Here is a 57,671-nt window from a genome sequence, read left to right as displayed (position 1 = left end):
TGAAACGGTTTTTTTATTAAAACCCGATCCTTTTATGCAGATTTTGTTTATTCGTACACTGGCTGAACGATCCTTTATCGTGAGTATGCAGTTCAAGCTGGAAAATGTTGCTCATTGGCAGCCACTGGCTCATGCGATCTGCTGCTCGATGAGATGGTTAGAAGAATAAAAGTTGGCAAATATTGATAAATAGAGAGGAGAATCCTGTATGTTTGGACTTGGAATGCTGGTTCAGGCGCTGGCGATGAATGTGCTGGGTGGAGACGATTCTTATGTATCCAGAGGTGCCACGCTAAAGTGCAGTCAAGGAACGGATCTTGGCGTACTGAACCTGCCTATTGATCATGGAGTATACGTACATGACCCGGAGAAGCCTCTGCTTAACGTAGCTGATGCTATATGTGCACCCAATGGCAATATCAGTTCGGAAGGTGCTTTTGGTTTCTGTAAAGTAACAGGCAGCCTTTGCAAGCCAGTGATTAACTTCGGCACAAAATGGAGTAATGGACAAACTAATGTACTGATCGATGGTGAACATGCTTTGTTAACCCGATCGACACTGCCATGTGCCTGTCAACCTGTGATGAAAGAAGAATATGAATTCTATGGTGGTACAACGACTGCGAGTTATACCAAGGTAAGCAAGCCGTCATCGGATGTGTCGGGTGGAGTTATTACGATAGAGACCAACGGTCAGGATTAATTGGATATGTCTAAAAACAAGGGGTGATTGGAACATTGCAGCTTCCCGGCTTATTAACTTATAAAGATATGGAACTGATCTGGCCGTATGGTCATGTACGATTGCATCATATTGAGATCTATCAGGAAATGGATCACCATGCACGGATGCAGGTTATCGGCATAATTAGTGAAGATCAAGAGAATGCTATTATTAATCATGCTGCCAGTCAGGATCCGGTTGAGCTATGGTATACCCAGGATGGTCAAAAAAGACCCTTGTTCATGGGTCAGATCCATAACATTGAATTGCAGGGCGTACATAATAACCTACAGATCACATTAGAAATAGTCTCTCATAGTTTCAATCTGGATATGAAGCTTAAAGAAAGATCATTTCAGCAAACCGACTGTACGTATATGGATATTGTAGACAGTGTACTGGATGATTACCTCAAATCAGATAGATTGGATGAAGCATTTGGCGACCATTTAACCGGACAATTCATTATGCAGTATCAAGAGACCGACTGGGATTTCTTGCGGCGTCTGGCTTCCCATGTCGGTGCTATGCTGCTGCCCAATATTACTATGCATGGTGTACAGATATGGATAGGTCTCCCGGAAGCACGCCGACATATCGACCTCAAAGATGTACCTTTCCGTAATAAACGTAGTATTGCTCCATATATGCGAGATGCTGCACAGGGCAAGCAGACTACAGCGTTCGACTATACAAGATATACATTTGAATGGCATAATATACTGGATATTGGAGATACCGTTATCCGGCATAATATTAAATATGTCATTATTAAACGTTCTGCACAGATGCAAAAAGGACAGCTGGTCTGGTCTTATGAATGTGCTCTACCGGAAGGCATCCGAGTAACACGAATTCGTAATACGGTGATTACTGGTGCAGCAATTGAAGGCAAAATTCTGGATGTTCACAAAAATCAGGTTAAAATACACCTGGATATCGATGATTCACAGGATCCTCAGCATGCTCGCTGGTTTCCTTATTCGGCAGAAGGGAATCAGGTCTGGTACCTGATGCCGGAAAAAGGAGCTCAGATCAAGCTGTATTTCCCAAGCGCAGAAGAAGATAGCGCTATGGCCATTCAGTCGGTTCGTACTAGCGTACCGCAGTCTTCTCCAGTTACTATGCCTGCTGTTCCGGCAACGAGATCAGCGGTCCCAGTGTCTGTTACACCGGCTGCACCAACCGAGAGTCCAGCAGCCCGTATGGAACGTAAAATGTCTGATCCCGGTATCAAGTCATTCGCTAATCCGCAGGGCAAGGAAGTCAGTATGAGTGGATCAGAACTGGCACTGAATGCGCAGGAAGGTGCACTGTACCTGTCCATGCATATCTCTAAAGGCGTTAATTTGACGGGCAATCAGAATGTCTCGATCCATGCAGGTGGTTCTCTGGAGCTGAACGCCAGCAAGATATCCTTGACTGGAGCTGATCAGTTGCAGATGCAGACCCTGACCGATGTATTGCAGCTTCAGGCAGATTCCTCGAGCAAGAGCGCGGAAATTACGCTGGAAGCTTCCCGACATGGTGTGCATGATCATCTGCTCTCTCCGTTCGAACAAGCTTTGCAGAGTAAGGGACTGGCTGCTATTGAGAATGAACGCAAATTAGCCAGCTCACAGGCTCAAATGGAGGGAATGAAAGACGCTGGAATTGAGATTGCCAAGGGATTATGGGGACTGGTCGTCGATGTAGGTGATCTGACGACGACTAGTCTCATGGGAGATGCGGGTGCTCAAACGCTGTACAGCTGGGTCAGTGGTAAGCAGGTTGGTACGTTGATGGAGCGAAATGAGACAGTCAAAGGTACGGTGGAAGGAGCCAAGGCAGCAGGAACCTACGCACTGGATACCGTGACGTTCCAAAAATCGGGCAGCCAGCTCAAAGCTGATGCTGGAGCAGCCATCGATACGTACTTAGAGCCCTTCGAAAAAGCGTCCAAGCAGTCGACGCTGAATCCACTGACGAGCAGCAAAGAAGAGTATTACAGTGTAGGTTATGGAGGCGTCAAATCGCTGGAGCGTGTGATTGATACGGTCGGAATGGCTAAAGGTGCTGCAAAATTGGCTACGAAAGCCGGTAAGCTAGGTAAAGGAGCTGCTAAGACCGGAGCTAGGGAAGCGGCAGAAGAAGGAGCAGAAGCCGCGGCACGTGCGGCCGGAGGTGGCGAGGTGCCGCACTCCCGGCCAGGTCCAGCGGTTGGACAAGGAGGAGCCAAGCCTGGGGCAATGCCGTTTATGCTCCCTATGGAGCGACTCGGAGCGGTGATGAAGAACATCAGCGCCCGAATGAATCAGAAGAATCTGGCTCTAGCAGGCATTGGTGGACTGGATCATCATGGACCGATACGGATGCATTCGCATATTCCGGAGGATACACCGGATCGCTTGCGACAGAAGCAGGATTTGAAGGATGGATTATATTCGGGCAATGGACCTACTGTAATGCATCATAATAGCGGAGGAACTTCTAGTTCTTCTCCGCTTACACAGGGAAATTCATCGCCTCATACTCCAGGCACGTATACCTTGGTAGGCAGTGGTGAACAATTCATGCGTAATGCTAAGCGAAACAAAGTACTAAAACCGAATATTGAGTATAAATTGAAATCCAAAACTATACCGCCATCTGAATATACCTATCGTACAGATAACCAAGGACGTATTATTAGTTGTGAAGGAACGCTTAAATTAGGAAAGGGAAAGCGGAGTCTAAGTGCTCAGCGAAAAGCAGGTAATAACGGAATAAGACAAGATCGGTTACTTGGTGATCATGGTGGTCATATTATAGGAAGTCAGTTTGAAGGAGCTGGTGGCTTAGATAATATGGTGGCTATGGATGGACAAGTAAATGGTGCTGGTGGTAGGTGGTATAAAATGGAGACTGAGTGGGCAGATGCACTTAAAGAGGATCCTCCTCTTAAAGTAGAAGTTAATATTAAGATAAACTACTCGGGGAATTCCATAAGACCAGATTCATTTGAAGTGACGTATTGGATTGATGGGACAAAGAAAGCTAAAACAATAAAAAATCAAGCTGGAGGTTAATTTATTTTATGATGAACGTAGAAACTATTTACCAAAAGTTGGCATCAGCTATAAATGATATCATTCCTACAGAGTGGGAAAAAGTCTATTTCTATGGTGAAGTCTTGGATGATTCGAGCGAAGTTTATTTTTATTTTAACACTTTGGAAGCTCCTCAAAATTATATATATGTGTATGAGATACCTAACTTATATCATGTAGAAGAAGAAGAAGTAGATAGGGAAGTTTTTGCATTACATGCTATTTGTGAAGAACTTAAGGCTGTTTTTCGAGAATCTAGACAGGAACTATGGACTAATTTCACTATGATTATCGATCATACAGGCCATTTTAAGGTGGATTATGATTATACGGATCTGATAAATATAGAGATCCCTGACTATAAACGTCAGCTAATCTGGGAATACGATCATTTAGGAAGGATGCCTACCCATCCTGGACTTTTAGCCTTTTTAAAAGAGTATGTGGAAACAAGAGAGTCTCAAAATTAACTTCTATATAAATCGGTAAAGGAGAACACGAATGCAATGGAACCCGCGAGCCCAAGAAGTAGCAGACCTTCTAACTAGAATGAATGAGAAACCGCTTGAAATCGAAACGTATGAAGTAGCCAAAGCTAATATTGCTTTAGCTCTACTTCGAGAGCGGCCTGCCAATACCGAACTGACTTATGCTACAATTGGATTCAGTCTACTCCCTCTTCAAAATGATAAGGGTGAGAAAGTAGGACCGTTTGAACTGATTGTACCTTCCTTTGCTGAAGATACAGCGTATCGAAAAGTGATCGACCAGGTGATTCAACAAATCCTAGAAACGAGAAGTATTGGAAATACAATCTTCCTTAATGCGATGGAAGCGGGTTATCCTGATTTGAAAATGAAGCACATTTATCTGGTCAGTCCCTATTTTTGGGAACCGGTATGGGAGGATGGTGGAGAAATCATTCATGTGAATGGGAAACGTGTCCGCTGGCTGCAAGTAACGCCTATTTCCGAAGCCGAATACCGATTTGGCGAAAAGCATGGCTATGATGAATTAGAAAATTTACTTGTCTCCCATGATGTGGATGCGCCTGAGATTAATCGGGAGTCTGTAGTATAAGTAGATGCAACTGCCAGAGAAAGGTTCAACGTTTCAAATGAGCCTTAAGATTAAAGGGACCTCTAACGAAGAATAAGAATTGTACTCCCTATTCTGTCTATAATGTTATAGTAAGTCGGACTACAAGAGGAATCTTGTAGTCCGACTTATTTAGCTTGTAGCAATAGATTTGAAGTTATTAAGGTATCGAAGCCGTGCCCTCCAATCGGCAAGTTGAGCCTATTCAGGTTTCAAAGCAAGTGGGAACAGTAGCCTTTTAGTCTGACGTAGATAACGATTACAGAACCCCAGACCTGAAGAAGTAGTTAGATTAAGAAGAGCCAAGTCTAAGCGATGCTGATTATAATTCTTATTGAACGACTCGGAGCGACGAAGGAGAATATCAACGTCCAGATGAATCAGAAGCCTATACATGAAGAGTCGAAAGATCCTGTAACTTTATCCTCTAAAAAGTTTGAGAAGATCGAAGAGAAGATACACTCTAAAGATAATATAAACGATAATGATTCTTTAGAATTAAAAAAGGTAAGCGTTTCGAGTTAGCAGATGATGCTAGCTGAATTATAGAAATTAAGCCTATAACAATAAAAATTACTATACCTAAGAATCTTCGAGAAGATTTCAAAAAAGGCTAATTTAGAAGCAGGACTTTAGTAGAGATTCTGATCCAACAGTGCCAGTAAATAATAAGTCCCTGAAGGTTATATATGGCATCATCACCAAGATGGAGCAACAATGATTCTTGTTGAGAAGATATTCATAAAGAAGTTAGGCATATGGATGGTATGTCAACGACAAATAAAAAATAGAAGAGAAGATTAACTATGACAAATATGGATCGAGAAAATGAGAAAATAACTATAGATGATATTCGCAAATTTGAAGCTAAGTATTTTCTCAAGCTTCCTGAACAATACGTTGACTTTTTACTGAAACATAATGGAGGATATCCAGAAAAATCAATATTTAAAATTTCTAATGAAGAAGGCGAGAGTGTAGTAAATAAATTTTATGGAGTTGGCAATATGAAGGGTAATTTAGGCAAAGTATTTGAAGTTTTAGATGGAGAATTACCTACAGGATTTATATCGATTGCTAACGATCCAGGAGGAAATGAGATTTGTATTGGAATTAGTGAAAGATATTTTGGAGAAGTTTATTTTTGGATACATGATATAGAATCAGAGGAAGAAATGGACAATATGGTTTTTTTTAAAAGTAATTTCAATGATTTTTTTGATAACTTATCTTAAAATCTATTCAATATAAATTATATCATTTATAGTCATAAAAAATTGATTATTTTTTGTTCTTTTGTTGTTTAGAGCATATAATGCCAAATGTGTCGAGTGGCTGAATTCGATTAGATATAACCTATATAATTCGTTTTAAAAATTTCTTTATTTTAGGTATACGTTTAGCAGAAGTTCCAGCTTTAGTATCTAAACATCATCGTTTTATCACCTTAAAGGGTTGATCATGGAAATGAAAACTATGATCATCCTTTTTTTTGTTATACTGACTGATTACCAAAGTCGGTAAACTTGGCAAAGACATGGCCAAAGCAGAAGCTGCGGCGCGTGCAGCCGGAGGTGGCGAGATGCCGCACTCCCGACCAGGTCTAGCGATTGGACAGGGGGGAGCCAAGCCTGGAGCAATGCCGTTTATGCTCCCTATGGAGCGCCTTGGAGCGATGATGAAGAATATTAGCGCCCGGATGAATCAGAATGGGCTGGCTACAGCAGGCGTTGGTGGACTGGATCATCATGAAACTTCGGGTCGTAAGGCAAAAAGTGAGCCTGATCAGAAGCCTATACATGAAGAGTCGAAAGATCCTGTGACTCCACCGCCTAACAAGCCTGATAAGACACCAGAGAAAGAAAACAATTCAGAACCTGATAAGACACCAGAGAAAGAAAACAATCCAGATCCAAATCAAGGATTTACTGCAGAGGAGCATAAAGTGTATCGTAACTCTAAGGATGGGTCAGATCAACACTATGAATGGACAACAACACGAGTATTAGATCCTGTAAAAGATAAAGATTTGTTAACCCAGGCTATAGCTTATAAAAGCAAGCTCTCTAATAAAGCAATTAAAAGTAAAGGTGCTAATTATGGTTACTGTGAAATTAATAACTTGAATATCAATTTAAATAAAAAAATTATTATGCACATAGTAAAGTGGTATGGGATAATGGCTCAGACAAAATACCCGATATATCGCCTCAACCAACTAAAGATTACAAAACAAATGAAGATAGAAATCCTATATTTCCTCCTGTCCATGCTCCAAATAATGCAGGATATTTAACATTAAGAACACCAGATACCGAATATAAAATACTAAATGATTTAGCTGAGAATTTAGACGAAGCAATGAAGAAAAATGGAGTTGAGAATAGGAATGATTTAAAAGGTGAAATTACTTTATTTACAGAGAAAGATACTTGTGGTGGATGTAATTATACGATTTCATTGTTTAAGAAACGCTATCCCGGAATTGTAATAGAAGTTATTCATAACAAAGGTATTCAGATTCCAACTTTAAAAAATGATTAAATAAACCTTATATAAAAGGAGATTAAATGATGAGTGAAGAATTAAATTATGAAGAGCTATTGCAAGAATTTGATGAATATGTTCAAGACTATATAAATGATAATGGATATAATAGTACGCATGCAAAAATAGCTGCACGGGATGATTTTGAATATGAGATGAAAGATAATGACTTAGTAAGAGCTGTAATCATTATGCGTTTTGGAGAACTCCTTCTAGAGGAACCCTACCTTTTGCAAGTAGCTCCAAATGATATTCATAAACAATTTAATAGTATTAATTATGAAGTTTTAAAATCACATTTACCATATCATCAATACCAAGATTTAATTTCTAGAACTCAAATTGTGCTAGAAAAAATAAAGAAGCATCCTATTACACCTAATAATATAGCTCGTTGGTTTTATCATCAACTTATTGAAGTCATTAAAAATTACTATAATAATCTTTCCAAAAATGAATTAAACGATAATGAAATAGCAAAAGATATACTTTTTAAATTTCATATGGCTAAGTTTACAGCAGGCGAAAAAATCAATTTGTATACTACTTTAGCCGAATGCCTTTTACAAGATAATTTAATAAAGACAGAAAAGCTACAAGAAGCTAAAGCAATATTACAAGAGTTTAATCCAGAATGGCTGGGAGATTCGTATACGGAAGAAGAAAAACAACATTTATTTAAAAGAATACACAATGTGCTTGAAAGATTGGATGAGCTTAATATATAAAAATTACTTAAAAGGATGCTGCGGTCGAGGTTGGTGAAATCGTACAGGAACTTATCAGAGAAGTATATGATGTAACCACAACTAGGATTTGATTTTAAACCATGGGCATGTACAATAATAAGGGAAAGTCAGTCAGGATGGAAACCCATCTAGCTGACTTTTTTATGTATATATATCGAGTACATCATTGACTAAAACATGATACACCTATATTAAGCACAAGTAGGTCAAACAGGGTGCTACCTTGTTTTGGCCTATTTGTGTAAAATGTAATGTGCAAAGCACCTGTAATAAATTCTATAAAGTAAGATAACTGAATAAAGGAGAATTATAAATTGCCAGATAAGAATAGAATCATGGATGAGGCTTTCCAATACTTGCTAGAAAATCAGGATACCATAGAATATGATGCATTTTTTGTATGCTTACAAAGTATCAAATCTATTCCTCCTTTGATGGATTATTTTGGGAAACATTTTTTTGAACATTTGATCACTATGTTAAGTAGGATTGAAGATAACTATAAAAAAGCTGAACTCATAGAGACCATTATGAATTATACAGATGAATATTCTTTAGATGAAATGTATATTAAAGATCTCTTCGATCAATACATAGTTTGTGTACTAAAAAAAGCGGTTAGTTTACAGAATGTGTCTGTTTGCTTATTAGATTTCTGGAACGCAGGGATCAGTATGCAAGAAATAGTCAGTAACTTGGAAAGCCATTTAGGATCCGAAGAATTGACTGGGGTTCTCGTTATATTATATGCTCATCATCCCAATATCCTTTCACCGTGCATTCCTCATTTACTAAAGGAAGTGCAAGTAGCATATCGTATACGAGAGTGTGATCCGTTTGAAGTGATTTTCACGCTTCCTGTATAAATAATGCCATCTGTTATTTAAGAATAGATAGCAATTTCATACATAAAATTTGGGAGGAACAATGAACCAGAATAAAGAACTATTGGAACTTAGTAAGGCGTTATTATTGGAACAAGAGAACGATATTGACGATGTGAATCGAATACTGAATGAGATGTGTAACCAGGCTTCTAATGAAGTCATTGAAGGTCTGTGTGCTCTGTTTGATGATGATATAGAAGAGACATCCTTAATCAGCGATATGGTTGAGACTATATTTTATATAGTTAGACGAAACAATATACGGAATGGAGTACAAACGATACTTGAAAGTACAGTCTATTATGGACCCCATTCAAGCTACTGTTTTGAGGAACTTTATCATGTTTTATTAAATTCGGAAGATTTGAAGAGTATATTAAGTAAGGAGTTGCCTCAAGTAGATTATCTCATACAGCAAAAAGTGAAAATGATAATAAACCAACTGGCCAAGCATCAACCGGCATTATTTGCAGAAGTGGCTAGAGATATTCTGAAAGAAAAGTAGAAGAACTTTATGAAAAATGAATCAATCATTGTTTGTATACCAGGTAAATGGCAGAGCATAAAGGAAGTTGCTATAGGACTAGCAACTTATCCAGACTATCAGTTGAAGGGCAATATGATCTTCTCCAGATTAGACAGCAATGTTTATGAACTACATTATGAAATACGTGATGAAACGTTGAAGGAAGCTTTTGAATATGCGGGTAGCAGTAAGCTTTTACAGGAAGATATAGAAGTTATCGAAAATCATAACTCAGTAGTATATCTTATTGGGAAAAACAGAAGTTTGAAAGGCATCCAGCATATGATTAAGCTGATCCATACATTTATATCTATTGGTGGATTAGGCGTGAAGATTGAAACTACTGGGAATGCAGTAGGCAGAGAATTGTGGGGTCATTTGACTGGAGTAATGGATCCTATTGAGATTTGGAATACTTTTGTAAGTATAGTTAATGTTTACTACTCTAAATTATACAAAGGGTAAGGCAGGAGGGGTTGGATCTGGAGCTGTACAGTGATAATACGTATTATTCAAGATATCATTTTGAACAAGCGCAAAATATAGGTTGGGTCTGCAATCAGAACAAGAGAAGAAATGTCAATGTATCAGAAGATTTCTTGAATCATCTATGGCTGTATATTCAGTGTCCTTTTCATACGCAGCGTACATACCCTTATCATCTACTAATGTACAAAAACAAGCAGATGAAATTAGGCTTCTCAGAGATTAGAGTGTTGGGTAAGGATGTACTTGAAAGGTATGCGGCTCCAGATATGATATTCGCTTATATAATGGAAGGAAGATATACTCCTCCAGTATCGTTTGAGAAAGCAGTACTGGAGGGCCCAAAGCCTGGATCTGTGGAATATAATCGTTACCTATCTCGTTATCATGAAGCATATTTATGGGGAGAAGATAATGAGACCGTTATGCAGTCCAAGATATTAAGAAGTTACATTATTGAAGGAAAAAATGAACAAGTAATTCAAATGCTCAATCAGTCTAGGGAAACTATAGACATCATTACGCATGAGGGTTCTATTTTAAATACAGCAATTCTATATGAGAATTGGTCTATTGCAGAATATTCAATTGAGGCAGACCTTAATATTAATAAATTCAGTGGAATCGAATTAGCGAATGCTGCAGCTCAGAATGCATTCACTATTGTAAATATGCTATTTGCCAAAAATATAAGTTTGGATCTTGCGTCTCCTCGAACTAATCCTTTATGGGCAGCTGTGCGGAATCAAAATATAGACATGGTAAAGTTGCTACTACATTACGGAATAGATCCGGGATTGAAATATTCAAATGAATTTATGAAAGAAATGGATGTTCTGCAACTGGCTAGAAAAATAAATTCTAATCCAATAATAGAGATATTGACATCCCATATTTATAAAAAATGATTTTCTAAACATAAAAGTATTAGAGTATTATTCGTTCTCCAGCTCTTTCAAAGCCTTACGTACCAGCTGGTCTGCCATCCGCGTCGTCTCCGGCAGGCGATAGCGAGGAGTGAGTCGCAATATCCACTCATTCGCCGTCTCCAGACTATTCCTATGCCCTACAGACACAAATACAGGTTTCACATCCGTCTGCGTACGTAGTAAACTCCGAATCTGCTGCTCTTCATCAACCAGCGCAGAGGAAGATCCGCGTAACCGATCCGGCTCGGTATATTCCCCAACCAGCCTCGTCTTGCCGCATCCTATCGCAGGTATATTGAGCAGTACACCCAGATGACAAGCCAGCCCGAATCGTCGCGGATGGGCGAGACCCTGGCTGTCGCATACGATCAGCTGGGGTTCATGTTCAAGTTGCTGAAGTGCCTTGATCACAGGCGGTAGTTCACGGAACGAGAACAGACCGGGCAAATACGGAAACTGTACAGAATCTTTGACCGTAACCGATTCGATCACTTCCAGCGTAAAAGCATCCAGAACAACAACAGCTGCAATCAGCTGGTCGGTATGTTCACTGTATGCGACATCCACTCCGGCGATATATTGTACATCTGGCAGCTGATCCCGTGTGATCACCTGATTAGCAAGCTCCTTTTGAAGCGATGTCGCTTCTTCTTCATTCAGATCCCAGCGATGCTGGATATGTATTTTCAACATTTCTTTTCCACCTATCGATATGTAATTATACTCGGCCTAGACACCTAGACACCTAGACACCTAGACACCTAGACACCTAGACACCTAGACACCTAGACACCTAGACACTCACAGGAGCCAAGAATATAAATCGGCTCAATTAGTTGCCTGCATCATACATGTAGAACCAGCTTCACAACTTACAGAGAAGCTCCAATATTCACTTTACTTATTTAAAGAAGCAATATGATTCCATATGGCAACATTCTTCTTCCATATATAGCATTGTGGTTTCCATATTACACATAATACATAGTATAATGGCAGAATGTAAATAAAGACGGATTCTGTACACTAAATCCACATAAACTACAATCTATTCGGGCAGGTGATTACATAGTATGAGTACCTCTATCAAGTATGGTGAGAATATCATTGTAGCTGTTCGCCTCGAAGGCAGCTGGCGTTGGTATGTTACGGAAAAAGAATACTGGTTTATGGATCTGCCCCGGTTCAGCCAAGCTTTTGCAAATAAAGGATACGACATATCTTCAGATGCAGATTATGGATACCGGTTTCATATTCCGGTGTTGAATGAACAGACAGTACATTCTTTTCTTCAATATATTGAAGAAGAACAGATTAGCGTGGAGGAACTGAGAATAGGGTTGGCGATTCAGGCGAACGCTCACGATGGAGATCTGGAAATGCTGGCAGGCTGGGTGCCTGCGCTGTTGGTAGATTTTGATAACCGGCAGTTATCTTCCTATTTCCCGGAACCGGCTTCGTTTGAACAGTATGTTCCGGAAGGCTGGACAGGACATTACGAGAATTTTATGGAGCAGCTGCCTGCCGAGCAGAAATATTGGTTAACCGATACATCGAACTACTTTGGCACAGGTCAGCAGTAGCCTCTGTATAACAACAATCGCGGGAGTGCACACATCCAATGAACAAGCCGATACGATTGCATCCTTCTTTTTATTATTTGATTGGTACCCAGACACTATCCAATGCAGCTGATATTATCTATATCATGGGTATTGTCTCGCTGGTTATGGCAGGTACGGACTCGATTCTGGCAGGAGTGTTTGTTCCCTTTTTCCGTTCATCTTCGCAGCTGCTCAGTGGTCTGGTGGCATCGCTAATGCTGGTGAGGTTTCGGCTGGCCAGACTTTTACTTTTTTGCCAGTTTGGTCAATTTGTTATTTTTGCTGTGCTGGCGCTGTATTTATGGGTTTCGCGGGAGCAGGCTTCACTACCTCTGATTTTCACTTTGATTTTCGCGATGTCTTTTCTGGATGGCTGGACGACACCAGCTCGTAATAGTCTGGTTCCCCGGCTTGTTCATCGTGATGAGCTGCTGAGAGCCAATGGTATGGTCTCGGTCAGCGACCAGATTATTCGCTGTGCCGGTTGGGCGATGGGAGGTATTCTGGTAGCCTGGATTGGAGCTCTGCCTACGCTGATGCTGGCGGGAATATTCTATGCAGTCGCAATGGTATTTACTGCTTTTATCCGCGAGCCGCAGACTGCTGAGGTGGAGAATTCGGCAAATGCAGTGGATGCGCCTGTGATTGCCCAGCGCGGAGAAGCAGCCGCTCCTGATGACGAACAGATTGCACCAGCGCCAGCAAGCAGTGAACGTGAATATATAAAGACATTGACAGAAGGCTGGCAATTGATCTGGCGCAAACCCAAAATTCGCACATTGATCTTTATGGATATGGTCGATATGCTGGGCGGTTCGGTATGGGTAGGTGCATTTATATTGGCATTTGTTGTGCAGGTGCTGCATCAGGGTGAGGAATGGTGGGGATTTATCAATACTGCTTATTTCGCCGGAGCGATCGGTGGAGGACTGCTGGTTGTAGGACTGGTTCGCTGGCTAAATGGCCGGGAATTCCGGGCCATGCTGCTGGGTATTGGGATTTATTCCATATTAACGCTGGTATTTGCTGTAACGACGAATCCATATATTTCATTGCTGCTGGTTGTAGCGATGGGACCGGTAGCTGAATTGGCAGCTGTCAATCGGCGGACACTGCTACAGCTCAGCGTAACGAGGGAACAGCTGCCTAAACTGCTGTCTGCCCAGGATGCTACGCTCAACTTTACATTTTGCATTTCGCTGCTGATTATGGGCTGGATTGCTGAACAGTTCGGGATTGTCAATCTATATCTGCTGGCAGGCATCATGTCGGTATGTGCGCTGGTTGTCGGATTATTGAGCCGATCTGCTTTTCGCCAAAAGGAAACCATATCTCATCACGGTTAGCATAATATAGCAAAGATAAAAGACAAGCAGAAAGATTCCTGAAAGGAAATTCTGCTTTTTCTATATATGAAAAACAATAGACAGATAGAATAGTAGTAAACAAGCAAGATGGTCTAACAACGGAATGAAGAATCCGGGCTATATCAAAAAAGATATAAAGCTAACACGAACTTTACTCCCAGTTTTTTGTGACTTATCACCCTGTTTTTCCCATTTATATTACTGTATAATAAGATGATTATAAAATAGGGGGTTTTTTGTTTGAAAAAGTTTAGCGTCGTATTACTTGGAGCAGCAGTAGCTGTATCACTGGCAGCTTGTGGTAACAGTCAGGAAGCAGCCAAAACACCAGCCAGCAACACAGCACCTGCTACAGAAGCAGCAACAACAGCCGTACCTACAGCAGATGAATTGCTGACCAAAGCCAGCGAAGCCGCGGCAAAAGTGAAAAGTTATGCAGCAGATGCGGTAATCAAGCAGGATATTACAGTTAGCGTAGATGGCAAAGAGCAAAAAATGCAAAATGAAAACTCGACAACCATGGAAGTTGTACAAGAGCCAATGTCTGCTCACATGAATATTTCCACTAAAGTTGTACAAGGTGGACAAAATCAGGAGCAAAAGCAAGAATTGTACATAACAAATGATGCAGTGTATCTGAATGCGAATGATACCTGGCAGAAAGCTCCAGAATCTGCCAAGCAGCAATTTGTTGATCTGATCAAACAGCAGGGTACAATAAAAGATACTATTGAACGTATGAAATCAATGGCAAGCGACACTAAAGTGACCGATGAAGGCGACCATTACAATCTGGTAGCTACTCTCACCGGTGACAAAGTAAAAGAACAGGCTCAAAAGTTCCTGAGCGGTGATGCTGCCAATGCACAAATGGCTGAAATGATGAAACAGATGAACATTCACGATATGGATGTAACTTACATGATCGACAAAGAAACTTCCAACCTGACGGGTGCAGCTGTAAAAATGACCATGGATATGGACCAACAGGGTCAAAAAATGAACCTGGTTATGGATATGGACAGCAAGTATTCCAAATACAACGAGCTCGACAAGATTGAAGTTCCTGCTGATGTTGTAAAAAGCGCGAAATAATTAAATCGCAAGAAAGCGTGCATACGCATCAAAAAGGCTGTAAACTCAATGATCTACTGGATCAGGCTGAGTTTACAGCCTTTTTCTGTCATTTACAGCAGTTTCAGATGATAAACAAGGAACAAGCCAGTTGTTTAGCAGCAGAACTTGCGTGGTATAATAGATATAGCAGTATATTCTATAATCAAGAAAGGATCAGGATACCATGTGTCCCCGAAGGATGATTTCCCAAAGGACGATTTGGAAACGTTATGATCTCTCCTATACTTAGCTTTTCCGTAGAGTAGTCATTATTTGGACCTATTCTTACGGAAGAGGAGATAATTGTATGCGAAGGACAAAGTCCTCAAGGTGTACCTTCCGTAAGAACAGGTCTTGTCAGACCACACTTACGAGAAAAAGAGGGAACCTGTATGAGGAGAAGAACAAATTGGAACACAAGTTGGATGGTGGCAGGGAAGCAAATCCTGGCCATACTATTGGGTACGTTTATTCTGGCGTTTGCTTATTATCATATTAATTTTTACAACAATCTGTCAGAAGGCGGATTTGTTGGACTGGCGTTGCTGGGCAAGTATTTGTTTGGTTGGTCGCCGGCCTGGAGCACATTTGTACTGGATATTCCGGTTATACTATTGGCCTGGTGGCTAAAAGGGCACCGTTTTATGGTCTACACACTGATTGGAGCGGCATCATTTTCCATCTTCTATTCGGGATTCGAACAGCTATCGCCGTTTGTCGTGGACTTACACGGGAATCTGCTTATTGCAGCAGCTCTATCTGGTCTGTTGACCGGTCTCGGAGCGGGTATTGTGCTCCGTTATGGAGGGGCCACGGGAGGCGACGATGTATTATCGAGATTGATCAGCGAATGGAAAGGCTGGAAAATCGGTAATGTATTCTTTGTTGGTGATGTGATTGTACTGGGCTTATGCCTATTCTTCCTTCCTTTCAAAGAAACCATGTATACGATGCTGGCAGTCTGGTTGGCAGGCAAGATGATTACCTGGACGATAAGTGTCAAAGTGGAGTTCAAACTTCCTCACTTTTTGCGTCAGGACAAGTCTACTGCACCGATTCAGATTCCTGTCAAAACAACCGCGTCTGTTCAGCAGTCGCACTAAATGAATAATTAATAAAGGATATCGAATATCCGCTTGGCACCATTGTGCTCAGGCGGATTTTTATTTTGCGCAAATATGCAAGGTGTATATCATAGTGTACGTTCTTTTGCAAAAATACGACTTTCGTATGGTTGGCTTGGGGGCCAACTTCTTATAGAATAAAGCGACTGATAAGATAGGGAAACGAGGAATAATAAAATGGATATATGGATGCAGCTCGGGATTGAAAAAACCAATGATATCCGCGTAATTAAAAAAGCCTATGCCCGGTTGCTCAAGCAAACGCATCCCGAGGATGATCCTGAAGGTTATCAGCGATTAAGGGAAACGTATGACAAAGCAATTCGCTGGGCTCGCAACAATAAAACCTCTGGCAACATCATAAATGAACAGGCTGGCGAACCTGATCATTCCCATCTGAATACATATGAGACAGACAAACAAGGGGATATTCATTTCGCTAATGAAGCCATGTCCACTTTATCGGAAGATGATGAGTTTGATAGTGAAAAAGAAGAACATCTGTCCTCACTGCGAACGAACTGGCAGCAGACAGTAATTGAGGAAAGTGATCCGGTAGAAGAATTTATGGAGCAGACTTTCCATATATATCATAATTTCGCTATGCGTGTGGAGCTGAGCAATTGGATAGAGCTAATGAATCATCCTGCTGTATGGAATATAAGCATGCAGGAAGTGATTAGTGAGTTATTGCTTGATTTCCTGGAAGATCATCATTATTTGCCACCGGCTGTATGGGAACTATTAAAAAATACATTCAATTGGCAGCGAGAACTGGAAGAGGATCAAGCCTATTTTACAAATCAGTATCCACGTTTGTATTTTCATATGTTCAGGGCTTCATTCGAGACGGATGAAGGCTATATCTGGTTAAGTCGTTATGCAGATCAGGATATGGAACATTATCTATTCTGCCGGTCTGCTGCCTATTCCGAGTTGATGATGGGAGAAATGGAACAGGCAGCCAGCAAGATTGCGGAGGCGCTGGAATTTGTACAGGATGATGCCGATCTGCTTCGAATCCGGATACAGTACCATATTCTGAATGGAGAACAAGAGCAGGCTATTGCGCTGTGCAGTGGCTGGCTTCAGAATAGACCCGATGACAGAACTATTCATTTGCTTTATTTTCACTTGCTGAAGAACAATGCGAATATGCAGGAACATGAAGCTTATTTACTTCAGCTTCTGGAACGTTACCCTGAAGAGCCAATGCTGCAGCTTGCATCTGCACGTTTTCATATGGGGCGAGAGGAGTGGGAGATGGCAGAATCCTGCTGTCAGGCCGTACTTGGCCAGCACCCTGCTCATGCAGAAGCCATTCTGCTGCTGGCTGAAGTACAGATGAGATTGCTGCAACAGGTGACACCGGATCGGCGCAGACGATTGAATCTGGAGCTGGGTCGCTGGACAGCATTTGTTCGGATCAAGCGATTTTTCGGAATCTTGCTGAGGGAAAAGTGGCCGGGGCTGTTGACGATGGCACTACTCTGTTTGGTGATTGTATATACCTATCAATCGACTACAGGGCATTCACTCGGAGAGTATTTGAACCCAACAGGAACCTATGAAGTCAAATCAGGCTCCGAGCTGGCACGCCTTCAGCCTGGTGATCCGGTTCATGCGTATGCCAAAGGCGGCACATATACCGATATGCAGCTACTGAACTGGGTGCATGGGGAAACATTCATTATGTCTTCTGCCAAAGCCAAGGCGAATAATGTGCTTCAAGCAAGCGGCTACTTGTATGTGGTTCGTCTGGGACAATCTTCGGTGCCGGTAAGTGTGAATTATGAGACAGCTATGAAGCTGTACAATAACCAGCAAGCCGAGCTGATAGGAAATGCATACCCACTGCCACCCGAACAATTGAACACGATAAAGAAAAAAATGTTGGGTTACGCATCCAATTCGCTGGAAGGGTATCCGTTGACCTCTTATTATATTCAGGCCAAGGAAGGTAAGGCTCAATCCACGCTTCCGCCTGCACCACCGACAGCCAAATTCTATGTTTTGCTGATTCTTATATTATTTACGATGTTCCTGCAGGGAGTCTATCGGGCATGGAGATTCAGCAGATACTAGACAGGACCAGGAAAGGAGGCCACTCAATGCTTGCAAAGAATCAGCGGCCACTCACAAAAGATAGTTTGGCTCTGTTGTCGATCTATGGATCATTAAGTCTTCAGAACGGTGAATACTTTCAACAGAATCCCAGATTGCTTTTCAGGAATAAAATAAACTGCCGCAATCAGCTCAAAGCGTTCTGGAATATTGAAAATAAGGAAAGCATGATTCGACATATGGACTGGGTGCTGCAGACAGGATATCGCGAAGAGTACAGCATACTCCATAAGCGCTTCTCCATGATGACCGGTCCCGCTTGCCAAACGTATATTGATAATCTTGTTGGAGATTCAGAAGCGCGTTACCAGGCTGGGATCGTCTATCAATACCTTTATTCGGTTCCTGTTGCGGGGATAGCAGCATATGATTACGCTTTTGCCCTATATGCCGCTTATGCTGGTGCAGCAGCTGGTTATCTAACAGAGAACGAAAAAAATCATTATGCTTCCCTGTTCGTACAGAAGATCCAACAAGAAATAAATGGACCACGGGATTATGTACTCGGTTATATGATAGGCATCCAGTATGTGCAGGTAGGTGCTGATCCAGAGTATATTGCCAAACAGAAAATAGCATTTACCAAAATGATCACTTCTTCCAAAAGCCTTTTGTACACAGTAAGCTTTTGGAAAAAGTCCCATTCCTGATCAAGAAACGGTTCTGCAGAAAGGAGCAACCATAGTATGACAATGATCGGAATCGATCTGGGAACAACGAATAGCCTGGTAGGCTACTGGACCGAATCAGGGCCCATGCTGATTCCCAATGTGCTTGGTAAAAATCTGACTCCTTCCGTCGTAAGTGTGGATGATAATGGAGAGATTCTGGTTGGGCAGATTGCCAAAGAGCGTATGATTACTCATCCGCATGTCACCGCGTCTGCCTTCAAGCGTTATATGGGAACCGAAAAACGTTATCATCTGGGTAACTATACTTTTTCTCCCGAAGAACTTTCTTCTTTTGTGATACGTTCTCTCAAGGAGGATGCCGAATCCTATTTGAGACATGAGGTTACGGAAGCGGTTATTAGTGTGCCGGCTTATTTTAATGATACCCAGCGGCGAATGACCCGGCGTGCAGCCGAACTGGCAGGCTTACACGTAGAACGTTTGATCAGTGAGCCGACAGCAGCAGCTATTTCATATGGTCTGCATGAGCAACAGGAAGATACGACATTTCTGGTATTTGATCTGGGTGGAGGTACATTCGATGTCTCTATCCTTGAGTTTTTTGAAGGTGTGATGGAAGTCAAATCGATTGCCGGAGATAACTACCTGGGCGGCGAAGATTTTACACAACTGCTGACATCTCATTTTATCGCTACACATCAGTTGGATGAAGCATCGCTGGATTCCAAAGAGCGATCTGCTTTATTCAAACAGGCAGAAATATGCAAACGTGGAATCAGTACGCATCCAGGGCGTGGACAGATGACATTTACACAGGGAGAGCAGCATTACGAGCTGGAAATAGACAAGGATGAATTCGAGAAAATTGCTGCACCTTTGATTCTGCGTCTTCGTCATCCGGTAGAGAGGGCCATGCGAGACGCGCAGCTATCTTCTGACGAACTGGATGCGGTTATTCTGATTGGTGGGGCTACACGCATGCCAATGATCCGCTCGGTGATCAGCAAGATGTTCGGACAGCTACCTTTTACACAGATTAATCCCGATGAGGCGGTTGCTCTTGGGGCTGCTATCCAGGTAGCACTCAAGGAACGTAATGAAGCGCTCAAGGAAGTTATTTTAACGGATGTATGTCCATTCACGCTGGGGATTGAGACGAGTCACCGAACCCATGCAGACAATTATGAGTCCGGATATTTCTCACCTATTATTGAGCGCAATACCCCGATCCCGGTGAGTAGAGTAGAAGAGTACTGTACTCTTTATGACCAGCAGAAGCAAATCAGGGTGAACATTTTTCAGGGAGAGAACCGGAAAGTCGAGAATAATGTGAAAATCGGAGAGCTTAACGTAGATGTTCCTCGCGGAGCAGCCGGAGAGCAGATTATTGCGGTACGATTCACTTATGATATTAATGGTATTCTGGAAGTGGACGTGACTACAGTCAGTACCGGAGTAACTCGCACTATTGTTATTGAAAAAGATCCGGGTAAGCTCTCAACCAAAGAGATCCAGCAGCGTCTGGAGCAGCTCAAAGAGATCAAGATTCATCCGCGGGATCGTACAGAGAATCGTCTGCTGCTGGCGCAGGCCGAACGACTGTATGAAGAAACACTCGGTGAAAAGCGGCGGGAGATCGAAATCTGGACTCGCCAATTTGAAAATGTGCTGGCTCTGCAGGATGAACATAAATTAAGGGCAGCAGCAGTAGAATTCAAAAAGCAGCTGGAACTTTTGGAAAAATGGTTTGATTATTAATATTTGTACGGATAGTCAAAGGATCTGCGGCGAGAATATAAAAGTAAGAAAAAAGACATCCGGCCTATGCCGAATGTCTTTTCTTTTTTTCAACCATATAGTAACTGAGTATAGCTCCACACATTCCGACAGCAGCAATGATACCACCAACCAGTGGAACATAGACGAGTCCTGCATGGGTAATAACAACACCACCCAGAAAAGCACCTGTCGCATTACCCAGATTCAGTGCGGAGTGGCTCGAGGTAGCAGCAAGCCGGGGAGCTTCATGAGCCAGATTCATAATACGCAGCTGTATACCTGGCATAATACCAAAAGCAGCTGCCCCCCATAAAAAGATAAATACAAGAGCAAGCCATGGAAGATGCAGCACACCCGATAGAATCATCAGCATCAAAGCCAAAATGGCAAAAATGGTAATAATGGAAGGCATCAGCTTCCAGTCAGCCAGCCTGCCGCCAACGATATTGCCAAGCGTTACACCGATTCCGTACATAACAAGTATCCAGGTAACACTGCTTTCCTGGAAGCCCGATACATCTGTAAGCATTGGAGTAATATAGGTAAATACCGTAAACATACTGCAGCAGCCAAATGCGCCGGTCAGCAGAATGAGCAGCACCTGAGGCTGCAGCAGACTCCGTACTTCTTTGGACAGACTCGGTTGTGCCGTCTGTTCAATACGCGGAATCAGGAACAGAATCCCTACCAGTGAAATAACGCCCATTACAGTAATTGCGCCAAAGGAAGCACGCCAGCCCAGATGCTGACCAATCAGTGTACCAAACGGAACACCGATAATATTGGCAATCGTCAGCCCGGCGAGCACCATCGAGACCGCTCCTGCCCGTTTGTCCGGTCGTACAAGGCGAGCTGCTATCAGTGATCCCGTACCGAGAAACGTACCATGAGCCAAAGCGGTAACCAGTCGTGATCCCATTAACAGACCATAACTTGGGGCAAGAGCAGCGACCAGATTACCAACAATAAAGATAGCCATGAGCAGACAAAGCAGCTGCTTTTGAGCAATGCGATTGGTAGCAATGGTGAGGATGGGAGCGCCTACGGCTACGCCGAGTGCATAACCGGTAATCAGTTGTCCTGCCTGTGGGATGGTTACGCCCAGATCATTGGCGACATTAGGAAGTAGCCCCATAATAACAAATTCAGTCATTCCGATTGCGAATGCGCCTGCGGTCAGGCAGAATAGCGCAGCGGGGAAACGATCATTTTGTGGAGTCGTTTGTTGCGGTGATACTGTATTTTGCATGATTTCTCTCCTATTTCAAAAAATATCTATATGTATGATATATTCATACTAACATTTCAAATTGCAAATGAACATGATTTGCCCGGAAAGGAGCAGGAACAATGTTGGAACTACAGCAGGAAAAACAGCTCAGCAAATGGATCAGCCTGATTCTGCGGCACTCGCCGGAACAGTACGGAATTGTACTGGATGAAGATGCCGCCTGTCCAATTAATGAACTGGTACAAGTGATCTGTCAGGAGCGCAAATGGAGCTTTGTCACCGATGAGCATATTCGTTATGTGGTGGCCCGTTCGGACAAGCAGCGCTTCGAGATTATGGGTGACCGGATTCGCGCACGATATGGACATAGCCGCCCGGCTATTCATTATGAAGCTTCTGTACCGCCTGATGTGCTGTATCATGGTACGTCAGTACAGGCATGGACGATTATTGAAAAAGAAGGACTGCGTCCAATGGGTAGAAGATATGTACATTTATCCGAGAAGACTGACTTCGCCGAATTGGCCGGAAAACGAAAAGGCAAGCTGGTTCTGCTGAAAATCAATACGGCAGCAGCGGTAGATCATATTATGTTTTATAATGCAGGTCATGGGGTCTGGCTGTGTGATCACATACCAGCAGAATGTATCAGTATTCTATAAAAAGAAAAGCAGCGCTGGATCAATCAGCGTCTGCTTTTTTTTATGGATACTCCTGTATGGATAGCACAAATTGTCAATCAGAGTAGATGCTGCCGGATTAGTTTTGACCCAATTGAAAAGCTTCAGCCAGCAGACGATAAGAGCGAATACGTGCTTCATTATCATGAATAGCCGATACGATCAGCAGCTCATCTGTCTGATAATCAGCAGCAAAACGAAGCAGTTTCTCGCGAACCTGATCTGGTGTACCCACTACGCGGAAGCGGCGGGTATCTTCGATATGTGATTTTTCGGTACGGGTGTACGGATATTCTGCTGCCGTCTTGGCAGAAGGCAGATAGGGCATAGGACGATTCTCGCGCAGCATCAGGAAGTAAAGATCATTACTGCGCATATGATACTCGGCTTCTTCTTCAGTATCTGCACAAGAGACGGTAATCGCTGCCAGTGACTTGGGCGCGGAAGCCATAACAGACGGCTGGAAATTCTCTTTGTAATGTGCAACGGCTTCTTCACCGCCAGCCGTACCAAAAAACTGGGCAAATGCATAGGAAGCACCGGTCATCGCTGCCAATTCTGCTGTACCGCCACTTGATCCAAGCAACCACAGTTCCGGAATCGTGGAAATACTCGGTTCAGCAATCAATCCGGCAAAACGGTGATCCGAAGGTGTAGCATCATTCAGATAACCGATTAGATCGACAATCTGCTGTGGATAACGGTCTGAGCTGTGCATAGAAGGGAATTTGCCTTCCTGCAGCGCACGTGTAGCAAGCGGCATACCGCCGGGTGCGCGTCCAACACCCAGATCGATCCGATTAGGATAGAGTGCTTCGAGCAGACGGAAATTCTCGGCGACTTTGTAGGCGCTGTAATGAGGCAGCATAATCCCCCCGGAGCCGACACGAATACGCTTGGTCTGGGAAGCCACATGAGCGATCATAATCTCCGGACTGGAATGAGCCAGGCTGGGAGAAGCATGATGCTCCGACATCCAGAAACGGGAATACCCCAATTCATCTGCCGCCTGGGCAAGTTGGAGTGTATTGGAAAGGGCATTGGTAGCGTTATGTCCTTCATTAATATGAGACTGGTCAAGCACGCCTAACTTCAACATGAATGTTCACCTCGATTTGTATTTGGACCATGCTACTGGAATGGAAATTCTAATAAAAGACAGCCAGCAGCATGGTTGCGAGCAGGTCATATGATTACATCAAACTCGATGTTTCGTAACTTTTTAATACTATGTTACTTTAATAGCGTAACTAATAGTATAGTGCATTTAAATGAAAAATACAAAGTGTGTCTCTAATTATTATTTGTCGATGATATGATTCTGAAGCTTGTCCTCTATACCGAATAGATTATAAAAAAAGCCAGCTATCCCATTCAGCGGGAAGCTGGCTTTTTTATCTATCTTTCTGGATAAAGACCATTTAGAACAAAATATCTGTACAGATAATCTATTCCAGATTGGCGTGGTTGGTAAACATCGCTGCCGAGTCACCGCCACGTTTTTCCATCAGACGCAGCATAATACCATCGAACAACAACAGTACAGTCTGCTCAAACAGCGACCCCATCGGCTGCACTGTCTCATAACTTCCCTGATCCGCCGGATCTTTGGGGGAGCCAGGTACCTGTACAACCAGATCAGCCAATTTACCGATCGAGGAATCGGGGAAAATAGTAACTGCAGCGAGCTGCACATTTTCTTTGCCGGCTTTTTGAGCCATAATATGAAGTCCCTGTGTCTCACCCGAACCGGAAGCGATGATCAATAGATCACCTTTACCTGCTCGCGGAGTCACGGTCTCGCCAACTACATAAGCATCGAGTCCCAGCTGCATGAGACGCATCGCCAGAGCTTTGGCCATCAAGCCTGAACGTCCGGCACCTGCAGTGAATATTTTGCGGGCATTCAGAATCTGCTCTGTCAGCTGTTCCACCTGATCGGCCGGAATGGCTGACAGTGTACCCTGCAGCTCCTGAATAATCCGTTCAAAATGCCCGGAAATGCCAGTCAGTGTACTCATCTAATTACGCCTGAGCGATCAGTTCGCGGATCTGGGAAGCTGCTGCCGCTTTGTCATCCTGGCTGGTGATGCCACCGCCAACGATAACCAGATCAGGGTTGGCTTTGATTACTTCCGGCATAGTTGCCAGTTTGATACCGCCAGCTACTGCTGTTTTTGCTGTTTTAACAACGCTTTTGATTGTTGCCAGATCTTCGAAAGGATTCTGTCCGGCAGCTTGACCATCATAGCCAGTGTGTACGCAGATATAGTCTACGCCCAGCTCGTCCAGTTCTTTGGCACGACTAGCGATATCTTTAACGTTGATCATATCAACCAGTACTTTACGTCCCTGTTTTTTGGCTTCATCTACACAGCCTTTGATTGTCAGGTCGTTACTTGCGCCCAGTACAGTAATAATGTCAGCACCAGCTTCAGATGCTTTCATGATTTCATAACCACCGGCATCCATGATTTTCAGGTCAGCCAGTACTTTCAGATTAGGGAAAGCTTCTTTCATAGCTTTGACTGCATGCAGTCCTTCGTTAATAACGATTGGTGTACCGATTTCTACGATATCGATAAAAGGTTCCACTTCCTTAACAAGTGCGATACCTTCCGGGATATTTACAAGATCCAAAGCGAGTTGAAGTTCCATAAGATCAAATTCCTCCTGTAAGATGCCATATTGGCATGAATTAGTATAGTAGTGCGATGCGAACAATAGGAATTAAATGCAGAGCACACTTGTGTGATTTTCTGTCTGTACCTGTTGCGTTCGCTGTAGTGCTAGTATAAAGTAAAATACATGACTTTTGTAAGTACGCACTTTTTTTTTACATAGTGTCTAAAAGTATACTATGGAGAATGAAAGCAGTTGGAACGATATAAAGAGTAGCTGTATATCCCAGAATCCATGGAGGAATGAATAAATGCGTGAGCGTATTTTTAACTGTGAAAAAGAACTGACCTTATCGGTCATTGGCGGCAAATGGAAAATGCTGATTCTGTGGCATCTTGGCAAAACAGGAACCAAACGTTTTGGTGAATTGAAGTCGCTCATACCTGGTATTACTCAGCGGATGCTGGTCAGCCAGCTGCGTGAACTGGAAGAAGATCTGATCGTTCACCGTGAAGTCTATCCGGTTGTGCCTCCCAAAGTAGAATATTCCCTGACCGAAGTTGGAGAGAGCCTGATGCCGATTCTGGATGCGATGTACAATTGGGGCAAAAACTATATGGAAGTAGCTGAAATTGCACCGGTAGAGATCAAACCGGTATCCTGGAATTAAACGGAAAATAGACCGAATTACAAATAAAAGTGTAAGAACCCCTTGTTTACGGTTATAGATACAGAGAGCCAGATGAACAAGGAGGATACTATAATGAATATTGCAGTTATCGGAGCTAATGGACAGATCGGCAAAATCCTAACACAAAAGCTGGTTGATACCGGTGAACATCAGGTCACGGCAGTGATCCGCAAGCCGGAACAGGCAGCTACATTTGAACAAATGGGTGCCAAAACCGCGATTGGCAATCTGGAAGGCACTGTAGATGAACTGGCGAAGGTTATTAATGGCGCAGATGCCGTTGTATTTGCTGCCGGGTCAGGTGGCAGCACCGGAGATGACAAGACATTGCTGATTGATCTGGATGGAGCAGTGAAAAGTATGGAAGCTGCTGAGCAGTCAGGCACCAAACGCTTTGTACTCATCAGCGCAATGTTCGCTTATGATCGCAGCAAATGGTCAGAATCGATCAAGCCATACTATGTTGCCAAGCATTATGCTGATCGGATGCTGGAAGCCAGTTCGCTGGATTACACGATTATCCGTCCAGGTGGCCTGTTGAATGATCCGGGTACCGGTCAGATCGAAATCGGGGAGCAGCTGAGCGAAGGCGGCAGTATTCCACGTGAAGATGTGGCAGAAGTTATAGCTCATGTACTGGATCAACAGCATACGTATCGCAAAGGGTATGATGTTATTTCAGGCAAGCAGTCTATTGCTCAGGCTGTACAATCGCTAGCCAACTAATGACTGAATATCATAGATGCTTGACGATATAAGGTATACAGAATGATTAGCAAAAAACCGGGTGCTCCAGGCACCCGGTTTTTTGCTATGATTTTATTATTTGTTTTTCCCTTCAGGATGGTTGGCATCCCATTCTTCTGCTTTGGATGTACCGATTGCGATTGCACGTCCTTCATCATATCCTTCATCCAGCAACGCATTAGCAATCTCGACGGCTTTCTCACGTACACGTTCATCCAGATTTTTCATAGAGGTAGGGTAATCTTTTTTGGTCCATGGCATAAGTATCGCTCCTTTGATAGATCATGATAGGGTAACTCGTACAGATGATCTGTAGGCACACTTTGTCGCAGGTCTCTGTATACCATGTACCCTTACAGACCGAGCGGCGAAACGTAGATTGGCTCTGGGCCATAGATGTCTGCAAAGTGGAGAATGTTCAAAGTTCAAACGAAAGATGCAATCCCGGAAATGCATTAAGGAATCAAAGCGATCGTGAACAGACAGTATATGAAACAACCATAAGTAGAGTATCCCTACACAAAAAAAGAACCACTCCTGCCGTATAAGGTGAAGGAGTGGTTCCTGTAGTCACATTAGTAATATCAAGTAATTTCTACATAATATCTGAATATACAATGAAGCCGTGTTACTCTGAGCCTTGCTTTATATGATCATGTAAACAATCATTTATCATCTGCAAGGTATCGGCCAGCACTGTTACTGGAACAGTACGTTGTACTCGCCATAACCTTCTTCTTCCAGCTGCTCTCTCGGTACAAAGCGCAGAGCCGCTGAGTTAATGCAGTAGCGCAGTCCATTTGGACCCGGCCCGTCATCGAAAACATGACCGAGATGGGAGTCGGCTTCACGGCTGCGTACTTCGGTACGAACCATAAAGTGACTGGCGTCCATATTTTCTTTTACGTGATAATCGCGGATCGGACGGGTGAAGCTTGGCCAGCCGCAGCCGGAATCGTATTTGTCTGTCGAACTGAACAGCGGCTCACCGGATACGATATCCACGTAGATACCATCTCCATGATGATCCCAGAATTCATTATGAAAAGCAGGCTCGGTACCATTTTGCTGGGTAACCTTGTACTGCATCTCGCTCAGACGATTTTTGAGATCGGATTTGTCAATCCGGTTGGACCAGTGTTGCTCAATAAAAGCATCCCGTCCGGAACCTTTACGGTAACGTTTGTAATGACCGGTATTCTTCTTGTGATAATCCTGATGGTAAGTCTCGGCTTCATAAAAAGTCTGCGCAGGTGTAATCTCGGTTACGATCGGCTTGTCAAAGCGGCCGCTGGCCTGCAGTTCCTGCTTGGATGCTTCAGCCAGTTCACGCTGATGCTCATTATGATAGAAAATGCCCGTGCGATACGAAGAACCGCGGTCGTAGAATTGTCCACCTGCATCTGTTGGGTCAATTTGCTGCCAGAACAGTTCCAGTAGTTTCTCGTATGGGAAAATAGCCGGATCAAACACGATCTGTACAGCTTCTGCATGACCGGTTGTTTCTTTGCATACTTCTTCATAGGTCGGGTTCTCGGTATGTCCACCTGTATAACCGGAACGAATACTAATGATACCTGGCAATTCTTCAAAAGGAGTTACCATGCACCAGAAACATCCACCTGCAAAAGTTGCTTTTTCGTATTGGGATTCACTCATTATATGATTCACTCCATTCTTGAGAGATAGGTAAAAATAAGATGGTTTGACGTATAAAATTTAATTTGTGAATGGTTCAATAAAATTTTATACAATTATAATTATAAACCATTTACTATAATAAAACCAAAAATCACTTACTTTAAATCAAAATGATCAAAATTAATAATATGGTAGAACATATATATTCAATATCGTTATAGCCAATATGATGACATTGTTGTATAATCATGTTATTGTTCTGAGATAGTTTCCAAAGGGGAGTAGCTTCCTACGATAAAGCCGTCATTACGGGATTAAGTCCCCGGCTTTATTGGCAGCAGATTATAACGCTGTTAGCGAGACCTTTGCCTAATTATGTAATTGGGTGAGGTCTTTTTTGATGCTTGCATCGCCATCACCCAATTACGGTGGTGGCGTTTTTTGATGTCTGGAATCTGCCTTAAGACTTTAATTCCGGCTGAAGCCGAAAGCAAAAGGGGATTGAATGTATGGAGTTATTTACAGTGGAGTTCTGGATAGCCCTGGCGTCGATTATTATGATTGACCTTGTACTCGCTGGTGACAATGCAATTGTTATCGGGATGGCTGCTCGTAATATTCCCAAGGAAAATCAGAAAAAGGTAATTATCTGGGGAACGGTCGGCGCGTTTGTTATTCGGGCAATTGCCACCTTGCTGGTTGTGTATTTGCTGAATATTACCGGTCTACGTCTGATTGGTGGGCTCGCATTGGTGTACATCGCCTACAAACTGCTGGTCGAGGAGAAAGAAGAAGATAATATCTCGGCGAGCAGCCAGATGTGGGCGGCAATCCGTACTATTATTATCGCAGATGCTATGATGGGACTGGATAATGTATTGGCAGTTGCCGGTGCAGCACATGGCGACTTCCCACTGGTAGTTGTAGGTTTGGCGATCTCTATTCCGATTATGGTCTGGTGCAGTACGTTGATCCTCAAGCTGATTGAGCGTTTTCCATGGATCATTGCGCTCGGATCTGCTATTCTGGCCTGGACGGCAGCCAAAATGATTATCGAAGAACCGCTGATCAAGGCATATTTTGAAAATGGCTTTATCAAATACGGATTTGAACTGATTGTTATTGTTCTGGTTGTTCTGATCGGGCTTAAAGTTAAGAAAAAAAATGCCGATGCCAAAGCAGCCAAAGAAATTACTTTGTAAGTAGCGTTTACGGTTTTGATCTCATTATAATTTACAATAAAGAGTTGGTTAAACAAGTCGCTGATTGAATGATACTGATTTTGATGATTTATTGCCTTCGAGTACTGTACCATCCAGTATTGGCACATAGATCAGAAAAGATCCTGTCTTTATTCAGCGGCTTTTTGCTGCGCGATTTTATTTGTGTACTATTTGTATATCAAAAATAGGAATGAACTTAAACAGCAGAGACTGGCACGCTTCCTGCATCTTATGTTTATATAGAAGAGAAGACTCGGCAGTATACACGTTAATATGGATACCTCATTTCAGATAGAAGGAGAATGTACCCTAATGATAAGTGAAAGCCAAGTAGAACATCGTCAACGAGTGGCTCTGATCGGAATCGGTGGAATTGCGCAAAAAGTATATCTCCCGCTATTATCCAGTCATCCGCAGGTAGAACTGGTCGGTGTGGTCAGTCGCTCGGAAGCTACCGTGCATCAGACCATGCAGACCTATCGTCTGGCAAAAGGAAGTATTCGCTCAGAAGATATTGCAGATTGGGATGTAGATGCAGTATTCGTACATAGCCCGACACCAACGCATTATGATATCGTTACCAAATGTCTGGAGCAGGGACTGCCGGTCTATGTAGACAAGCCTTTGTCTTATTCAATGGAAGAATCACGCCGAATGGCCGCATTAGCAGAGGAACGTGGATTGCTGCTGGCAGTCGGCTTCAATCGCAGGTTTGCTCCACTGTATACCCAAGCACGATCCTGGCTTGAGGCAGCAGGGGGCTGGGAACTCTGTGAATCTGTCAAACATCGTACCTCCATGCAGAACTCTTCTGCACGCGAGACAGTATATGATGATCTGATTCATATGCTGGATCTGCTGCTGTGGCTGGGTAACGATGATTATGAGTTGCTGTCGAATCAGCTAAATCAGCAGGGAAATGGCGCAATGCTGCATGCATCCGGTATGCTCTCTCTCGGCGCTCAGCGTTATGCAAGTTACAGCATGGCACGCAGCGCCGGAACCGATTTGGAGAAATTATCGCTGCATGGCAGTGGACGTTCGGCAGAAGTAATCAATATGGAGAGCCTTTATCTATATGAAAAAGGTCAATTGCCGCAGTCCGGTAGTTTTGGGAGTTGGGATACCATTTTGCAGCGGCGTGGTTTTGCAGGTGTAGTAGACCATTTCCTGAATCATCTTCAGACTCCCGGAGATTGCAGTATTCGGGCGGATCAGGTACTGAAGACACATATGCTGGCTCAGCAGTTGACAGCCGGATTATAATATTCAAGTTAGGATAGACTGGATAAGCTGAATAAATATTATCTACAACATTATTAAGTAAAGGAGGTACTTCAATGGATGATTATGAATTTATGACGCGGGAAGAGCAAATGAAGAAGCGTGAAGAGCAGGTGCTGGAGAGTTATCGTCAGGATGAAGACATGATGATTCTTGTATTCACCCAGTGGTGTGTAAATAATGGATTTGATGCCAAAGATCTGTACCAGCGCGCGTATCCGGATCAAGTGGATAATCCGCGTCTGGAACAGGGGATTCGGCTGACCGTACCCAAAGAAGAAGCAGGCGATATTCCAAATGACACCCTATTTGGTGTGTTATCTGTATACGGCAATGAGGATTTGGCTTTTGTGATTAGCGAGGCACTCGAAGATCAGGAAGCTGCCCGCAGAAGACAAAACGAAGAGTAGATGTTTTATTAACACTGTTATATAGCAGCTTTTGTTAATTGAAGATGATACGATTTCGTTTTGACAAAAAATCATGCAACATGCGTATTCTTGATAGCTGTATAATAAATATTCATACAATCAGAATAACCCGGCGAGTCGATTCACATCGTGAACATGGCTGCCGGGATTTTTTGTATATCCACTGAATACAGAAGACATAAATAAACACAAATTTCGAAAATACATAAATTCAAGCTTTATACATTATGCTTTTATCATGATTGGATATCCATACTAATTTATTTAAAAATTTATTATTTAAAAAATTATATATAATTGCGAATAACAACTTGGCAACCGATTAGGGATGTGGTTTAATGATAAATATTACGAATAAAAAAATGTAGATAAATGTAGAATGTTGATATTGGAGGAGAAACAAGATGATGAAAGCTACCGGTATTGTAAGAAAAGTGGATGAATTGGGAAGAGTGGTTATTCCGATCGAATTGCGTCGTATTATGAATATTGATGTAAAAGATGGATTGGAGATTTTTGTAGATAGTGACCGTATTATTTTAAGAAAATACGAGCCTTCCTGCATTTTTACAGGAGAAACTGAAGATCTGGTCTATTTCAAAGGCAAACTGATCAGCCGTAGTATTATTAATGAACTGACCGAATTGCATGCTGCCAAAAAGAACTAAGTTAAAAAACTATACGTTTTGATATCGGATAGCATAGATGTCATCTATATAATAAAGAGGGGCTGCAGCTGGCAGCCCTTTTTTTAATTTAATAAGCATATAGGGGGATTCATGTGTATGTTTACGTAATGTGCTCCCGTTTGGAAATGCGGAATTCCTTGGGTGACATTCCAAATTTGGAACGGAATACACGGTGAAAATAAGTATAGTTGGCGAATCCTGACGATTCTGCTACTTCTTCGAGTGGCATAGGGCTAAACATGATGCGCTCCTGAGCCATATTTAGCCTGACTTCCAGCGCGTACTGCATGATCGTCGTATCAAAAGCTTCTTTGAACAGATGGACGGCTCTCGACACACTGATACCAATATGCAGCGCAATATCCTCTAATTTAAAGGTAGACGAGGCATTTTCTTCAATGTAATTTTTGATCTGATATGCCAGATAAGTTTTGGGTCCGCCAGTAGGTTGCTCTGATAAATAGCGGTCTACAGACATGCAGAGAATTTTCATATAATGAGAGAGAATCTCGGGATACGGATTGTCCATCCGTCGTTTCTCCATAGAAATCTGGCGCATCAGATCCATAATATTATCCGTCAGCGGAATCTTGACTCGTGCAGGACGCTTGCGCTGCTGCCACCATTCATCTGCCCATTCTCCGCCGAAAAAGATATGGTAATCGCCACTTTCTACAATTGATTTGCCTGTAGAAGCGGGTGTGTAATCAATTCGCAGTTCATAAGGCTGATCTGGAGCATAGATATGAAGATCGCCTACTTCTACATTTATCAGTTGACCATTTTGACGCAGTTGGCAGCTGCCTTCGGTTTGAAAGCGAAACAGATAGTTCTGTATTCCCTGAGGCTCGTGCATATGAAAAGGTTTCCGGTGAAAGGAATATCCGGCTGTGAATACTTTACATTCTTTTCCATGTCCATCCATTAAATGATCCTCATTTCAGCAACAAATTTAAATTTTGACCAAATAGTTCATGTTTCGATCATATTATTCATTTTAATTGATGCCGTTTAGTAATACTATGGTAACGAGCTTAAAAACACCATCTTTTCGATGTGATACACAAACGGACAATGGTATGGATAAGTCCAAGTATACATAAGGGTTTATCATACATTGCGCAAAACAGAGGAGGATTACCTGTGAAGCGAATGAAAGCCGGATTAGTCGGATGCGGTAACATAAGTGCTATTTATTTCAAAAATCTCAAATCCAGTCCGGTTGTCGAAATTGTGGCATGCGCTGACATGGTGATTGAAAAAGCCAAAGAGCGGGCTGAAGAGTTTGGTATTGTAAACGTCTTCACTCCAGAAGAATTGATGCAGCAGGAAGATATCGAATTGATTATTAACCTGACCATTCCTGCAGCACATGCGAGTGTAAATCAGGCAGCGCTGGCTGCAGGCAAGCATGTATATGCCGAGAAACCATTCGCTGTATCGCTTGACGATGGGCGGCGTACACTGGAGAAAGCCAAGGAAGCAGGCAAGCGGGTGGGCAGTGCACCGGATACTTTTCTTGGAGCCGGTATTGAGACTGCACGTCATGCAATTGAAAGTGGTCTGATCGGACGTCCGATTGCAGCTTCTGCCTTTATGATGGGAGCAGGCCCGGAATCATGGCACCCGGACCCGGAATTCTTTTACGCCCAGGGTGGCGGACCGATGTTCGACATGGGACCTTATTATTTGACAGCGCTCGCAAGCCTGCTTGGTTCAATGACAAGAGTTAGCTCTTCTGCGGGAATTCAGATGCCGGATCGTGTCGTACACAGCGGGCCAAAAGCGGGTACACCGATTCGTGTACAGACGCCAACACATCTGGCAGGAACCGTTGATTTTGAAAATGGTGCAATTGCTACGATGGTAACAAGTTTTGATATTCCAGGAGGCTCGCAGCTGCCGCGTATGGAGATTTATGGTACCGCGGGAACACTGGATATTCCGGATCCCAACTTTTTTGATGGAGATGTTCGTCTGAGACGAGCAGCTTCGGACGAATACGAAACGTTGCCGCCGGTATTTGAACCGGTCAATAATGATCGTGGTAAAGGGGTTAATGAGATGGTACAGGCGATTCAAGAGAATCGTCCGCATCGTGCGAGCGGTGAACTGGCCTATCATGTACTTGAAGTGATGCATGCCTTCCAGCGTTCTTCTCTTGAAGGCAAACATGTAATCATTCAGAGTCGTGCAGGTTATCGTCAGGGCAGCAGCGATCAGTAAGTTACTGCTGCACATTCATTGATCACCAGGCTTGAAGGTTACGAATACGATTTATAACGACAACCAGATATCACATCATTAGCTGTAATTTATGAGTACAAACTACCCTACAGGAGTGATTGAAGCTATGTTAAAAGTCGGATTGCAATTATACACAGTACGCGAAGATCTGGAACGCGATTTTGAAGGAACTATTGAGAAAGTAGCTGCTCTGGGCTATCAGGGTGTAGAATTTGCTGGATACTATGGCAGAACAGCAGAACAGGTCAAAGCGCTGCTGGACAAACACAATCTGGAAGTCGTAGGTGCGCATACGCCGTACGTGGATTTGCTGGAAGATGCACAGTCCCTGATTGATTTTAACAAAGCTATCGGCAATCGTTATATTATTGTTCCTTATCTGGCAGAGGAGCAGCGTAGCAACTGGCCGGAGATTTTCGAAAATCTGCGTAAACTGGGTGAAATTTGCAATAAAAATGATGTGGTATTGCTGTATCACAATCATGATTTTGAATTTACTGAAAAAATTGGCGGACGTACCGTACTTGATGCCATGTACGAAGAGATTCCTGCCGACCTGATTCAGGTAGAGCTGGACAGTGCATGGGTAGAATACAGCGGTCATGACGCGGTTGAATATATTAATAAATATGCGGGTAGACTGCCGATCGTGCACTGGAAAGACTTCAAGCGTACCGATGATGGTATCCAAATGATGGAACTGGGTGAAGGCGAAGCGCCTGTAGCACGTATTGGAGATGCAGCAGATAAAGCAGGAGCAGAATGGATCGTAGTGGAGCAGGATAACAGCCTGCAGGCACCTATGCAAAGTATTGAACAAAGCATGAACTGGGTGAAAAGCTATGGCGCCAAGGGAGGCGTCGTGAATGTCTGATCGTGCACTCAATATTGGTATTATCGGCTGCGGAGGGATTGCCCAGAACAAGCATCTGCCGAGCCTGTCCAAGCAGCCACTGGCTAGAATTGTTGCCTTCTGTGACATTGTGGAAGAACGTGCTTCGGAAGCAGCCGAGCAGTACGGTAGCGAAAATGCCAAAGTATATACTGATTACAAGCAGCTTTTGGAAGATGAGAGTATCGATGTTATTCATGTCTGCACACCCAATGATTCTCATGCGGTGATTACAGTAGATGCACTCGAAGCCGGCAAGCATGTGATGTGCGAGAAACCGATGGCCAAGTCAACGGCTGAAGCTCGCACCATGATAGAAGCCGCAGAGCGTACAGGCAAGAAATTGTCCATCGCTTATCAGAATCGTTTCCGTGATGATACTCTTTATCTCAAACAAATGGTCGAGCAAGGTGATCTGGGCGATGTGTATTATGGTAAAGCACTTGCACTTCGCCGCCGTGCAGTTCCTACATGGGGAGTATTCCTTGATGAGGAAAAACAAGGCGGAGGACCACTCATCGATATCGGTACTCACGCACTGGATATGACACTGTGGCTGATGGATAACTACAAACCCAAAAGTGTAATGGGATCAACATTCCATAAGCTGGGTTCCCGTCAAAACGCTGCCAATGCTTTTGGTCCATGGGACCCCGAGCAGTTCAAAGTAGAAGATTCGGCTTTTGGATTTATTACTATGGAAAATGGAGCGGTTATTTCTCTGGAATCCAGTTGGGCAATCAATCTGCGCAAGTTCGCCGAAGCACAGAGCATACTGTGTGGTACGGAGGGCGGAGCCGATATGACAGATGGACTACATATCAACGGCGAGAAAAATAGCCGGCTGTATGACAGCAAAATTGATATGGGCTCCGGCGGAGTAGCTTTCTATTCCGGGGGTTCCGAAAACGAATCAGACCGTGAAGCGAGAATGTGGCTGGAAGCTATTGTAGAAGACAAGGAGCCTCTGGTAAAACCGGAACAGGCTCTGGTCGTGACACAGATTCTCGAAGCGATCTATGAATCGGCTCGTACGGGCAAAGCCGTTTATCTGGAATCCTGAATATAGCAGGAAATATGGATTCTCTAGCCATTTAGGGTAAATTTTATTTAAAAAATTCGCCAAAAAGCAAACTTTTCACCTTTACTTTACGTATTAATAGATATAGAATCTTCGCGGCAGCAAATATTGCATTATATTCACCTTACCACTAAAAACAGTTGAACCAGGAGGATGAACGAATGAAATTAGGCGTATTTATGGTATTGCTTAACAATATGGGCTTCGAGGAGGCGCTGGACTATGTAGCTGCAAAAGGTGTCAAGGCAGTCGAGATCGGTACCGGTGGTAATCCGGGTAACGTACACTGCAACACCGATGAGCTGCTGGCTGATAATGGCAAGCTCAAAGCATTCAAACAGGCGATTGATTCGCGCGGTCTGATCATTAGCGCACTGAGCTGTCATGATAATCCGCTTCATCCGCAAAAAGCGATTGCCAAAGAAGCACATGATTCTTTCATCAAATCCGTACAACTGGCCGAGAAGCTGGAAGTACCGGTCGTTAATACATTTTCCGGATGTCCGGGTGAGAGTGATGATGCCAAATATCCCAACTGGCCTGTAGCACCATGGCCGAATGATTACCGTGAACTGCTGGATTGGCAGTGGAACGAGAAAATTATTCCTTACTGGACAGAGACAGGCAAGTTCGCTGAACAGCACAACGTCAAAGTCGGTCTGGAACTGCATGGTGGATTCTCCGTTCATACACCAGGTACGCTGCTGCGTCTACGTGAAGCAGCTGGTGAAGTGATTGGAGCCAACCTTGATCCGAGTCATATGTGGTGGCAAGGCATCGATCCGGTAGCCGCAATAAAAATTTTGGGGAAAAATGGCGCAATTCATCACTTTCATGCTAAAGATACGCTTACAGATACCGATAATATGAATATGAACGGTGTAACGGACATGCACTCCTACGCTGAGATGCAAGATCGTGCATGGCAATTCCGCACCGTAGGTTATGGCCACGATGTAAAAACGTGGGCTGATATCGTCAGTGCATTAAGATTAGTTGGATATGACTACGTCGTTAGTATAGAGCATGAAGACGGACTGATGTCCGTAAATGAGGGTTTCACTAAAGCCGTCCATAACTTGCAGCAGGTGATGATCGAAGAAGAACTTGGCGAGATGTGGTGGGTCTAACAACAGGGAGGCAATAATAGTATGATTAACGTAACAGTCTGGAATGAGTTTGTACATGAGCAAATCCGCGACGACGTCAAAGCTGTATACCCGGATGGAATTCACAAAGTACTTGCAGACGGATTGACCAAAGAAGGGTTCGCCTGCCGCACAGCAACACTGGATCAGGATGAGCATGGTCTGACAGAATCCGTTCTGAACTCTACCGATGTTATGCTGTGGTGGGGACACACTGCACACGACCTCGTTGATGATGATATTGCTGAAGCCGTTGTAAGACGTGTTCAGGAAGGCATGGGATTGATCGTGCTGCACTCCGGACACTTCTCCAAACCGTTCAAGCAATTGATGGGTACCAGCTGCGATCTGAAATGGCGTGTCGCAGACGAACAGGAAATTCTGTGGTGTGTTAACCCGAATCATCCGATCTCGCAGGGTGTCAATCCATCGATCACACTGGATAAAGAGGAAATGTACGGCGAGTTCTTCGATGTACCGGCTCCGGATGAGCTGGTATACCTGAGTAACTTTGAAGGTGGCGAAGTATTCCGCAGCGGTTGTACCTACCGTCGTGGTCATGGTAAAATCTTCTACTTCCGCCCAGGTCATGAGACGTATCCTACGTACTACAACCAGGATATCATGCATATCATCTCCAATGCAGTACGCTGGGCACAACCAGCAGAAAATGCCCGTCCTGCATTTGGACGGACTGAGCCAAAACGTACGATCGGTGGTAAAGTACTGGTATAGTATTTTATAACTATCCAGCCAGAGCATTTTTAGCATAATAGACAGGCTGAATACGTTCTTCGGTCAACCGAAGAGATTTAATCATACTACAGCAACCTTGTTGATTGTATCCCATTGTACACGATTGCCGGTAAGCCTTGCTTGTATGTTGAAATTCAAACCATAGCAATAACACAGAGTACGTCCGCAGAAGAATAGCGGGCGTACTTTTTGCGTAAGCAGATTGCAAAAAATTGGGTAAATAAAATATGTATACAAATTAGCCTTTAACTTGTTAGACGCGATGTTCAACGAAAAAGATTTTTTTGTAAAGTGAAATATTATACAAATTATCCGGTAAATGGGGTGTGGATATGTTAAACCACAATGAGTCAGACACGCATATCGGACCTGCACCGCTATCTCCGGAACTGGTTCATGCCTGCCTGGAGAGAGTCAAAGATCTGAGATTGGAAGGATTCCTGACCGGATTTGGTAAATGGCCCGGCAGATTGATGATGGTAGGAGAAGCACCGGGAGCGACAGAAGTGCAGAATGGAAGACCTTTTTCCGGTCAGGCGGGCAAGGTGCTGGATGGTTATCTCGATGCACTGGAAATTACAAGAGACGATTTGTACATTACCAGTTCGGTACGCAGCCGTCCGTATAAGGATAAACCCGTCAAAGGAAATCCGGATCGTCTCAGCCGTTCCAATCGAACACCGACCCGGGCAGAAGTACTGGCCTTTGCTCCAATTCTTGATCAGGAAATTACTATTGTACAGCCGGAGATTCTGATCACACTGGGAAATATTGGTCTGCAGCGGCTGCTGGGAGATGGATATACCATTACTGCTGTACATGGACAGCCGATTTACAGCAAGATTCAGCAAGTGGAAAGAGATTATCCCGAAAAAGGATATTTTTGGTCCGAACAAGAATATTGTATTTTTCCTATGTATCATCCGGCGGCTGTGCTGTATAATAGATCATTGACCGATGTTATTGACGGTGATCTCAAGCAGCTACGCGAACTGATTAGTCAAAAATCGCAGATAGCTGAACATCAGTGATGATCATAATGTTTTCGTTTTCTTATTAGGTAAAATGTGTTAAAATATATATGCTAACTAATTGTAAGCTTACATCGAATTTATATATATACAAAGCTTACGACAACCCATTATTGTGCTATGGACGGATGAAGAGGTGAAAAGACATGGAACAGCATCAATTGGGATTATGCCCTCGCTTTGAGACCGCTTTTTCTTTTCTAGGAAAAAGATGGAATGGTCTGATTATTCAGTCTCTGATGAGCGGACCAAAACGTTTTAAGGATATCTCGAATCTTATTCCGATGATGAGCGATAAAATGCTTTCGGAGCGAATGAAGGATCTGGAGGGAAGCGGTATTTTGACTCGCCAGGTATATCCGGAGACACCGGTACGAATTGAGTATGAACTGACTGACAAAGGTCGGGCGCTTCAACCCGTTATGGAACAAATCCAGAATTGGGCAGAGCAGTGGGTGGATTAATACTTTACACCTCCATCCGGGCCGGCAGACGCTGTCTCAATTAAAAAGCTTTCCGCTTGGTATTTATCAGCGGAAAGCTTTTTTGCATGTACCTTGTTATATAGTTATTCGCGCAATTGGTCAACGCCGGGGAGAGAAGTCGGCGTAATCAGATCCGGCAGATTTCTCGTGGGCAGAGTTCACAGTGACATACTTCCTGCAGAGCTTCCATATCATGAATAATGATCATGCCATGCTCATATTCAATCACGTCTTTTTTGCGCAGATCACTAAGCATACGGTTAACACTTTCACGCGTAGCACCGATCATATTGGATAGATCCGTATGGGTGATTTTTTTGTTAATCAGGATCGATCCATCTTCATTATAATCTTCACCGTACGTATTGCTGAGACGAATCAGCGTCGAGCAGAGTGCCCCTGGTTTGCCATAGAGCATAAGGTCACGTACTTTGGTCTGGGTAAGGCGATGATGCGTACCCATCCATTTCATAAAGTCGATAGCAAAGTCACAGTGCTGGCAGATAATCATCTCCAGGTCTTTGTGCTCGATAACCGCAACTTCTGTGTCTTCGAGAGTCTCTGCCGTAAATCCGAGTCGTGTACCGGAGAACGGATCAGCCTGTCCGATCATGTCACCAGACTGATACATATATAGGATAAGTTCTTTACCTTCATCGGTTGATTTGGTTAGTTTGACGCGACCACTTTTGATAAAGTAGAGCTTGTCGGACAGATCGCCTTCCCAGAATAGATGCGACCCCGAAGGAATGCTGCGCTCTGTCGCATAGGCCAGCATACGCTCCATATTCATCTCCGAAAAACACGATGTATTTCCTTCGACGTTATTGTTCATGATCTCTGCAAATTTATTCATGTTCGTCCTCCCCTTCATCTCCCAATTATACGCGAAAATAATCGGATTGCATCATGTTTTAAGGAAAAATTTACTAAATTAAATTGAATTTATATTCCTTTAAATTAATGCTTCTAATAGTATGGTCATCATCGTTTTTAAATTTAAACTTTGTGATTATTTTCACTTATATTATAACGCGAGTTAGTTCAAAATGCAAAAAGAAAAAAGAAGATGATTAAGTTTTTAAAAATAAAAATTGATTGTGAAAAAAATCACATTATGATTTATATCTCTATGCTATGATCAGTGCGTAGACAGAAAGCACCACACATTCTGAGGAGGATGAGAGAAATGGCTGTTAAAAATGATGCCACTCGCACCGTAGAAGTTACTGCACAGGAAGAAATTCAAAAAATGATCGACAAAGCAAACAAAGCACAAGCCGCATTTATGAAAATGAATCAGGAACAAATTGATGAAGTTGTACAGGCCATGGCACTTGCCGGACTGGACAAGCACATGTATCTCGCCAAGCTGGCTGTTGAAGAAACAGGCAGAGGGGTATATGAAGACAAAATCACCAAAAACATCTTTGCGACTGAATATATATATCACAGCATCAAAAACGAAAAAACAGTTGGTATCATTGAAGACAATGCATACGACAACTTCCAGAAAATCGCTGAACCGGTTGGCACAATCATGGGGATCACTCCGGTAACCAACCCGACATCAACTACAATGTTCAAAGCGTTGATCGCTATCAAGACACGTAACCCAATTATCTTCGGTTTCCACCCATCTGCACAACAATGCAGTAAAGAAGCTGCAAGAATCCTGCTCGAAGCAGCTGTCAAACATGGTGCTCCTGCAGATTGTATCCAGTGGATCGATAATCCTTCCATGGATAAAACGAATGCATTGATGAATCATCCTGATGTAGCATTGATTCTGGCTACTGGCGGTGGCGCAATGGTCAAAGCAGCTTACAGCTGCGGTAAACCGGCACTGGGCGTAGGTCCTGGTAACGTACCTGCCTTTATCGAGAAAAGTGCGGATCTCAAACAGGCTGTAACCGACCTGATCCTGTCCAAATCGTTTGATAATGGTATGATCTGTGCATCCGAACAAGCTGTTATCATCGAAGAGCCCGTATTCGAGCAAGTGAAAAAACTGATGATCGACAATGGCTGCTATTTCCTTAATAAAGAAGAAGTTGGCAAACTGACTGCAGGTGCTATGAATGTAGAGAAATGTGCAGTCAACCCGGCAATCGTCGGTCAACCAGCAACCAAAATCGCTGAAATGAGCGGTATCACTGTTCCGCCAGGAACCAAAATCCTGGTTGCCGAACTGGAAGGCGTAGGCACCAAATATCCATTGTCCGCTGAAAAATTAAGTCCTGTACTGGCTTGTTATAAAGTAAAAAATGCAGAGCAAGGTATCGAGCGTGCTGCACAGGTTGTTGAATTCGGCGGTATGGGTCACTCTTCGGCGATCCATTCCAACAATGATGAAGTCATCCAGAAATTCGCAGATCGTCTGCAAACCGGACGTATCATCGTGAATTCTCCTTCGACACATGGCGCTATTGGCGACATTTACAATACGAACCTGCCTTCCCTGACATTGGGCTGCGGATCGTATGGACGTAACTCGACATCTTCTAATGTAACAGCAGTCAATCTGATTAACGTGAAAAGGGTGGCGCGTCGTACCGTGAATATGCAATGGTTCAAGATTCCTTCCAAAGTATACTTTGAAAAAGGTTCGACTCAATATCTGGCTAAAATGCCAAACATCAGCCGTGTTATCATCGTTACTGACCCAATGATGGTACAACTGGGATATGTAGAAAAAGTAGAGCACTATCTGCGTCAACGTCAGACACCAGTAGCGATCGAAGTGTTCTCCGATGTAGAGCCGGATCCATCGACGACTACAGTAGAACGCGGTCGCCAAATGATGGAACGCTTCCAGCCTGACTGCATTATCGCACTGGGCGGCGGATCACCAATGGATGCTGCCAAAGGCATGTGGCTGTTCTATGAATACCCTGATGTAGAATTCGATAACCTGAAACAAAAATTCATGGATATCCGCAAACGGATCTACAAATATCCACATCTGGGACAAAAAGCGCAATTTGTTGCTATCCCTACCACTTCGGGTACAGGTTCGGAAGTAACATCGTTCGCGGTTATTACAGACAAAGAAAAAGGTAACACCAAATATCCTCTGGCAGACTATGAACTGACTCCAGACGTAGCGATTGTAGACCCTGAGTTCGTCTACTCCCTGCCACGTGTAGCTGTAGCAGATACCGGTATGGACGTACTGACTCATGCGATTGAAGCGTATGTATCGAACATGGCTAACGATTACACTGATGGTCTGGCGATCAAAGCGATCCAACTGGTATTCCAATACCTGGAGCAATCCGCACTGCAAGGCGACAAACTGGCTCGTGAGAAAATGCATAATGCTTCGACGATAGCTGGTATGGCCTTTGCAAATGCCTTCCTGGGTATTAACCACAGCTTGGCGCACAAATGGGGCGGACAATATCATACTGCACACGGACGTACCAACGCGATCCTGATGCCGCATGTTATTCGCTACAATGCGAAAAAACCAACCAAATTCGCATCGTTCCCTAAATACTCGCACTTCATCGCTGACGAACGTTACGCTGAAATTGCCCGTATCCTGGGACTGCCAGCACGTACTACCGAAGAAGGTGTAACCAGCCTGATCAACGCTATCCGTGATCTGAACCGCAAACTGGGTATCCCTGAATCGTTCGAAGCACTGGGCTTTGATGCCAAAGACTTCGAAGCACATGTCGATTACCTGGCTGATCGCGCATTTGAAGATCAATGTACAACTGCCAATCCTAAAATGCCGCTGGTGACCGAACTGGCTGATGTATACCGCAACGCTTTCTACGGTAAATTTGAGTAAGACCATAGATCGACGCAAGCTGCTTATAAATAGCAGCAAGCCGCATATAATTGTATAACGTAGTTTATTGATAATCGGGATTGCTTCCATTTAGCTGCTGTACGCAGAGGGTGGGAGCAATTCTTTTATTATTTCGTCTAGTCGCATATCATTGGGCTGCAACTGCAACTTTTAATGTTGAACTTATAAATAAATGTATGGATGGGTCTGGTTAATGGGAAGGGGAGGCAGCAAGCGCTCCGGTAAGGGATTCTCCTTCCGGCCTCCGGTTAAGAATGGATATGTCTGAATCACCGCTTGCAGCGGTACATATCCATTCTTAAATATCGGCTTGAAGGAGAATTCCCTTATCTTCGCTGCGAGTAGTCTAGTTTATGAATAGCTGAATTCATTTGCAGCAGTATATGCATTCGTGCTAATTAATTCATACCGGAGAGGGGGTGATAGATGGAAATTTAGCATGATGAAAATAAAATGATGTTGCACCGTGCACCTTTTAATGATGCAATAAGCACGGAACGGAAGAAAGGAAATAAGAGCAGTGACGACATTTAAGCCTGGAGATTCACCTTTTCTCTAACATTTCAGAATCTCCAGGCTTAACAGGAGGAGCAGCTCTTGTTCCTTTCTGGAGTGGTGAATTAGTGCTGTATGAATAGCGAATCAGTAGTGAATAATCATTTTAACAAATCGTCTTATCATAAATTAAGCGTTCCAGCCATATTTCTGCAGAGGACAAATCTGTAAAGTATTCCTTCCAAAGCAATGGTGCAGCCATAACTCTATCGCTAATTTTCTTCAAAGTGATGTATTATCATTTTGAACACTTTAAACTTGCAACAACTGTATCTCTATTTCAATACCCGCTGTACTGCTGGTTGGCTGGAGTGGGCAACAAAATGGTGTTCTGTAATCTAGAACTTCAGCTGCAGCGTGCCAATCTGTTATATATTTTAAATTATGCTGTACCAGTGACAGAAAGTGATAAAAATCATATTTTGTCTCTTTTTTTGTGATATATGTCACATACTCAAATGGGTCTGTCCGTCATAATAAAGACATAGCCGGAGCACACAGTAGCCGGTCCAATGTTTAGTCAAGGTACAGCTACAATATCATTTGTGATTAAATTCACAAATTATGGAGGGATTATCAATGTCGGTAATCGAGAGAAATGTAATGGACCAGTCACAACAGGATGCATGGAGAGGTTTTAACAAAGGGAAATGGACCAACCATGTTGATACTAAAAACTTTATTGATGAGAATATCAATCCTTACCTTGGAAATGAATCATTCCTGGCAGGACCTACTCAAAATACAAATGATCTATGGAAAATCGTATCCCAGCTCTCCAAAGAAGAACGTGAAAGAGGCGGCGTATGGGACGTTGATGTCAATACACCAGGTTCGATCACATCTCATGGTCCTGGTTACTTGGACAAAGAAAAAGAACAAATCGTCGGTGTACAGACAGATGAGCCTTTCAAACGTTCTATTCAACCTTACGGTGGTATTCGGATGGTTATCGATGCTTGTAAAGCTTACGGCTTTGAAGTTCCACAATCCATTGTCGATACATTCACCAATATTCGCAAAACACATAACCAGGGTGTATTCGATGCTTACACTGCAGAGATTCGTGCAGCCCGCAAATCGGGTATCGTAACGGGTCTGCCAGATGCTTATGGCCGCGGTCGTATCATTGGTGACTATCGCCGGGTAGCATTGTACGGTGTAGACTTCCTGATGAAACAAAAACAACAAGAACATGATCAAACTATTGGCGAAGGCATGGATGAAGCAACGATCCGCTTGCGTGAAGAAATCAGCGAGCAGTACCGTGCACTGAATGAACTGAAGCAAATGGCAGCAGCTCACGGTATGGACATTTCCAAACCAGCTCAAAATGCCAAAGAAGCTTTCCAATGGCTGTACTTCGGTTACCTCGCTGCTGTCAAAGAACAAAATGGTGCGGCAATGTCTCTTGGACGCGTATCTTCGTTCCTGGATATTTACATCCAGCGTGATCTGCAAGAAGGCACATTAAATGAAGAAACCGCTCAGGAACTGGTTGACCATTTCGTAATGAAACTGCGTATCGTCAAATTCCTGCGTACTCCGGATTACAATGATCTGTTCAGTGGTGACCCAACATGGGTAACCGAGTCGATTGGTGGTATGGCAGTTGATGGTACAACAAGAGTAACGAAGAGCAGCTTCCGCTTCCTGCATACCCTCTACAATCTGGGACCTGCACCGGAACCGAACCTGACTGTTCTCTGGTCCGAAAAACTGCCAGAAGGCTTCAAAAAATATTGTGCCAAAGTATCGATCGAAACCAGCTCCATCCAGTATGAAAATGATGATCTGATGCGTCCAATCTATGGCGATGACTATGGTATTGCTTGCTGCGTATCCGCAATGCGTATCGGTAAACAAATGCAGTTCTTCGGCGCTCGTGCCAACCTGGCCAAAACGCTGCTGTACGCAATCAACGGTGGTAAAGACGAGAAATCCGGCGCTCAAGTAGGCCCTGAATTCCCGGCAATCACTTCCGAATATCTGGACTATGATGAAGTGATCGCACGCTACAAACCAATGATGCAGTGGCTGTCCAAAGTGTACATGGATGCACTGAACATCATTCACTACATGCATGACAAATACAGCTACGAACGTATCGAAATGGCACTGCACGATCGTGATATCCTGCGTACCATGGCTTGCGGTATTGCCGGTCTGTCAGTAGCAGCCGATTCACTGAGTGCTATCAAATATGCCAAAGTTAAACCTATTCGTAACGAACAGGGCATTGCAGTAGATTTCGAAATCGAAGGCGAATTCCCTTGCTATGGTAACAATGATGATCGTGTTGACCAGATTGCTGTTGAACTCGTTGAAACATTCATGGGTATGATTCGTCAGCACAAAACGTATCGTGAAGCTGTACCTACTCAATCTGTACTGACCATTACTTCTAACGTTGTATACGGCAAGAAAACAGGTACTACACCAGATGGACGTAAAGCAGGCGAGCCGTTCGCACCAGGTGCCAACCCAATGCACGGACGTGACAAAAAAGGTGCCTTGGCATCTCTGAGCTCTGTTGCCAAACTGCCATACGAACACAGCCTGGATGGTATTTCCAATACCTTCTCGATCGTGCCAAAAGCACTGGGTAAAGAAGAAGAAATCCGCAAATCCAACCTGGTTGCCATGCTGGATGGATACTTCGGCAGCGATGCGCATCACCTGAACGTCAACGTCTTTGATCGTGAACAGCTGATCGACGCTATGGATCATCCAGAAAACTATCCACAGCTGACAATCCGCGTATCGGGTTACGCTGTTAACTTTATCAAATTGACACGTGAACAACAGCTGGACGTTATCAACCGTACGTTCCACAATGCAATGTAATAAAAAGGACAAAATGTAATAAAAAGAACAAACAACTTATCAACAAATTACCGCACCAATGCTTGCCAACTGCAATCTTTTAGAAATTGGCGTTTCTCCCGACATAGAGCGGAGAGTAAATGGAATTGCTCAGACGCCGCCTTTGTACCAGGATATCGACTGCTTCAGCAGTCATTCCAGATATCCTGATACAACAAGCGGCAGAAGAGCAATCCATTTACTCGAAGCGGTGTCACTCTAGAAACTTCGCTAATTCCTACCTGAATCTGCTTGGCAAATCACACCATAAGGAAAGGGGCTGAATGATCATGGTAACAGGCCGTGTTCACTCGCTGGAAACATTCGGTACTGTCGATGGTCCAGGTATTCGTTTCGTATTATTTATGCAGGGGTGTCTGATGCAATGCCAGTATTGTCATAATCCCGATACCTGGAATCTGGACGGAGGCAAGGTAATGCAGCTGGAAGAAGTGCTGGCTGAGATTGAACCTTACCTCAATTATTACCGCAGTTCTGGCGGTGGACTAACCGTATCGGGCGGTGAACCGACTCTTCAGGCTCCTTTTGTCAAAGCATTGTTCAAAGCGGTAAAAGAACGCTGGAATCTGCATACTACCCTGGATAGTAACGGATACAATGATGGGGAAAAGATTCACGAATTGTTGGACGTGACCGATCTGGTTATGCTGGATCTGAAGCATATCAATAATGAAAAGCACAAAAAGCTGACAGGAGTATCCAATGAGCGTACGTTGAAACTGGCACAGTGGTTATCGGATCATGACCGCAAAATGTGGATACGCCACGTGTTTGTACCCGGCATTCATGATGCTGAAGAAGATCTGATTGCGCTGGGCGAATTTATCGGTACCCTAAAAGGTGTAGAAAAATTCGAAATCCTTCCTTATCACCAGATGGGCATTTACAAATGGCAGTCGCTGGGCCGCATCTATCCGCTGGATGGCGTGCCTTCCCCGACTGATGAAGAAGTGGAACGTGCCTATCGTCTGATCGAACAAGGACGCCGCCAGGCGACCTGCGTATAACTTTGTAATTCTCCGATATATGCACAAGATACAGGCGCTGTACATGCCGCTGCAATATGGACGTTTTATTGTAAATGATTGGGTCAGAATGCATTCGGGGGGATGCAGGATGAAAATCATAACAGGCATGTGCCGGAAAGAGCCTTTCTGTCCTTTAGGATAGAGAGGTTTTTTCTTGTCTATATCCAATGGAAGTACATGATGATTATAGGGGTCAAGCAGGATAAAGAGAGCTTCTTGTTGTCCTCAGAACATGATCGTATACTGAAGGAGCATAACCAGTCCATGATACAGGGAGGATATACATGAATATGTTTCAGTTATCAGATCTGACGCTTGATCAGAAAATCGGACAGTTATTTATAGGTGGTTTCCATGATATTGTGCCGGACGAACAGGTGAAAATATTAATTGAACAGTATGCTATAGGCGGAGTAATCTATTTTCGCCGCAATATAGGTACACCGCAGCAAATTATGCAGTTATCTACCGACCTTCAGCAGATGGCTACCTCTAGCGAGCTGCCTCCTTTATTCATTTCGATTGATCAGGAGGGTGGCGTGGTCAGCCGAATCGATCGGGAAGAGCTTAGTCTCATTCCGGGCAATATGTCGCTTGGCGCAGCAGATGATCTGGAACTGACGGGGCAAGTGGCTGCTATCAGTGCGCGTGAGCTTCGCATGCTGGGAATTAATCTCAATCTCGCTCCCTGTATCGATGTAAATAATAATCCCCGTAATCCGGTTATTGGTGTACGATCTTATTCGGAAAAGCCAGACAAAGTCGCAGAGCATGGAGCGGCAGCTATTACAGCTATGCAGGCAGAACAGGTTGCTGCAACGGCCAAACATTTTCCTGGACATGGCGATACCGATACAGACTCTCATTATGGGCTGGCTTCTGTGCCTTATGACAGGAGCAGGCTGGAGAGTGTAGAACTGCTTCCTTTTCAGCGTGCTATTGAAGCTGGAGTAGATTTGATCATGTCTGCTCATGTTATCTTCCCGGCGTTCGAACTGGAACAGATCCCAGCGACTTTATCCCCGTCAGTATTGACCGGACTACTACGTGAGCAGATGGGGTTCCAGGGGCTGATTATTACCGACTGTTTGGAAATGCATGCTATTGCCAAGCATTTTCCTATTGCTGAAGCAGCAGTGCGATCCCTGCAGGCAGGTGCCGATCTCCTGCTGATTAGTCATACACTGACCGATCAGGTGGCTGCTATTGAAGCGGTTCGTGCAGCGGTAGCCGAAGGGAGACTGACCGAAGAACGCATTGATGAGTCCGTTCAGCGAATTTTATCACTTAAGGCAAGAAGGGAAATGAATCAGCCTATTCGGAAAGATGCTGACCAGGCAATTCGCCTGCATACCTCTGAATCGGAAAAGGTGCTTCGTGAAGCTGCCTTACGCAGTATCACCGTTGTCAAAGATAATGGACAGCTGCCGCTGTCAATCAAGCAGCAGGGGCTGGTCATTTGGCCGCAGGTGACCCGGGAGACCGAAGTGGATGAACCTGCTGGTCATCAGACAAGTCTGGCTGAGGCACTTCGTGCATACCATATAGTGACAGATGAGATGATTGTAGATGCCGAACTGGAAAATGCGCAGATTGAACAGGTGATGCATCGTGCACAGACAGTAGACTTTATCCTGATGGCAACCTATACGTCAGCCGGTGAGCTTCCGGCAGGGCAAGCTCGACTTACTGCGGCACTTGCAGCATTACCCGATATTCCGGTCATCGTAATATCGGTACGCAATCCATACGATATGAATCACCTGCCCGAAGTGGATACGTATATCTGTTGTTATGAAAATCGTAAATACACCATCGAAGCACTCGCAGCTGTTTTAACAGGAAACCAGCCTTTCACTGGCAAACTGCCAGTCAGCCTGAATGAATATTATCCTGCCGAAGTATAAACAAGTCATCGTGCTTATCATAAATAGTACAGTTGGATGGGGATATACATTCCCATCCATTTTGACTAATACTTGTCGTAGCTGTCAGCCTATTTGTGTCTAAAATGTGAATGGCGAAAAAAGCGGCAAGCTTTCCTCAAGAACAGAGAAACTTTTTACAAAGTGCTGCGTCTTAATAATGTGTCATTTCGGGGGAATTCTATTTTTATAGATTTAAATTACAGTAGATTGCTACAAGAAGGAGTCGAATAATGAAATTCAAGAAGAGTTTTCTAGTGGCTGTACTCGCCTCTACACAAATCGTTGCGGCATTCCCTGCCAGTCAGGCATTTGCGGCAGAAGGCGATACAGACACGGGTATTGTACAGGACGTGTACGATAATGCCCCAAATACCTATACCGTTCCATCCATCAATCCTACTACAGATACTACCGGGACTGATGATCAGACAGGAGTAGACGACGGCACTACAGATGAGGCTACTTCACCTGCAGATCCAGCGACTACACCAGCTGTACCCGCTACACCAACGCCCACTGCACCTACTACACCAGCTGCGCCTACTACAAGCCAGCCATCTGTAGTAACAGATGTATACTCTGCAGGGCCTAACAAATTGATCTTCATGATGAATTCCAATCAGATTTACCGTGATGGTAAATTGTATTATTCCAACCAGCCGATGACGGTTAAAAATGGAGTATCCTATGTATCTGTGCGTGCACTGGTAGAGCGTGTTGGACTGACGCTTACATATGATTCCAAGACCAAAGAAACCGTTATGAAAAAAGACGGTAAAGAGCTGCGTTTCACAACAGACAGTAAGTATTACACAGTAGATGGTGTACGTACACTGATGAAAGGCCCTTCTTACCAACAGAAAAGTGTATTCATGGTACCGCTGACTTCCATCACGGCTGCACTGAATATTCCATATACAGTACAGGGCAAAATGGTGATCATGGATCTGCAGGTAAAACCTACGGCTTCCTTTACGGTATCGCCTACAGCTATCTATGCTACGCAAACGACTGTACAGTATACAACCAAAACCAAAACACCTGATGGTGGCCCGGTTGCGGATGAACGCTGGACAGGACGCGAAGATATTTTCGCTGAAGCCGGTTCTCATGTTGTAACGTACCAGATCATGGATTCTGCCGGACAATGGAGCGATCCATATACGGTAACAATCAATGTACTACCTCCCAATCAGCCGCCGGTAGCGATGTTCACAACCAACAGTGAATCCTACCGTATGGGTGAAGTTATCAACTATACCGATATGAGTACAGATGATGAAAATGCTATTGATGTAAACAAAACACAATGGGTTAATAAAGAACTGGCATTCTTCACACCGGGACCACAGACAATTACACTTACTGTAACCGATAAGCACGGTGCGACAGGCACATACAGCAAAACAATCAATATTACCAATGACACATTGTATACAGCAGAGCAGTTCTATCCGCTGTTCACACCTATTGGTGATTCTTTCAATATCAATGGTGCCGAGATCCCAACATGGCAGACAATGACTTCTGAAGTAACTTCGGAGCCGGTACGCCTGATCCGCAGTAACAGCCCGGAAAGAACATTATCCGAAGGTATCGTATACCAGGAAAATGCAAGCGGGCCAACACGTATTATGGTTCACCATGTTAATGAAACCGGCAAACGCGTTAAAATGTACGTTATTGCAACCAATACCAATGCAACACCTGCAACCCTGAATATTCAGGATGTAGGTTTTGGTGGGCCTAACGTCTATGCTACTGCAGCAGGTAAAGTTTCTATCGATCGTTATTACAAATCTCTGCAATCCGGTACAGATGCACAGACTGTAGTTGTTCAACCGGGACAAAGTCAGATCATTTTCAATCAACTGAATGCAACAACGATCAAACCAGATAATGTTATCTCTCTATATGGTGATCTGATGAGTGATGCTACTGTTCAATATACAGTAATGATGGTGGATGAAAATGCAGATCCGATCGCTTCCATGGCTACTCTGCCTAAACTGGATCGCGACGGTATCCACAACCGTGGTACGTATGACAATGCAACACGCATTATGCATGTACCTGGTCTGATCGGTAATTCCAATGTACGTATTCCACTGGGCGACAACAACAGTGATCCAAACCTGACAGGTACAGATCCAATGTCCATGACCGAAGCATCCAACGCGGGTAACTTTGGTGTACTGTACAAAATCAAACTGGATATGGTAGCACCAAATACGCTGATTTCCTTTAATGCGCGTGGTGGTCGTTACTCCGGTTACATTTTCGTGAATGGGGTTAGCACACCAATCAAAAATAACGGTGCAGCTACTTCTGCTAACGATAATGTAGTTATCTATCGTACCGGCGCACTGGATACAGAATCTGTAGAGATCTGGTTCACAGCAGCACCAGGCAGTAACTTGCCAGTTAACTTGCTGTTTAATCAGCTGCCAGCCAAAAAGCAGTAATCCATACAAAGAAGTAGTGATTACATGTTGTTCCAACCGAAATGAAAATGCAGCTGCATAGCTGCCTAATATTGAAGCCGGAGTCTGCCATGCAGCTCCGGTTTTTATTTATTCATACCGGGTTGCGCTAAATCAGAATCACCTTTAGAATCAGACTGATGAACCAAAAATATTGTATGCAGAACTCGGCATTATTCTTTTTTTGGTGTATAATAGTTATTATTACGAATAAAATACAAACAATGGTTAAAAATAGAAATGAGCTAGAGCCATGACAGGAGGAGCGACTCATGCTGTCTACTGAGGAAATTATTAATATTATGTCAAAACAGGGACTGCGGATTACTGATCAACGCCGTACGTTGGCCAAACTGTTCGCGGAAGCGCCGGGTTATCTGACAGCCAAAGATGTCTATGAATATATGGGGCAAAAATACAGCGGACTCAGCTTTGATACCGTGTACCGTAATCTGCGGGTCATGCAGGAACTTGGCGTACTGGAGCAGATCGTATTCGAAGATGGTGTCAAATTCAAGAGCCACTGCAGTCAGGATCATCATCACCATCATATGATTTGTTTGCAGTGCGAGAAAACGTACCCGATCGCCTTTTGTCCGATGGATATGACGGATATGCCCGAGCAATTTGAAGTTATTCGCCATAAGTTCGAAGTATTTGGTTATTGCAAAGACTGCCGGATGCAGCTGGGCAATCTGCCGGCAGATGAACAGTCGACTGCCAGCAAAGGCGGAGATGGCAAAGAAGGACCGGCGTTACATCTGAAAACCAGTGTACCGGCTGATCAGACCGAGTATGCGGCAGGCAGAAGCCAGTGAATAAGCCACAGAAATGGAGCCGCCGAGCTGTGCAGGTGCCAATCCATATTTATCGCAAATTCATTTCTCCACTCAAGCCACCGAGCTGCCGATTCTATCCGACCTGCTCCCAGTATGCTCTGGAAGCGATTGAAGTTCATGGAGTGTTCAAAGGCAGTCTAATGGCAGCAATACGTATCGGTAAATGTCATCCGTTTCATCCGGGAGGTATCGATCCGGTACCACCTGCCAAAGAGCGCAGAGATCCTGCATCGGGTCATGCAGCCACTTCTTCATCCGAAGAGCCTGGGCTCATGCAAAGCCGTCGTAATGCTTGACAGCTTCCCAAATAATTAGGTATATTCAATTACACAAGTCACATATACGTTTCCAGTGAATGGATAAGTATACGGGTTAGGCCCAGTACAGAGAGCCGGAGCAGCTGTGAACCGGTCTGGGAGCCGCTGTAGAAGATGGTCCGGGAGGAACTGGAGTCGAGCGCATAACACTCGCTGAGGGTGTGATACGTAAGGCTGCAGCGTGAGCCAGCGTTAATGGCCGGCCTGCAAGGGCCGCTGAGCCTGCTAATGCAAATGAGCAGGGAAGTTGGGTGGTAACACGTGAGTATAAGCTCTCGTCCCATTAGGGACGGGGGCTTTTTGTTGTGCGCTCAGCCTCAGCATCCTGTCGAATATATTGTATTGTACCGGCTTATCTACCGTTATACCGACTGCTGTGTTCGTTGATTCTAACCAAGGAGGAATAATAATGTCTGACAACAAAACGTTCTATATTACAACACCAATCTATTATCCAAGTGACAAGCTTCATATCGGTCACGCTTATACAACTGTAGCCGGTGATGCTATGGCTCGTTACAAGCGTATGAGAGGGTATGAGGTGCGTTATCTGACCGGAACCGATGAACACGGCCAGAAGATCGAGCGCAAAGCCGAAGAGAAAGGACAGACGCCGCAGCAATTTATCGATGGCATCGTAGAAGGGATCAAAAGCCTGTGGAGCAAGCTGGATATTTCCTATGACGATTTTATCCGTACAACCGAAGATCGCCACAAAAAAGTCGTACAGGAAATTTTTGATCGTCTGCTAAAGCAGGGCGACATTTACAAAGGAGAATACGAAGGCTGGTATAGTATTCCAGATGAAACCTATTATACCGAGACCCAGCTGGTCGACGTCGTGCGTAATGACAAAGGCGAAGTAATCGGCGGGAAAAGCCCGGATAGTGGTCATCCGGTTGAACTGGTCAAAGAAGAATCCTATTTCTTCCGTATGAGCAAATATGCGGATCGTCTGCTGCAATACTATCAGGATCATCCTGACTTTATTCAGCCGGAGTCCCGCAAGAACGAAATGATCAACAACTTTATCAAACCGGGTCTGGAAGATCTGGCTGTATCCCGTACGACCTTTGACTGGGGTGTCAAAGTAAAAGACGATCCGAAGCATGTTGTCTACGTCTGGATCGATGCATTGTCCAACTACATTACAGCGCTGGGTTATGGTACAGAAAATCCGGAGCTGTTCAACAAGTTCTGGCCGGCTGATATTCACCTGGTCGGCAAAGAGATCGTGCGTTTCCATACCATATATTGGCCGATCATGCTGATGGCACTGGATATCCCGCTGCCTAAAAAAGTATTCGGTCACGGCTGGCTGCTGATGAAAGACGGCAAAATGTCCAAGTCCAAAGGCAATGTAGTCGATCCGGTAACGCTGATTGATCGCTACGGCCTGGATGCGCTGCGTTATTACCTGCTGCGTGAAGTGCCTTTTGGTTCAGATGGTACCTTTACACCGGAGAGCTTTGTAGATCGTGTCAATTCCGATCTGGCCAATGATCTGGGCAACCTGCTTAACCGTTCGGTTGCGATGATCGATAAATACTGCGGTAGCGTGATTCCTGCTTATGCCGGTCGTGTACTCGAAGTAGACGGACTGCTCGAAGATACGGTTCAACAGACAATCGACAAAGTCGAACAGGCGATGGAGAAGCTGGAATTCTCTGTAGCACTGACAGCGATCAGCCAGCTGATCAGCCGTACCAATAAATACATCGACGAAACCCAGCCATGGGTACTGGCCAAAGATGAAGCTAATCGTGCCCAGCTGGATTCGGTGATGTATCATCTGGCAGAGTCCCTGCGGATTATTTCCGTTCTGCTGCAGCCGTTCCTGACACGTGCACCGAAGCAGATCAGTGAACAAATCGGCGCAACTGCCGAAGAGCTGAACACGTGGGACAGCATCCGTACGTACGGACAGATTCCTGCAGGTACCGGTGTAGTCAAAGGCGACCCGATATTCCCTAGACTCGATGCCAAAGAAGAAGTGGCATATATTGTCGAAGCTATGGGCGGCGTACTCAAAGCAGCCGACGATACAAGCGATCAGGCAGCTACAGAGCAGCAGACCGTCACAGCACCAGCTGCTGAGCCAATCGAAGAAAAGGCAGAAATCAGTATTGATGACTTTGCCAAAGTGGAACTGCGTGTAGCTCAGGTCATTTCTGCTGAACCGGTAAAAAAAGCGGATAAACTGTTGAAACTGCAGCTTGATCTGGGTACAGAGCAGCGCCAGGTGGTATCCGGTATTGCCAAATTCTACACTCCGGAAGAGCTGGTAGGTCGTAAAGTGATTTGCGTAACCAACCTCAAACCGGTCAAATTGCGCGGTGAAGAATCACGCGGTATGATCCTGGCAGCTTCCCATGGAGATCAGCTGACACTGGCTACAGTGCCGGACGGCATGCCTAATGGAGCAGTTGTAAAGTAAAATCGGCAGGCGTATGAGGCGGCTGTCATCATAACCGGAGAACCTTCAATGCATGGTCTTTGCGGCATCATTGAAGGTTCTTTTTATGGTGAAAAACGCTGTTAAAACTTGCCAAGCTGTCTACATTCCATGTATGATTATTGAATGAATTATGTGCCTGATACGTATACTACGGCACTCGTATCACAAATAAGAAAGTGTATGCCAAAGGGGGAGCAAGATGCCAACGCCCAGTATGGAAGATTATTTGGAGCGCATCTACAAGCTGATTGATCAGAAGGGATATGCGCGTGTATCGGACATTGCGGAGGGACTGGAAGTTCATCCTTCATCCGTAACGAAGATGATCCAGAAGCTGGATAAGGATGAATATCTGATTTATGAGAAATACCGCGGACTGGTACTGACCAGCAAAGGGAAAAAGATGGGCAAGCGTCTCGTAGACCGCCATCAGTTGCTGGAAGATTTTCTGGGTATTATCGGTGTGAATCCCGATTATATATATAAGGATGTTGAAGGCATCGAGCATCATTTGAGCTGGGATTCGATCACCCAGATCGAGACACTGGTCGAATATTTCCGTCGCGATCCGGAGCGTGTAGCCGAACTGCAAAGACTGCAAAATGAGCTAATTAGCGATTCATAGGGCAGACATCTGTCGATTATCTGGCAGATGTCTTTTATTTTGTCCGCAACTTTTGAAGAATGAACAGGTCTAATTAAATGAAGTGATTACAAGTGATTTAGCTCTAATATGAAAATAGTCGTAAAGAAGCCAACAGCCAAGCCAATTCAAGCAGGTAAAAGATTTACTGGAGGTACATGGATGAAAATTTATCGGTATTTATCATTATTTCTCGCTATTGTCGTTGTCTTTCCATTGGTGAGCAGTACATTGTACGCCGCCGACACCAACATCAAAATCGTACTGGATGGCAAAGCTATTCAGGGAGACGCTGCTCCGTATATTACCAGTGATACCAATGTCACTATGGTACCGCTGCGCCTGATCAGTGAAAATATGGGTGCCGAGATTGCATGGGATCAGCCAAGCAGTACAGTTACCATTACTCATGATAACGACAAGCTGGTTCTTACAGCCGGACAACCTACAGCTACAGTAAATAGCAAGTCGGTTGCACTGGATACATCGGTGCAGATCAAGAGCGGCCGTGTAATGGTGCCGCTGCGCTTTATCGGTGAAGGGCTCGGTCTTGGCGTTAACTGGAATCAGTCTACTCAGACAGTAACGCTGACAACTGGAGGCGGTTCAGGTTCCAGTACAGGCAGTGCTGATGGAAAAGGAAGTACACTGAATGCTTCACCGTCTACCAAACCGACAGGCAACGGCACAACAGCATCCAAAGAGCTGCGCGGAGCGTGGATCTCTACCGTGTTTAATCTGGACTGGCCAAGCAGCTCCAACGCAGCCAAACAAAAGCAGGAGTTCTCCAAACAGCTGGATGATCTGCAATCCATGGGTATGAATGCGGTTTTCGTACAGGTACGTCCTTCGGGAGATGCATTGTATCAATCGGCAACGATGCCATGGTCCAAGTTCCTGACCGGCACCCAGGGCAAAAATCCTGGTTATGATCCACTGGAATATATGGTATCCGAAGCGCATAAGCGCGGTATGGAAATCCATGCCTGGTTCAATCCTTTCCGGGCAACGACCGATTCCAAGACAGCCACACTGGCTTCCAATCATGTCGTGCGTCAACATCCGGACTGGG

General features: G+C 44.0%; 53 protein-coding genes and 1 pseudogene (2 of these 54 only partly in view). 45 read left to right on the top strand and 9 right to left on the bottom strand.

What is annotated here, in order from left to right:
* The 14 genes from WH46_RS11660 to WH46_RS11600 form a co-directional block, all read left to right on the top strand.
* Nucleotides 1–169, top strand: the end of a protein-coding gene (locus tag WH46_RS11660) for a hypothetical protein (protein WP_046226786.1). The gene continues 470 nt to the left of window position 1, outside the view; only the last 169 of its 639 coding nucleotides appear in the window; the start codon falls outside the window, past its left edge; it ends in the stop codon at nt 167–169.
* Between the two features lie 39 nt (nt 170–208).
* Nucleotides 209–703, top strand: a complete 495-nt coding sequence (locus WH46_RS11655; RefSeq protein WP_046226785.1) for a DUF4280 domain-containing protein — start codon at nt 209–211, stop codon at nt 701–703.
* 35 nt (nt 704–738) lie between these two features.
* On the top strand, nt 739–3,771 hold the full coding sequence (locus WH46_RS11650) for a DNA/RNA non-specific endonuclease (RefSeq protein WP_052714209.1): 3,033 nt from the start codon (nt 739–741) through the stop codon (nt 3,769–3,771).
* Nucleotides 3,772–3,779: 8 nt separating this feature from the next.
* A complete protein-coding gene (locus tag WH46_RS11645) occupies nt 3,780–4,262 on the top strand; it encodes an immunity protein YezG family protein (RefSeq protein WP_052714208.1) in 483 nt (160 codons plus the stop codon).
* A gap of 31 nt (nt 4,263–4,293) precedes the next feature.
* Nucleotides 4,294–4,872 carry a suppressor of fused domain protein gene (locus WH46_RS23380; RefSeq protein ID WP_052714207.1) on the top strand — a complete coding sequence of 193 codons (579 nt, stop codon included), beginning with the start codon at nt 4,294–4,296 and terminating at the stop codon, nt 4,870–4,872.
* A gap of 705 nt (nt 4,873–5,577) precedes the next feature.
* Nucleotides 5,578–5,694: a hypothetical protein gene (locus WH46_RS23840; protein WP_082208388.1), complete on the top strand. Its 117-nt coding sequence runs from the start codon at nt 5,578–5,580 to the stop codon at nt 5,692–5,694.
* Nucleotides 5,695–5,696: 2 nt separating this feature from the next.
* Nucleotides 5,697–6,125 (top strand): SMI1/KNR4 family protein, encoded by a 429-nt coding sequence (locus tag WH46_RS11630; RefSeq protein ID WP_046226783.1) that lies wholly within the window; start codon nt 5,697–5,699, stop codon nt 6,123–6,125.
* A gap of 302 nt (nt 6,126–6,427) precedes the next feature.
* Entirely contained in the window at nt 6,428–7,186 is a 759-nt protein-coding gene (locus WH46_RS24400) for a hypothetical protein (RefSeq protein ID WP_231584327.1), read from the top strand.
* On the top strand, nt 7,084–7,434 hold the full coding sequence (locus WH46_RS24590) for a deaminase domain-containing protein (RefSeq protein ID WP_407944412.1): 351 nt from the start codon (nt 7,084–7,086) through the stop codon (nt 7,432–7,434). The genes WH46_RS24400 and WH46_RS24590 overlap by 103 nt, the downstream gene beginning before the upstream one ends.
* 26 nt (nt 7,435–7,460) lie before the next feature.
* The gene (locus tag WH46_RS11620; RefSeq protein WP_082208386.1) at nt 7,461–8,165 is read left to right on the top strand and encodes an Imm3 family immunity protein; all 705 of its coding nucleotides are present in this window, start codon (nt 7,461–7,463) and stop codon (nt 8,163–8,165) included.
* A 335-nt stretch (nt 8,166–8,500) separates the two neighbouring features.
* A complete protein-coding gene (locus tag WH46_RS11615) occupies nt 8,501–9,052 on the top strand; it encodes a hypothetical protein (protein ID WP_052714206.1) in 552 nt (183 codons plus the stop codon).
* Nucleotides 9,053–9,113: 61 nt separating this feature from the next.
* Nucleotides 9,114–9,578 (top strand): hypothetical protein, encoded by a 465-nt coding sequence (locus tag WH46_RS11610; protein WP_046226780.1) that lies wholly within the window; start codon nt 9,114–9,116, stop codon nt 9,576–9,578.
* A 9-nt stretch (nt 9,579–9,587) separates the two neighbouring features.
* Nucleotides 9,588–10,064, top strand: a complete 477-nt coding sequence (locus WH46_RS11605) for a hypothetical protein (RefSeq protein WP_046226779.1) — start codon at nt 9,588–9,590, stop codon at nt 10,062–10,064.
* Nucleotides 10,065–10,075: 11 nt separating this feature from the next.
* Nucleotides 10,076–10,993, top strand: a complete 918-nt coding sequence (locus tag WH46_RS11600; protein ID WP_046226778.1) for an ankyrin repeat domain-containing protein — start codon at nt 10,076–10,078, stop codon at nt 10,991–10,993.
* Between the two features lie 27 nt (nt 10,994–11,020).
* On the opposite strand, the gene nfi is transcribed toward WH46_RS11600, so the two are convergent.
* Nucleotides 11,021–11,707, bottom strand: a complete 687-nt coding sequence (nfi, locus tag WH46_RS11595; protein ID WP_046226777.1) for a deoxyribonuclease V — start codon at nt 11,705–11,707, stop codon at nt 11,021–11,023.
* A 380-nt stretch (nt 11,708–12,087) separates the two neighbouring features.
* Between nfi and WH46_RS11590 the strand changes: the two genes are divergently transcribed.
* The 7 genes from WH46_RS11590 to WH46_RS11560 all read left to right on the top strand — a co-directional run bounded on the left by WH46_RS11590 (nt 12,088) and on the right by WH46_RS11560 (nt 20,739).
* Nucleotides 12,088–12,597, top strand: coding sequence for a hypothetical protein (locus tag WH46_RS11590; RefSeq protein ID WP_046226776.1), 510 nt, complete (start codon nt 12,088–12,090; stop codon nt 12,595–12,597).
* 38 nt (nt 12,598–12,635) lie between these two features.
* Nucleotides 12,636–13,964, top strand: coding sequence for an MFS transporter (locus WH46_RS11585; protein WP_046226775.1), 1,329 nt, complete (start codon nt 12,636–12,638; stop codon nt 13,962–13,964).
* A 261-nt stretch (nt 13,965–14,225) separates the two neighbouring features.
* Nucleotides 14,226–15,080, top strand: coding sequence for a DUF6612 family protein (locus WH46_RS11580; RefSeq protein ID WP_046226774.1), 855 nt, complete (start codon nt 14,226–14,228; stop codon nt 15,078–15,080).
* A 413-nt stretch (nt 15,081–15,493) separates the two neighbouring features.
* Complete coding sequence (locus WH46_RS11575; protein WP_231584326.1) at nt 15,494–16,204, top strand: YitT family protein; 711 nt, start codon at nt 15,494–15,496, stop codon at nt 16,202–16,204.
* Between the two features lie 198 nt (nt 16,205–16,402).
* Complete coding sequence (locus tag WH46_RS11570; protein ID WP_046226772.1) at nt 16,403–18,310, top strand: tetratricopeptide repeat protein; 1,908 nt, start codon at nt 16,403–16,405, stop codon at nt 18,308–18,310.
* Nucleotides 18,311–18,336: 26 nt separating this feature from the next.
* Nucleotides 18,337–18,999 carry a DUF1266 domain-containing protein gene (locus WH46_RS11565; protein WP_046226771.1) on the top strand — a complete coding sequence of 221 codons (663 nt, stop codon included), beginning with the start codon at nt 18,337–18,339 and terminating at the stop codon, nt 18,997–18,999.
* A 36-nt stretch (nt 19,000–19,035) separates the two neighbouring features.
* Nucleotides 19,036–20,739, top strand: coding sequence for a molecular chaperone HscC (locus tag WH46_RS11560; protein ID WP_046226770.1), 1,704 nt, complete (start codon nt 19,036–19,038; stop codon nt 20,737–20,739).
* A gap of 64 nt (nt 20,740–20,803) precedes the next feature.
* On the opposite strand, the gene WH46_RS11555 is transcribed toward WH46_RS11560, so the two are convergent.
* On the bottom strand, nt 20,804–22,009 hold the full coding sequence (locus tag WH46_RS11555) for an MFS transporter (RefSeq protein ID WP_017815322.1): 1,206 nt from the start codon (nt 22,007–22,009) through the stop codon (nt 20,804–20,806).
* Between the two features lie 101 nt (nt 22,010–22,110).
* On the opposite strand from WH46_RS11555, the gene WH46_RS11550 reads away from it, so the two are divergent.
* Complete coding sequence (locus WH46_RS11550; RefSeq protein ID WP_046226769.1) at nt 22,111–22,653, top strand: RNA 2'-phosphotransferase; 543 nt, start codon at nt 22,111–22,113, stop codon at nt 22,651–22,653.
* Between the two features lie 97 nt (nt 22,654–22,750).
* Here WH46_RS11550 and WH46_RS11545 read toward each other — a convergent pair whose 3' ends face one another.
* The 3 genes from WH46_RS11545 to hxlA all read right to left on the bottom strand — a co-directional run bounded on the left by WH46_RS11545 (nt 22,751) and on the right by hxlA (nt 25,329).
* On the bottom strand, nt 22,751–23,770 hold the full coding sequence (locus WH46_RS11545) for an LLM class flavin-dependent oxidoreductase (protein ID WP_017815320.1): 1,020 nt from the start codon (nt 23,768–23,770) through the stop codon (nt 22,751–22,753).
* 349 nt (nt 23,771–24,119) lie between these two features.
* Nucleotides 24,120–24,692 (bottom strand): 6-phospho-3-hexuloisomerase, encoded by a 573-nt coding sequence (gene hxlB, locus WH46_RS11540; protein ID WP_017815319.1) that lies wholly within the window; start codon nt 24,690–24,692, stop codon nt 24,120–24,122.
* Nucleotides 24,693–24,696: 4 nt separating this feature from the next.
* Entirely contained in the window at nt 24,697–25,329 is a 633-nt protein-coding gene (gene hxlA, locus WH46_RS11535) for a 3-hexulose-6-phosphate synthase (protein ID WP_017815318.1), read from the bottom strand.
* Nucleotides 25,330–25,603: 274 nt separating this feature from the next.
* Here hxlA and WH46_RS11530 point away from each other — a divergent pair, with 274 nt between their 5' ends.
* Both WH46_RS11530 and WH46_RS11525 read left to right on the top strand, forming a co-directional pair.
* Nucleotides 25,604–25,963, top strand: a complete 360-nt coding sequence (locus tag WH46_RS11530; RefSeq protein ID WP_017815317.1) for a transcriptional activator HxlR — start codon at nt 25,604–25,606, stop codon at nt 25,961–25,963.
* A 93-nt stretch (nt 25,964–26,056) separates the two neighbouring features.
* Nucleotides 26,057–26,710: an SDR family oxidoreductase gene (locus tag WH46_RS11525; protein WP_017815316.1), complete on the top strand. Its 654-nt coding sequence runs from the start codon at nt 26,057–26,059 to the stop codon at nt 26,708–26,710.
* Between the two features lie 96 nt (nt 26,711–26,806).
* Here the strand turns inward: WH46_RS11525 and WH46_RS11520 are convergent, their stop codons facing one another.
* Both WH46_RS11520 and msrA read right to left on the bottom strand, forming a co-directional pair.
* A complete protein-coding gene (locus tag WH46_RS11520; protein WP_017815315.1) occupies nt 26,807–26,992 on the bottom strand; it encodes a DUF2188 domain-containing protein in 186 nt (61 codons plus the stop codon).
* A gap of 438 nt (nt 26,993–27,430) precedes the next feature.
* On the bottom strand, nt 27,431–28,390 hold the full coding sequence (gene msrA / locus WH46_RS11515) for a peptide-methionine (S)-S-oxide reductase MsrA (protein ID WP_017815314.1): 960 nt from the start codon (nt 28,388–28,390) through the stop codon (nt 27,431–27,433).
* 491 nt (nt 28,391–28,881) lie between these two features.
* Between msrA and WH46_RS11510 the strand changes: the two genes are divergently transcribed.
* The 4 genes from WH46_RS11510 (at nt 28,882) to WH46_RS11495 (ending at nt 31,978) form a co-directional block, all read left to right on the top strand.
* On the top strand, nt 28,882–29,574 hold the full coding sequence (locus WH46_RS11510) for a TerC family protein (RefSeq protein WP_017815313.1): 693 nt from the start codon (nt 28,882–28,884) through the stop codon (nt 29,572–29,574).
* 333 nt (nt 29,575–29,907) lie between these two features.
* Nucleotides 29,908–30,861: a Gfo/Idh/MocA family protein gene (locus WH46_RS11505; RefSeq protein WP_017815312.1), complete on the top strand. Its 954-nt coding sequence runs from the start codon at nt 29,908–29,910 to the stop codon at nt 30,859–30,861.
* A gap of 74 nt (nt 30,862–30,935) precedes the next feature.
* Entirely contained in the window at nt 30,936–31,289 is a 354-nt protein-coding gene (locus WH46_RS11500) for a hypothetical protein (RefSeq protein WP_082208384.1), read from the top strand.
* A 425-nt stretch (nt 31,290–31,714) separates the two neighbouring features.
* On the top strand, nt 31,715–31,978 hold the full coding sequence (locus WH46_RS11495) for an AbrB/MazE/SpoVT family DNA-binding domain-containing protein (RefSeq protein ID WP_046226768.1): 264 nt from the start codon (nt 31,715–31,717) through the stop codon (nt 31,976–31,978).
* Between the two features lie 121 nt (nt 31,979–32,099).
* Here WH46_RS11495 and WH46_RS11490 read toward each other — a convergent pair whose 3' ends face one another.
* Nucleotides 32,100–32,924: an AraC family transcriptional regulator gene (locus WH46_RS11490; protein WP_046226767.1), complete on the bottom strand. Its 825-nt coding sequence runs from the start codon at nt 32,922–32,924 to the stop codon at nt 32,100–32,102.
* A 218-nt stretch (nt 32,925–33,142) separates the two neighbouring features.
* On the opposite strand from WH46_RS11490, the gene WH46_RS11485 reads away from it, so the two are divergent.
* The 7 genes from WH46_RS11485 (at nt 33,143) to WH46_RS11455 (ending at nt 39,618) form a co-directional block, all read left to right on the top strand.
* Nucleotides 33,143–34,225: a Gfo/Idh/MocA family protein gene (locus tag WH46_RS11485; protein WP_046226766.1), complete on the top strand. Its 1,083-nt coding sequence runs from the start codon at nt 33,143–33,145 to the stop codon at nt 34,223–34,225.
* A 127-nt stretch (nt 34,226–34,352) separates the two neighbouring features.
* The gene (locus tag WH46_RS11480) at nt 34,353–35,120 is read left to right on the top strand and encodes a sugar phosphate isomerase/epimerase family protein (RefSeq protein WP_017815307.1); all 768 of its coding nucleotides are present in this window, start codon (nt 34,353–34,355) and stop codon (nt 35,118–35,120) included.
* On the top strand, nt 35,113–36,201 hold the full coding sequence (locus WH46_RS11475; protein ID WP_017815306.1) for a Gfo/Idh/MocA family protein: 1,089 nt from the start codon (nt 35,113–35,115) through the stop codon (nt 36,199–36,201). Before WH46_RS11480 ends, WH46_RS11475 begins: the two co-directional genes overlap by 8 nt.
* Nucleotides 36,202–36,380: 179 nt before the next feature.
* Nucleotides 36,381–37,349 (top strand): sugar phosphate isomerase/epimerase family protein, encoded by a 969-nt coding sequence (locus WH46_RS11470; protein WP_017815305.1) that lies wholly within the window; start codon nt 36,381–36,383, stop codon nt 37,347–37,349.
* Between the two features lie 21 nt (nt 37,350–37,370).
* The gene (locus WH46_RS11465) at nt 37,371–38,102 is read left to right on the top strand and encodes a ThuA domain-containing protein (RefSeq protein WP_017815304.1); all 732 of its coding nucleotides are present in this window, start codon (nt 37,371–37,373) and stop codon (nt 38,100–38,102) included.
* Between the two features lie 353 nt (nt 38,103–38,455).
* Nucleotides 38,456–39,154: a uracil-DNA glycosylase gene (locus tag WH46_RS11460; protein WP_017815303.1), complete on the top strand. Its 699-nt coding sequence runs from the start codon at nt 38,456–38,458 to the stop codon at nt 39,152–39,154.
* Nucleotides 39,155–39,300: 146 nt separating this feature from the next.
* Entirely contained in the window at nt 39,301–39,618 is a 318-nt protein-coding gene (locus WH46_RS11455; protein ID WP_017815302.1) for a winged helix-turn-helix transcriptional regulator, read from the top strand.
* Nucleotides 39,619–39,766: 148 nt separating this feature from the next.
* Here the strand turns inward: WH46_RS11455 and WH46_RS11450 are convergent, their stop codons facing one another.
* Nucleotides 39,767–40,495 carry a Crp/Fnr family transcriptional regulator gene (locus WH46_RS11450; protein WP_046226765.1) on the bottom strand — a complete coding sequence of 243 codons (729 nt, stop codon included), beginning with the start codon at nt 40,493–40,495 and terminating at the stop codon, nt 39,767–39,769.
* A 333-nt stretch (nt 40,496–40,828) separates the two neighbouring features.
* Here WH46_RS11450 and adhE point away from each other — a divergent pair, with 333 nt between their 5' ends.
* The 10 genes and pseudogenes from adhE to WH46_RS11395 form a co-directional block, all read left to right on the top strand.
* Nucleotides 40,829–43,441, top strand: coding sequence for a bifunctional acetaldehyde-CoA/alcohol dehydrogenase (gene adhE / locus WH46_RS11445; RefSeq protein WP_046226764.1), 2,613 nt, complete (start codon nt 40,829–40,831; stop codon nt 43,439–43,441).
* A gap of 1,155 nt (nt 43,442–44,596) precedes the next feature.
* A complete protein-coding gene (gene pflB / locus WH46_RS11440) occupies nt 44,597–46,864 on the top strand; it encodes a formate C-acetyltransferase (protein WP_046226763.1) in 2,268 nt (755 codons plus the stop codon).
* 308 nt (nt 46,865–47,172) lie between these two features.
* A complete protein-coding gene (gene pflA / locus WH46_RS11435; RefSeq protein WP_046227233.1) occupies nt 47,173–47,910 on the top strand; it encodes a pyruvate formate-lyase-activating protein in 738 nt (245 codons plus the stop codon).
* A 305-nt stretch (nt 47,911–48,215) separates the two neighbouring features.
* Nucleotides 48,216–49,838, top strand: coding sequence for a glycoside hydrolase family 3 protein (locus tag WH46_RS11425; RefSeq protein WP_082208383.1), 1,623 nt, complete (start codon nt 48,216–48,218; stop codon nt 49,836–49,838).
* A 251-nt stretch (nt 49,839–50,089) separates the two neighbouring features.
* A complete protein-coding gene (locus tag WH46_RS11420; protein ID WP_046226761.1) occupies nt 50,090–52,324 on the top strand; it encodes a stalk domain-containing protein in 2,235 nt (744 codons plus the stop codon).
* 290 nt (nt 52,325–52,614) lie between these two features.
* Nucleotides 52,615–53,046 (top strand): annotated as a pseudogene (locus tag WH46_RS11415) (Fur family transcriptional regulator); the annotation flags it as partial.
* 110 nt (nt 53,047–53,156) lie between these two features.
* Nucleotides 53,157–53,477: a membrane protein insertion efficiency factor YidD gene (yidD, locus tag WH46_RS11410; RefSeq protein WP_046226760.1), complete on the top strand. Its 321-nt coding sequence runs from the start codon at nt 53,157–53,159 to the stop codon at nt 53,475–53,477.
* Between the two features lie 430 nt (nt 53,478–53,907).
* Nucleotides 53,908–55,935 (top strand): methionine--tRNA ligase, encoded by a 2,028-nt coding sequence (metG, locus tag WH46_RS11405; protein WP_046226759.1) that lies wholly within the window; start codon nt 53,908–53,910, stop codon nt 55,933–55,935.
* Nucleotides 55,936–56,155: 220 nt separating this feature from the next.
* Nucleotides 56,156–56,581, top strand: a complete 426-nt coding sequence (mntR, locus tag WH46_RS11400) for a transcriptional regulator MntR (RefSeq protein WP_017815291.1) — start codon at nt 56,156–56,158, stop codon at nt 56,579–56,581.
* Between the two features lie 180 nt (nt 56,582–56,761).
* Nucleotides 56,762–57,671 carry the 5' portion of a family 10 glycosylhydrolase gene (locus WH46_RS11395; protein ID WP_052714205.1) on the top strand. It continues 722 nt past the right edge of the window, so only the first 910 of its 1,632 coding nucleotides appear in the window; the start codon lies at nt 56,762–56,764; the stop codon falls past the right edge of the window.

Source organism: Paenibacillus dauci (assembly GCF_000971985.1).
In the GTDB taxonomy this organism is placed as follows: Bacteria; Bacillota; Bacilli; order Paenibacillales; family Paenibacillaceae; genus Saccharibacillus; species Saccharibacillus dauci.
Note: the sequence above shows the minus strand (reverse complement) of the source record. Positions and strands in the feature narration are given on the sequence as shown.

Excerpts from the sequence above, each read along its gene's own strand:
- WH46_RS11655 (WP_046226785.1), top strand. The coding sequence starts at position 209 with ATGTTTGGACTTGGAATGCTGGTTCAGGCGCTGGCGATGAATGTGCTG.
- WH46_RS11645 (WP_052714208.1), top strand. The coding sequence starts at position 3,780 with ATGATGAACGTAGAAACTATTTACCAAAAGTTGGCATCAGCTATAAAT.
- WH46_RS23380 (WP_052714207.1), top strand. The coding sequence starts at position 4,294 with ATGCAATGGAACCCGCGAGCCCAAGAAGTAGCAGACCTTCTAACTAGA.
- WH46_RS11630 (WP_046226783.1), top strand. The coding sequence starts at position 5,697 with ATGACAAATATGGATCGAGAAAATGAGAAAATAACTATAGATGATATT.
- WH46_RS24400 (WP_231584327.1), top strand. The coding sequence starts at position 6,428 with ATGGCCAAAGCAGAAGCTGCGGCGCGTGCAGCCGGAGGTGGCGAGATG.
- WH46_RS11620 (WP_082208386.1), top strand. The coding sequence starts at position 7,461 with ATGATGAGTGAAGAATTAAATTATGAAGAGCTATTGCAAGAATTTGAT.
- WH46_RS11610 (WP_046226780.1), top strand. The coding sequence starts at position 9,114 with ATGAACCAGAATAAAGAACTATTGGAACTTAGTAAGGCGTTATTATTG.
- WH46_RS11605 (WP_046226779.1), top strand. The coding sequence starts at position 9,588 with ATGAAAAATGAATCAATCATTGTTTGTATACCAGGTAAATGGCAGAGC.
- nfi (WP_046226777.1), bottom strand. The coding sequence starts at position 11,707 with ATGTTGAAAATACATATCCAGCATCGCTGGGATCTGAATGAAGAAGAA.
- WH46_RS11590 (WP_046226776.1), top strand. The coding sequence starts at position 12,088 with ATGAGTACCTCTATCAAGTATGGTGAGAATATCATTGTAGCTGTTCGC.
- WH46_RS11585 (WP_046226775.1), top strand. The coding sequence starts at position 12,636 with ATGAACAAGCCGATACGATTGCATCCTTCTTTTTATTATTTGATTGGT.
- WH46_RS11575 (WP_231584326.1), top strand. The coding sequence starts at position 15,494 with ATGAGGAGAAGAACAAATTGGAACACAAGTTGGATGGTGGCAGGGAAG.
- WH46_RS11570 (WP_046226772.1), top strand. The coding sequence starts at position 16,403 with ATGGATATATGGATGCAGCTCGGGATTGAAAAAACCAATGATATCCGC.
- WH46_RS11565 (WP_046226771.1), top strand. The coding sequence starts at position 18,337 with ATGCTTGCAAAGAATCAGCGGCCACTCACAAAAGATAGTTTGGCTCTG.
- WH46_RS11560 (WP_046226770.1), top strand. The coding sequence starts at position 19,036 with ATGACAATGATCGGAATCGATCTGGGAACAACGAATAGCCTGGTAGGC.
- WH46_RS11555 (WP_017815322.1), bottom strand. The coding sequence starts at position 22,009 with ATGCAAAATACAGTATCACCGCAACAAACGACTCCACAAAATGATCGT.
- WH46_RS11550 (WP_046226769.1), top strand. The coding sequence starts at position 22,111 with ATGTTGGAACTACAGCAGGAAAAACAGCTCAGCAAATGGATCAGCCTG.
- WH46_RS11545 (WP_017815320.1), bottom strand. The coding sequence starts at position 23,770 with ATGTTGAAGTTAGGCGTGCTTGACCAGTCTCATATTAATGAAGGACAT.
- hxlB (WP_017815319.1), bottom strand. The coding sequence starts at position 24,692 with ATGAGTACACTGACTGGCATTTCCGGGCATTTTGAACGGATTATTCAG.
- hxlA (WP_017815318.1), bottom strand. The coding sequence starts at position 25,329 with ATGGAACTTCAACTCGCTTTGGATCTTGTAAATATCCCGGAAGGTATC.
- WH46_RS11530 (WP_017815317.1), top strand. The coding sequence starts at position 25,604 with ATGCGTGAGCGTATTTTTAACTGTGAAAAAGAACTGACCTTATCGGTC.
- WH46_RS11525 (WP_017815316.1), top strand. The coding sequence starts at position 26,057 with ATGAATATTGCAGTTATCGGAGCTAATGGACAGATCGGCAAAATCCTA.
- WH46_RS11520 (WP_017815315.1), bottom strand. The coding sequence starts at position 26,992 with ATGCCATGGACCAAAAAAGATTACCCTACCTCTATGAAAAATCTGGAT.
- msrA (WP_017815314.1), bottom strand. The coding sequence starts at position 28,390 with ATGAGTGAATCCCAATACGAAAAAGCAACTTTTGCAGGTGGATGTTTC.
- WH46_RS11510 (WP_017815313.1), top strand. The coding sequence starts at position 28,882 with ATGGAGTTATTTACAGTGGAGTTCTGGATAGCCCTGGCGTCGATTATT.
- WH46_RS11505 (WP_017815312.1), top strand. The coding sequence starts at position 29,908 with ATGATAAGTGAAAGCCAAGTAGAACATCGTCAACGAGTGGCTCTGATC.
- WH46_RS11500 (WP_082208384.1), top strand. The coding sequence starts at position 30,936 with ATGGATGATTATGAATTTATGACGCGGGAAGAGCAAATGAAGAAGCGT.
- WH46_RS11495 (WP_046226768.1), top strand. The coding sequence starts at position 31,715 with ATGATGAAAGCTACCGGTATTGTAAGAAAAGTGGATGAATTGGGAAGA.
- WH46_RS11490 (WP_046226767.1), bottom strand. The coding sequence starts at position 32,924 with ATGGATGGACATGGAAAAGAATGTAAAGTATTCACAGCCGGATATTCC.
- WH46_RS11480 (WP_017815307.1), top strand. The coding sequence starts at position 34,353 with ATGTTAAAAGTCGGATTGCAATTATACACAGTACGCGAAGATCTGGAA.
- WH46_RS11475 (WP_017815306.1), top strand. The coding sequence starts at position 35,113 with ATGTCTGATCGTGCACTCAATATTGGTATTATCGGCTGCGGAGGGATT.
- WH46_RS11470 (WP_017815305.1), top strand. The coding sequence starts at position 36,381 with ATGAAATTAGGCGTATTTATGGTATTGCTTAACAATATGGGCTTCGAG.
- WH46_RS11465 (WP_017815304.1), top strand. The coding sequence starts at position 37,371 with ATGATTAACGTAACAGTCTGGAATGAGTTTGTACATGAGCAAATCCGC.
- WH46_RS11460 (WP_017815303.1), top strand. The coding sequence starts at position 38,456 with ATGTTAAACCACAATGAGTCAGACACGCATATCGGACCTGCACCGCTA.
- WH46_RS11455 (WP_017815302.1), top strand. The coding sequence starts at position 39,301 with ATGGAACAGCATCAATTGGGATTATGCCCTCGCTTTGAGACCGCTTTT.
- WH46_RS11450 (WP_046226765.1), bottom strand. The coding sequence starts at position 40,495 with ATGAATAAATTTGCAGAGATCATGAACAATAACGTCGAAGGAAATACA.
- adhE (WP_046226764.1), top strand. The coding sequence starts at position 40,829 with ATGGCTGTTAAAAATGATGCCACTCGCACCGTAGAAGTTACTGCACAG.
- pflB (WP_046226763.1), top strand. The coding sequence starts at position 44,597 with ATGTCGGTAATCGAGAGAAATGTAATGGACCAGTCACAACAGGATGCA.
- pflA (WP_046227233.1), top strand. The coding sequence starts at position 47,173 with ATGGTAACAGGCCGTGTTCACTCGCTGGAAACATTCGGTACTGTCGAT.
- WH46_RS11425 (WP_082208383.1), top strand. The coding sequence starts at position 48,216 with ATGAATATGTTTCAGTTATCAGATCTGACGCTTGATCAGAAAATCGGA.
- WH46_RS11420 (WP_046226761.1), top strand. The coding sequence starts at position 50,090 with ATGAAATTCAAGAAGAGTTTTCTAGTGGCTGTACTCGCCTCTACACAA.
- metG (WP_046226759.1), top strand. The coding sequence starts at position 53,908 with ATGTCTGACAACAAAACGTTCTATATTACAACACCAATCTATTATCCA.
- mntR (WP_017815291.1), top strand. The coding sequence starts at position 56,156 with ATGCCAACGCCCAGTATGGAAGATTATTTGGAGCGCATCTACAAGCTG.